This is a genomic window from Paenibacillus sp. MAEPY2 (assembly GCF_000499205.1).
GTDB classification, from domain to species: domain Bacteria; phylum Bacillota; class Bacilli; order Paenibacillales; family Paenibacillaceae; genus Paenibacillus; species Paenibacillus vandeheii.
In genome coordinates this window covers 57,672-115,342 of record NZ_AWUK01000004.1, presented here as the reverse complement: position 1 = coordinate 115,342, position 57,671 = coordinate 57,672, and the positions used below count along the sequence as shown (strand labels likewise).

The window sequence follows — 57,671 nt, the reverse complement described above, 5'->3', positions numbered from 1 at the left end:
AGCCGCTGAACAAAGCCATCGGAACCGCATTCCATCCGTCGAGCAGCCACTTTCCTGGAAAGGGCTGCTATCTTCTTTTGAGGGCTACAGTCTGGTATGTTATTGTTATGAAAAGGAAAACGGCAAGCAGTTAAGAGACGCATTGAAGCCGTTTGTAGAGCAGCTTGCACCTGGTGCGAGCGCTGAAGTGTTGATCGTTGTTGGACCTGAGGGCGGATTTTCCGAGAAAGAAACGATGGAAGCCGATCAGGCGGGTGCTGTATCCGTTGGACTGGGCAAACGCATCTTGCGGGCCGAGACGGCCGGAATGGCGGCGCTAACTTGTGTCTTATATGAATCCGGAGAAATGGGGGGAATGTAATTATGCCATCCGTGGCGTTTTACACCTTAGGCTGCAAAGTTAATTTTTACGATACAGAGGCGATTTGGCAATTGTTCAAAAACGAAGGATACGATCAGGTAGACTTTGACGAACAGACAGCGGATGTATACTTGATTAATACTTGTACAGTAACCAATACCGGCGACAAAAAGAGCCGCCAGATTATCCGTCGTGCCATTCGGCGCAACCCGGATGCGATTGTAGCCGTTACAGGCTGTTATGCGCAAACTTCTCCGGCAGAAATTCTGGACATCCCTGGGGTGGATCTTGTCATCGGTACACAGGATCGGGACAAAATCTTGCCATATGTCAAAGAAATTCAGGAATCACGTCAGCCTGTCAACGCGGTCCGTAACATTATGAAAACGCGGGTATTTGAAGAGATGGATGTACCGGATTTTGCTGATCGTACCCGTGCTTTCCTGAAAATTCAGGATGGCTGCAATAACTTCTGTACATTCTGCATTATTCCGTGGTCGCGTGGACTGTCCCGTAGCCGGGAAGCAAACAGCATTATCCAACAGGCTCATCAGCTCGTGCACGCCGGATACAAGGAAATTGTCCTGACAGGCATTCATACCGGTGGATACGGCGATGACATGGAGAACTATGATCTGACGGATTTGTTATGGGACTTGGATAAAGTAGAAGGCCTGGAGCGTATTCGGATCAGCTCGATTGAAGCGAGCCAGATTGACGATCGGATGTTGGATGTGATCAAACGTTCAGACAAACTTGTACGTCACTTCCACATTCCGCTGCAAGCGGGCGATGATACTGTACTGAAACGCATGCGCCGTAAATATACGACCGAAGAGTTTTACAATAAAATGCTTCGTATTCGGGAAGCGATGCCGGATGTAGCGATTACAACTGACGTTATTGTTGGGTTCCCGGGTGAAACGGATGAGATGTTCCGTAACGGCTATAACCTGATGAAGAAAATCGGTTTTTCCGAAATGCACGTATTTCCATATTCCAAGCGAACTGGAACGCCAGCAGCACGTATGGAGGATCAGGTGGATGAGGAAGTCAAAAACGCACGTGTGCATGAACTGATTGATCTGTCTGAGCAAATGCAACTGGCATACGCCAAGCAGTTTGTGGGGCAGGTACTGGATGTCATTCCTGAAGGTGAAGCCAAGGGCCGTGAGGGCAGTGGTAAACTGCATGGCTACAGTGACAACTACATTCAGCTGGTCTTTGATGGTTCCATGGATATGGTTGGCAAAGTGTGCCGTGTCAAAGTGACCGAGGCGGGTGTGAATGAAAGCCAGGCTACGCTGGTTCGTGTGTTGGAGGAAAATCTCAAGTCCGCAGCGATGTAATCGAGGCGTCAGAAACAAGGATTTCATTTCCTTGGGGAGCGTACCCGTGGAGATGAGGTCCTTCTTTTTCCAAAAAAAGATGAAGACAATTCCGTAATGGGGGAGAGCAACATGAACAGAAAAGAAATTTCGGCAGGCGGAGTCGTCTACCGCACGGGAGAAGACGGAAAGCTTCAAATTCAACTGATTGTAGATCGCTATGGCAAAACAACTCTCGCCAAGGGCAAGATGGAAGACGGAGAAACGGTGGAACAGACCGCGCTTCGTGAGATTCTGGAAGAGACGGGCATGGTCGGCCGCATTATAGAACCCGTCGATATCATCGCCTATACGTATCAGCATGCTGAGTTTGGTCCAGTGGACAAGGAAGTTCATTATTATCTCGTTGAAGCGGAAAGCGGCGATCTGCAGCCTCAGATTGAAGAAATCAAAGGTGTGGATTGGTACACTCCGGAAGAAGCTTGGTCCAGACAGCAGCATAGTGGATATGATAATAACGATGACATTTTACGTGTGGCGCTGAACAAATTAGGCATTACCGTATAGCGGTTTTCTTTTGAGTGATGATGTATCGCTGCTGATTGTCGAGAGAGTTCTAAACATCAGGCCACGGGTGACTTCGCCACTGGGGTGGAGACCGGTGGTTTTTTGTGCCAAATCGGCAAGTAACAGAACGGCAAGGCAAGCAGTGAACTGGTGACGTTAAAAAGGGTCTGGGCATGCGCAATCTGTGCCCCGTTATCCGCTGACAGCCAGGCCGAAGCTGCATGCAGCTGGCCGATCAGCGGCATAAACAGCAGCGCCCCCGCTATGTTTAATACAACATGGGAGGCTGCGACAAATTTGCCTGCGGATGCTCCGCCAGCGGCAGCAATCACGGCGGTGATACAGGTCCCCACGTTCGACCCGATCACAATGGCAATGCCGATCTCCACAGGCAGTACTCCTGTGGCTGCAAGCGTAATGGCCATGCTGATAACGGCTGCGCTGCTATGAATGAGCGCCGTCAGACAGGCACCTGCCAGAAAGCCCCACCACAAGCTGTCGGCTGAGCGGTCCAGGAACCACTGGAATACGCCCATACTCCGCAGCGGTACGGCAATGGATTGCATCACTTGAATGCCTGTCATGACGAGGGCAAATCCGGCGGACGCAAGAAAGCTGTATTGCATGGTAAACAGCGTCCGGCGTGTGCGCTCAGGAGCCAACTGATTTCGTTCACCAAGCACAACAAAGACGGCCCAGCCCGTCAGGGACAGGGCAAGCAGAGGCAGGGAGACTCGTCCGATCTGCAGTCCGACCAGCTCGGTGGTCAGGCACGTCCCGATGTTCGTGCCAAGAATAATGCCAAGTGTGCGTCCATAGGTAATCAATCTGGCGTTTGCCAGTCCAATGGTTAGCACCGTGACAGCCGTACTGCTTTGCAGCAGGGCCGTAGCGCCTGCACTGAAAGCCATGCCTTTCCAGGGTGCAGAGGTGGCCCGGCCCAGCAAACCAGCCAGCATTGGCCCGGCCATCCGTTGCAAGGCTGTTTCCATCAGCTTCATCCCACCAAAAAAGATAAGAAGCCCATATAATAGGGGCAGCACAACATCTCTGAACATGAGTTAACATCATTCCTTCCGTGCATGTCCTTATCTCATCCTATGAGAAAGCAAGGACAACCATGACAGGCTAACGGAATTCTGGAGACAATAGCATTTGAAAGACCGATAAGTTATCTTAAGGGTCGCCCAAATTACCCCCCCTATTCGAAAGATACGGAGATTTTGCAACGGAGCGGAGGGGATGGAATTGGAGCTGTAGAAGCGAAGCGTTCGCTGTAATAGGGGTTGAATTAAAGATTCACACGATAACGAAGAGGACAGAAAAAACCTGAAGAAGCGAAGCGCTCGCCTTTATCCCCGGATTTTCCCTTTGGAGAAAAGGAGTCAAAAAAATCTGGGGATAACAGCGATCGGAAGGTTGTTCTGTCATCGTAGTGGTAAGTGTGAAATTTGAGATTCATCTGTACAATGCAACAGCGATCGAAAGTCTCCGAACCATCCCCGAAGCGATCACCGAAATTACCGTGCTCCTATTCGAAAGATACGGAGATTCTGCAATGGAGCGGAGGAGATGGAATTGGAACTGAAGAAGAGAAGCGTTCGCCTTTGTCTCCGGATTTTCCCTTTTGAGAAAGGGAATCAGAAAAATCTGGAGACAACAGCGATCGAAAGTCCAATCCATCCCCGAAGCGGTCTCCTTTGCACCAAGTCTATCTTTTGAACAATAAATTAAAGGAAGTGGATCTATCTTGCCATCAGTTACACTGGAACGCAGTCGCAAAAAGCGGCTTGAACATGCACATCCATGGATATATAACAATGAAATCGCCTCTGTTGAAGGAAACCCCGAGCCGGGAGATCTGGTCAATGTTTTGAATCATCAAGGCCGCTATCTCGCGACAGGATACTATAATCCTTCATCTCAAATCACAGTTAGAGTCGTGGCCTATCAACCTCTGGAGTTTGAACAAATGGATACCGCGTTTTTTGCAGCGCGTTTCCGCGATTGCTTGCGCCACCGGGAGCGTTTTATCCAGGATGGTGAGGCATACCGTCTCGTTTATGGCGAAGCTGATTTTCTGCCAGGACTAATCGTTGACCGTTTTGGTAGCATCCTTGTTGTTCAATTGCTCACACTCGGCATGGACCGTTGCCGCGAAGCGATTGTACAAGCTCTAATTGAAGTGATGCAGCCGGAAGGCATCTATGAACGCAGTGATGTGTCTATTCGGGAGCTGGAAGGCTTGGAGCAGACGAAAGGGCCACTGTATGGGGATTGCCCGCGTCATGTCACGGTAACGGAAAACGGCTTGCTCATTAAGGTAGATATCGTGGAGGGTCAGAAAACAGGGTATTTCTTCGACCAGCGCGAGAATCGTGCAGCCATTGAACCGCTTATGAAGGGCTGGGGTTACAAGAGTGGCATTACGCTCCAACAGACCGAGCAGGATGGTACGCAGCAGTTACTTCCTGTCAATAAAAGCGGCAAGGTTGTGACGTTCCCTTATTGGGACGGAGCCACTGTGCTGGAATGTTTCTCTCACACAGGCAGCTTCACATTGAACGCCTGCAAATATGGAGCTAAAAAAGTAACATGCCTTGATATCTCAGAGCATGCAATTGAAAGTGCACGAACCAACGTAGAGCTGAACGGTTTCACTGACCGGGTCGAATTTGTCGTTGCGGATGCATTCCAATACTTGCGTGAGCAGGTCAAAGGACTCGATGATCGTAATGTACGTGCTCGTGCTGGTGAACGGAAAGTGGATACTTCCAAAGCGCTTGCAGCCGGTGGTAAAACTTTTGATGTGGTCATCCTGGATCCGCCAGCGTTTGCCAAAACGAAATCAGCAGTCAAAGGCGCATGCCGTGGATATAAGGACATCAATCTGCAAGGAATGAAGCTGGTGAATGAGGGCGGGTATCTGGTAACGGCAAGCTGTTCTTACCATATGCGTCCGGATCTCTTTCTGGAAACAATCGCAGATGCAGCCGAAGACGCAGGCAAAGTGCTGCGTCTGATCGACTGGAAAGCAGCTGGTAAGGATCATCCCCAAATTTTGGGTGTAGACGAAGGTCACTATCTGAAATTTGCCATCTTCGAAGTACGCAGCAAAAAGAATTAATTGAGCGATTTCAATCTAAATCGGACATACATTTAAGCAAAAGCCCACAGTTTGGATAAGCTGCGGGCTTTTTGCTATGCTGCACAGATGATCTCCGGAATTGCCGGATAGTGGCAAACGTATGTTCCGAACCAAGTCAAATATGTTATACTGGGAATTAAAATCTTGTTCGTGATGATTTGGAGGATTAAACATGTCCGTACGCTTTGTTATTGGCCGGGCAGGCAGCGGTAAGAGCGCGCTGATTACCCGGGAAATCACATCCCTGCTTCAAAAGGAACCACAAGGTAAACCGCTGATTCTGCTGGTTCCGGAACAGAGTTCGTTTCGAACCGAGCAGTCACTGGTGTCTTCAGGGGCTATTAAAGGTACCATGCGTGCTGAAGTGCTTGGTTTTCGCCGATTGGCCTACCGGGTAATGCAGGAGACAGGTGGTTCTGCACGTATTCCCATTGGCGCTGAAGGGAAAAAAATGCTGCTCTATAAAGTGCTCCAGCGCCGTAAAGAAGAATTGAAGCTGTTTGGAGCATCGGGCAGCCAGCTGGGATTTATAGGAGAACTGAATGACTTATACAGTGAGTTTAAACGTTATGAACTTGACCCCACTTCGCTTGAAGAAGGGCTTTCCGCATGGAATACTTCCTCCTCTTCTGCACCGATTTTGGGAGACAAGCTGCATGACTTGCTTCTTATATATCGTGACTATGAAAAGGAATTGACTGAACTATATATCGATGATGAAGACACGTTGACTGAACTGACAGAGCGGTTGACGGAAAGCGCGTTACTGCAAGATGCACAGATCTGGATTGATGGATTTCAAGGATTTACCCCGCAGGAAATGAGTGTTATTGGAAGATTAATGCTGCAAGCTTCTTCCGTCACAATTGCATTGACGTTGGATCGTGCTTACGACCACGGTGCACTTCCAGGAGAATTGGAGCTGTTCCATCCTACAGCGAGTGCTTACACGCGCCTCAAAGGCATGGCAGAGGATTTGGGGGTCCTTAGTGAGACGACCGTGCTTCAACCGGAAATTTTGCCTAGATATGAAGGCAGTCCTGGACTGGCTCATTTGGAGGCTGGTTTTGATCGCAGGGTTCGCTGGATGAGTGAAGGTCGCGATGCAGGTATCCGACTTTACACAGCTGAGAACCGTCGGGCTGAGATGGAAGGGGCACTCCGTGAGATGCGTCGTCTGGCTCAAGATGAAGGTGCGCGTTACCGTGATATGGCAGTGCTCGTTCGTCAGCTGGATACATATGCGGACATTGCTGAGCCCCTATTTAGGGACTATGGCGTGCCTGTCTTTCTGGATCGGAGAAGAAATGAACTACATCATCCATTATCTGAATTTATTCGTTCGGCACTGGATATCGTTCGCCGCCGCTGGCGTTATGAGGATGTATTTCGCTGTGTCAAAACGGATCTGCTGCTTCCACAAGACGGATCCATCACACGTGAAGATATGGATCAGCTCGAAAATTATATACTGGCTTGCGGAATTCACGGATACCGCTGGACGGATGGAAAGCCATGGAAGTACGTACCCAGTCTTTCTCTGGAAGACAATGATCAGGATGTCCGCAGTCGGGGACGGGAGCAGATGCTGTCCTTAATGGAAAAATGTCGAACAGTGATTGTTGATCCACTGGGTGCTTTTGAGAAACGAATGAGCAAGGCAAAGACAGCCAAAGACCAATGTGCGGCGCTTTATCGATTGCTGGAGGATGCCGAGATTCCCTGGAAGCTGGATCATATGTCTGCTGAAGCCAAGGTCCAGGGTGATCCGGAACGATCGAGAGAGCATCGTCAAATGTGGGGTGCCGTCCTTGATCTGTTAGATCAGATGGTCGATATGATGGGGGCGGAACGGCTGGATATCGATCTGTTTGCCGGGCTTATGGAGACCGGGTTAACCGAACTGAAGCTGGGACTCGTTCCTCCAGCGCTCGATCAGGTGTTGGTTGGATCGATGGATCGTACACGTCTTCAGGATATCAAGTACGTATTTATTCTGGGTGCGGTAGATGGGGAGCTGCCTGCCGTGCCTCAGGATGATGGTGTATTAACCGAGCAGGAACGACTGCTCTTGACGGAGAGAGGTATGGGGCTTGGGCCAGGGGCAACAAGACAAATGCTGGACGAACGCTTTTTGATATACACCGCCCTGACAGCGGCGAGCAAGCAGTTGTGGCTCAGTCATCCCGTCGCAGATGATGAAGGCAAAACACTATTGCCCTCGGAAATTGTACGACATGTGCGGAAGATGTTCGGTCTGCATGAGCAGCCATTACTTGCCCAGCCGCCGGTCACGGATACGGAAGAGGTACACTGGTCTTACGTTGTTCATCCTGATCAGAGCCTTTCCTATCTCATCGGACAATTGCGCAGATGGCGTCGTGGAGAAGATATTCCTGAAATGTGGTGGGCGATCTATAACTGGCATGTCTCTCGGGAGACGAGCAGGCCTCAGCTGGAGCAATTGCTTGGATCGGTCTTTTATCGCAATCGGGCGTTACCTCTGCGTACCGCTACCAGCCGTAGATTATATGGCACAGAGGTAAGGACCAGTGTCTCGCGAATGGAGCGTTTTGTGGCGTGTGCGTTCTCCCATTTTGCCTCCCATGGACTGCGGCTGAAAGAGCGCCAACTGTATCGCTTACAAGCTCCCGACATTGGACAACTGTTCCATGCTGCCTTGAGTCAGCTTGCAATACGTTTGCGTGAGCAAAATCGCAGCTGGGGGAGTCTGTCTCCGGAGGAATGCCGGAATGAAGCGGAGCACACCGTGGAGCAGATTGCACCACAGCTGCAGGGAGAGATTTTGCTCAGCACAAAGCGGTATGGTTACATCTTCCGCAAGCTGAAGGACATCGTTAGCCGGGCGTCGGTTATTCTGGGTGAACAGTCCAGACGGGGAAGCTTTGAGCCGATTGGCTTGGAGCTTGATTTTGGACCAGGTAAACCCTTGCCGCCACTGCGTTTTGAATTGGAAAATGGCTGTGTGATGGAGATTGTGGGTCGTATCGACCGTGTGGATGTGGCTGAAGGAGAGAACGGCCTGCTGCTGCGAGTCATTGATTACAAATCGAGCCAGACCGATCTCAAACTGCATGAGGTGTATTATGGCCTGTCATTACAGATGCTCACGTATCTGGAGGTGCTGCTTAGTGCTGCCGAGGAATGGCTTGGAGAATCGGCGATGCCTGGAGGAACACTCTATTTTCATGTGCATAATCCGTTGCTTCAATCCGCGAACGGCATGACGTCTGAGCAGGCAGGACAAGAACTGCTGAAACGATTCAAAATGAAAGGCCTGCTCCTGGCGGACCGGGATGCGATCGCTCAAATGGACAATACCCTGGACAAAGGCTATTCAGCCATTATTCCGGTTGCGCTTAAGGCGGATGGCAGCTTTTATAGCAGTGCGGCTGTAGCTACACCGGAGCAATGGGATACTTTGCTTGCTTCAGTTCGCAGTAATATCCGTGAGATCGGTACCCGAATAACGGAAGGGGATGTGGCGATTGAGCCTTACCGTATCCAGCAGGAGGTTGCATGCACCTTCTGTCCGTATAAACCGGTCTGTCAATTTGATGAAAATATCGAAGGTAATGAATATAATCTGTTGTCCAAACCGGGCAAACAGCAAATATGGGACATGCTGTCTCAGGGCAAGGGAGGGGAAACATCATGACGAATATGCCAAAACCGGAGGGAAGCTTCTGGAGTGATGACCAATGGAGTGCCATCTCACAGAGTGGAGAAGACATTCTGGTTGCTGCTGCAGCGGGTTCCGGGAAGACGGCTGTATTGGTTGAACGGATTATTCGCAAGATCGCAGACCCTTCCCGTGGATTCAGCGTAGATCGTTTGCTGGTCGCTACATTTACCAAAGCTGCTGCTGCCGAGATGAAGCAGCGGATTCGGGAAGCGCTGGAACGCGCACTTGAAGAGCAGCCTGCGGAGGAACATCTGCGCAAACAACTGTCCCTGCTTGGGCGCGCTTCGATTACGACACTGCATTCATTCTGTATGGAAGTCATCCGTCGGTATTATCAGCAAATACCGCTAAACCCGGCTTTCCGGATTTTGAACGAAAATGAAGCTGAAATCATGCGGCAGGAATTGTTGGAGCAGTTGTTCGAAGAAAAGTATGGGGAAGAAGACGAAGGCAGTACATTCCGTGAGTTGGTGGATTGGTTCAGTGGGGAACGAAACGATGATGCGATGCATCGACTTGTGCAGCGATTGTATGATTTCTCGCGCAGTCATTCCTGGCCGGATCATTGGCTTGCGGAGATGGCATCTGCTTTTCAGGTAGAAAGTGTCGAGGCGCTTGGCCATTCTGCATGGGTTCAGAGTATTTTGCGCGATGCTGCTCTTGCCCTGAGTGGTGCGGCTGGTCTTCTGCGCCAAGGGATCAGCATATCGATGCAGCCGGAAGGCCCGAAACCTTATGCAGATACGTTAAAAGAAGATTTGGCTATGGTCGAAGAGCTTCTTTCTGCTGTTGAGGTTATGCCGTGGGAAAGATTGCCTGAAGTGTTTCAGCCGGCAGCTTTTGGCAAGTTGAAGCCTTGCAAAAAGGACCAGACGGACCCGGGGTTGCAAGAACAGGTCAAGGAGCTGCGTGAGGCTGCGAAAAAAGCCGTTACAGACCTGAAAGGGTCGTTGTTTGGAAGAAGTGCTTTTTCTTTCTGGCAGGAGCTGGAGCAGGCGGCACCACTCATGCAAGAGCTTTCCAAGCTGGTCAGTGTATTTGGAGAGCGATATCGACAAGCCAAGCAGGAGCGCGGTCAGGTCGATTTCAGTGACCTGGAGCACTACTGTCTTCACATTTTGCGTCATGAGGATTCTACGCCTGAGCTTTCCATGCCTTCGGATGCAGCAATGGAATACCGGGCACGTTTTGATGAAGTGCTGCTGGATGAATATCAGGATACCAATACGGTGCAGGAAGATATCGTCAGATTGATCTCCAGAGAAAATCCGGGGAACCGCTTTATGGTCGGTGATGTAAAGCAGAGCATTTACCGTTTTCGTCTGGCTGAACCCGGCCTATTTCTGAATAAATACCGTCAATATGCAGCGTATGCGGATGTGGATGCGGTCGGAGAGAACGGCTCATTACGAGCAGGACGACGTATTGATCTTGCGCGGAACTTCCGCAGTCGTGCAGAAGTAGTCCATTCGGTCAATATGTTATTCAAGCAGCTCATGAACGAAGGGGTTGCCGAGATTGCCTATGATGAACGAGCGCAGCTCGCTTATGGGGCTACTTTCCCGGAAGAGACGCTCGGAGATGTGGCATACACACCTGAACTCATGTTGATCGATCGTCAAGGTGGAGGACCTGATCTGACAGAAAGCACGGACGAAAATGGGGATGCTCTGCCTTCTGCTGAACTGGAGAGCGCCGAGCTGGAAACCGCTCAGCTGGAGGCTCGGGCCATGGCTCGCCGTATTCGTGAAATGGTCGGAGATACGGATAAACCAGCCCTTAACGTTTATGATAAAGCCCTCAAATCCATGCGACCTGCGCGTTACGGAGACATTGTTATTTTGCTGCGTTCTGCCCTGATGTGGGCTCCGCTCATGATCGAGGAATTCAGACAGCAGGGTATTCCTGCCGGAGGGGAGCAGAGTAAAGGGTATTTTCAAGCAACGGAAGTGGAAGTGATGTTGTCCCTGCTGCAGATTGTGGATAATCCAAGGCAGGATATTCCGCTTGCTTCCGTGCTTCGTTCGCCGATCGTCGGACTGGATGAAGAGGAATTGGCCCAGATTCGCCTTGGGGACAAGAGACAGTCTTTCTATGATGCTGTTGTATCCGCTACAGGTGCGTTCGCAAGTTCGTCGAACATCTCCAGGCAGCATGGAGAGCACGCTTCGCATCCTGATTCATCCGCAATTCAGCTGCAATGGCCGGAAGTTTGGTCAGAAATGGATCAAGGGCAGCGGGAGACGGCAGTATCCGCCGAGGCAGACGTTATGGAAGGCATACATGAATCTTCTGTACATGCAGATATAGATGAGATTATGGATGCTGGTATAGATGCAAGTATGGGTGGACGTATAAGCGATGATTCGGATAGGGAGAACAGTACCAGCACAGAGCTGCAGCAAAAGTTAATTCGTTTTATGCGTAAGCTGGAGCAGTGGCGGCTTGAAGCCAGACGGGGCAGCTTGAGCGAACTCATTTGGCGAATGTATCGGGAAACGGGTTATCTGGACTGGGTTGGTGGCCTACCTGGAGGTATGCAGCGTCAAAGTAACCTGAAGGCCCTATATGATCGCGCGCGGCAATATGAGGAGGCAACGGCCAACCGTGGATTGTTCCGCTTCCTGACCTACGTGTCCAGACTACGTGAGAACGGTGGAGATCTTGGGACTGTAGCAGGTGGTTCTGGTGAGCAGGACAATGCAGTACGCATCATGACGATTCACCGGAGTAAGGGCTTGGAATTCCCTATTGTTTTTGTTGGGGGCATATCCAAAATGTTCAATCAGCAGGATCTGAATTCGCCGTTTCTGATGCATAAGGAGCTGGGATTTGGCCCGAGGTTTGTAGATCGTGAGAATCGGGTTGCCTATCCAACCTTGGCAAATCTGGCGATTCGTCGTCGTGCCCAGTTTGAGCTGCTTGCCGAAGAGATGCGGGTGCTCTATGTGGCTTTGACCCGTCCGAAAGAGAAAATGATTTTGGTCGGTACCGTGAAAGACGTTGCTAAAAAGGCAGTCGCCTGGTCTCAGATTAAGGACAGTCCGGAACGGGTGTTGCCTGACTACCTGCTTGCAGCAGGGCGTAGCTATCTGGACTGGATCGGTCCGTCCCTGATGAGACATCCAGATGCAGCTTTGCTGCGTGGACTTGCAGGTGGCACTGATTCATTTGCTGCCTGCCTTGTGGATGATGAATCACGCTGGGGCATTTCCGTCATTTCAGCTGATCAAGTATCGCGAGAAATAGTTGTGGATCAGACGCTTGGTGAGGATGAAGGCATGACAGAAGTGCGGAAAGAGCGTATTGCTGCCCTAAAAGCAGTTCAGCCTGTGGAGCTGTTTCCCAGCCCAACAGAAATAGAGATGACCGAGGATGGACAAGATGCAGCCCTACGAGACATCGGGGATGAAGATGTATCTTCAGCAGCAGGTGCGCAAAAGGGAGTACAGCTAATTCGCGAGGTTGATAAACGACTGTCGTGGACATATCCCCATCAAGCAGCAACGCAAGTGGCTGCCAGCACATCGGTCACCGAGCTGAAAACATTGCTTGCGATGCAGGACCATCCGTCCGTTCAGATGATGGATGAAATGGAAGAACAAGTGGAGGCTTTCACGGTTTCTGAGAACCGTGGGCTGAAGGATGGAAGCTCAACCTTTAAATTGCATCTGCGTCGTCCCAAATTTATGGAGGAGAAACAACTGACCGGAGCCGAACGGGGAACCGTATATCATACGTTGATGCAGCATCTTCCTGTAAATGGCTCACTCGTTGATTCGCAAATCGTTGAGCAGACACTTTTGCGGTTAGTCGAGCTTCAGATTCTGCTCCCCCATCAGGCAGAGGTGATTGATTCTGAACAACTGGCTGGCTTCTTCTATACAGCACCTGGCACAGAATTGTTGCGTGCGGAGTGGGTGAAACGGGAGATTCCGTTTATTTATGGACTTCCGGCACATCAGTCTCCTGCCGAATGGCTTCATGAACTGTCACCGAATGCCGGCATGCAAACGCTGGAGGAAGACGGTAAGATGCAGGCATCATTAGAAAATGAAACGGTGCTGGTACAGGGGATTATCGACTGCCTGTATGAGGTGGATGGCGAACTTGTTTTACTCGATTACAAGACAGATCAGGTGTTGGAGCATCGTGGCGGATTGGGAAAACTGACGGAAAACTATCGTTTCCAGCTGGAGTTGTATGGCCGGGCCATTGAAGATATCCTGGGTCGGAAAGTCGACCGGAAGTGGCTGTACTTTTTTGATGGTGGACATGCTGTGAAGCTATAAAGTGAAATTTTCAAACGGCCGGATGAAATTTGTATCATTGGATATTGCATGAGAGAGGAGTTGAACGGACGATGCGTATTTTGCATACAGGAGACTGGCATCTGGGAAAAACGCTGGAGGGACGGAGCCGGCTGCGAGAGCAGGAGGATTTTGTGGATGAGCTTGTTAGACTCGCGGATGAGCAGCAAGCCGATGCCATATTGATGGCTGGAGACGTGTACGATTCCGTTAATCCACCTGCATCGGCGGAACAGCTGTTTTACGAGGCAGCGGCGCGTCTGACGGAACAGGGAAGACCACTTGTGGTCATTGCCGGAAATCATGATCAGCCGGAGCGAGTGGCTTCGGTGACCCCGCTTGTGAACAGACAGGGAATTACACTTGTAGGTATGCCTACTTCAGATGCAGTAACCATCCATGCAAAGAGAACTGGAGAGACTGCACAGATTGCTGCACTGCCATATCCCTCGGAAGCACGATTGAACGAACTGCTGACAACGGATGGGGACGAGAATGTGCTTCGTCAGGCATACAGTCGCCGGGTTGGCATGTTAATGCAGCGTCTGGCTGCTTCTTTTCGTCCGGAGACGGTGAATTTGGCGATGAGCCATATTTATGTTCTGGGTGGAGTTGAAAGTGATTCGGAACGTCCGATTCAGGTAGGGGGCGCCTATACGGTTGACCCTTCCGCACTATCGACAGGTGCACAATATACAGCTCTGGGTCATCTCCATCGTGCGCAGGCCGTTAAAGGGGAAGGTGTGATCCGATATAGTGGTTCTCCGCTGGCCTACAGTTTCTCCGAAGCGGGGCAGAGCAAGTCCGTCACGATGGTTGATCTGGCACCAGGTGGGGCTGCAAATGTGGAGGAATTACTGTTGACCTCGGGCCGCCCACTTGTGCGCTGGAAGGCGCGTGGCGGTCTGGCTGAGGTCTATCGGTGGCTGGATGAAGGGCGCGATCCTCAAGCTTTTATCGATATGGAAGTATGGCTGGATGATGCCATGTCTCTGAAGGAGATCCAGCAGCTGCGGAAGTCTCATGAAGGGATCATACATATTCGTCCGGTCTATCCCGAGATGGCGGCAGCGGGGCTTCTGGAGCAACGTTCCGAGCTTCCGGTGCATGAGCTTTTTCGCAAATTTTATCAGCGTCAGACGGGTGGAGCATTACCTGAAGACAGTCTGGTACAGCTGTTCCTTGAACTTGTCGATGAGGACGAGCCGGGTGTGCGTGAGGAGGTCGAAGGAAATTGAAGCCTATTCTATTAAAAGTTGCGGGTCTGCAAAGCTATCGAGAGACACAGGAGATTGACTTCACCGTATTGACTGAAACGGGTTTATTCGGCATTTTTGGTCCTACAGGCAGCGGCAAATCTTCCTTGCTCGACGCGATTACGCTCGCGATGTACGGAAAAGTGGAACGTGCGGTTAACGGTACCCAAGGGATTATGAATCACGCGGAGGATTCATTGTCTGTTGCCTTTACATTTGAACTCGTATCAGCAGAAGGCACAAGAAGATTTCGGGTGGAACGACGCTTCAAACGAAACAATGAGATTTCGGTAAGCAACACAATTAGCAAATTCATCGAAACTGTCAACGGAGAGGAACAGGTGCTGGCTGACAAGCTGGCAGACGTGAATCGCTGTGTTGAAGACGTCATCGGGTTGAAAATGGATGATTTTACGCGGGCTGTTGTGCTTCCGCAAGGGAAATTCGCAGAGTTTCTGTCACTGAAAGGCAGTGAACGGCGCCAGATGCTGCAACGATTGTTCCATCTGGAGAAGTATGGAGATCAGCTTGCCATCAAGCTCAGCCGGCGGGTGAAGGACAATGATATGGTTCATCAAGCCCTGGCCGCGGAGCAGCAAGGGCTCGGTAATGCCAGCAAAGAGACGTTGGCAGAAACGGTGCTTCTTCTTCAAGCTGCTGTGAAGCAGTCCGAGCTGTCGCGTAAAGAGCTTGATGAAGCGACGAAGGAAGCCGAACAGCTCGGCAAAATCCGTGAGTTAAGCCAAGAACGACAGGTACGCACGGAGGAACATGAAAAGCTGAAAGCACGTGCACCACAGATCGAAGCAGGTGAACAACGGCTGAAGCAGGCAGGGGCTGCAGATGCGATACTCCCTTCATTGCAGACGATGCGTGATGCAGCAGCGCAGCAGAAGTTGCGTCAGGATGCAGCCGAGATGGTTCACCAGCAGGCGGTGGAACATGAACAGCTGTCTGTGCTGGAAGGCGAGAAGGCCGAAACGGCTCGTGTGCAGATGGCCGAGGAAGAACCCAAGTTGCTGCTTCGATTGGAACAGCTGGAACAGGCCAAGGCGTTGCAGCGGGAACGAGACGGGCTCCGAGAGGATAGTACCCGTCTTAAGCAACTTCTGGACAAAGGACAGGCGGAACAGAACGTCATTGGACAACAGCTGGAGAAGGAAAAAGAACTTCAGCAGCGTGGCCGCAAACGACGGGAAGAATTACAGGAAAGCCTCAAGCCGAATGAAGTGAAGTCCGAAGAACGCAGACAGCTGCAGGCTGCACTGGAATTGAGGCATCGTCTGGATACGGCAGCGGAGCAATTGCGCCAGAACAAGGCTGAGATGGAAGCCAATAAACAGTCGGCAGAACAGGGGGCGGACAGGCTTAAGCTGGCTGCCCAGGAAGAGGGCCGTCTGAGTGAACAGCGTCAGCAGCTGATTGAACAGGCGGCAACGGGTCTTGAGGCCTTGCTTGCCTGTGAGCAGGACATTGGCCGCGAACAGAGCCTGCTGGCCAGGGCGGAGGAGCAGCTGCGCGGAACGATGCGCGAGCAGGAGCTGCACCGGCTCTCCTCCGCCTTGCGCGCCGAGCTGCGCGACGGCGAGCCATGCCCGGTGTGCGGCTCCGCACACCACCCGCTCCCGGCTGCGCCGCCGGGAGAAGGTCCGCCCGCAGGCGATGCGGACCTGGAACTGCTGCGCAGCCTGCACGCGGAGCTACAGGAGCTGCGCTTTGGGCTGCGCCAGCAGCTGCACGAACGTCGCAGCCTGCTGACGCAGCTTGGCGCTGCGGCCGGCGAAGCCCCGGCCGCAGCCGAGGCAGCGCCTGCGGCTGCGGAGCCGGAGCCCGTCGGGTCGCCCGTACACGGGCGCTCCCCGGCGGACTGGGTGGAGCGTGCCGCCGCACTGCGCGAAGCCGCGCGGGCGCTGGCTGCTGCCGCAGCGCCGCTGCAAGCGGAAGCCGCCGCGTTGCAGCAGGCGGCTGTGGGCGCGCAGCAGCGCCGCATGGAAGCGGCTGCTGCGCAGGAGGCCGGCCAAGCCGGGCTCGCCCAGGCGGAGCGCCGATTGGCCGAGAGTGAGGCCGCCGCAGCCGCCTTGCACGGCCGCTGGGCCGCGGAACTGCCAGGCATCGCTCAAGAGGAGGCTATGGCCCTCCACCAGGCGATGCAGGAGCGCGACGCGCGCGCAGAAGACATCAAGGAACGTTTGAATAAGAGCGTGACGTTTCTTGAAGAGAAAGAACAGCTGGTACAGTCTCTCCAGCAGAGGCTGGTCGAATTGGACAAACAGCTGATTCAGTGGCAGACGGAATGGCAAGGCAACAGCAAACAGCTTGCTGAGAAGGAAGAGCGTCTGCGTCAATGGGTTGGCGAGCAACGGGTCGAGGACTTGATTGCTGCGGCCCAGACTCGACTGGATGAACTGCGAAGAGTGGCTGCTGAGTCGGTACAGCGTTTCAAGGAAGCGGATGCGTTGAAGCAGGAATCAGCTAAGAAGGATGTCATGGCTCATCAAGCCGCAGCCTCGGCAGCAGAGCATTTGCAGCAGGCGCAGGAGCGCTGGAAACAATTACTGGATCAATCGCCATTTGACTCCGAGACTGCCGTTGTGGAAGCAGCCCTTCCTTCCCAGGAAGCGGAGCAGCTGGCCGCGGAAATTCAGCAGCATCGTGATCGAGATCGTGAACTTGTTTCTCAACTACGTGAGCTGGAACAGAAACTGGGCGGAGCCGTTGTATCTGAGGAACAATGGTTGGCATGCACAGAGCGACTGCAGGTGTCTCGTGAAGAGGATGAAGCGGCTCTTAGAGCCAAGGCCCGTGCAGAACGGGATCTGGAAGATGTGCAGCAGCGTCACGTTCGATGGACTGAGTTGGAGAACAAACGCGTGGAAGTAAGCCGGCAAGGTGAAATGCTTAGCAAACTGCAAGCAGCTTTCAGAGGTAACGCATTTGTCGAGTATATTGCAGAAGAACAGCTGATGCAGGTTAGTCAGGCTGCTTCACAGCGCCTGCGCTTCCTGACCAAACAACGCTATTCACTTGAGGTGGATTCGGGCGGTGGCTTTGTCATCTGTGACGATGCAAACGGCGGGGTTAAACGTCCGGTGTCCACCTTGTCCGGTGGAGAGACGTTCCTGACTTCGTTATCACTGGCCCTGGCTCTGTCTGCCCAGATTCAGCTGCGCGGTCAGTACCCGCTGCAATTCTTCTTTCTGGATGAAGGCTTTGGCACATTGGACCCTGAATTGCTGGATACTGTCATTACATCGTTAGAAAAACTGCATGATGACCGTCTTGCCGTCGGTATTATCAGCCACGTTCCGGAGCTGCGGGCACGCTTGCCACGCAAACTTGTGGTTATTCCCGCGGGTGAAGCCGGAGCTGGCTCTCGTGTGGTTCTGGAAACGTTATAAGAAACGGAACACATTACGGTTTTAAATGAGTCCCAATTGTGAATCCCTCAGGAACCAACCTTAGAAGGTTGATCATGGGGGGAACTCTTAACTGACTAAGTTGGGTTGAATCTCATTTCTATACTCGCTGAGTCAGTTGAGTGAGATAGCTCACAGATACAGGTTCATCCTGTTGTTATACTACAGTTAAGCCGACAAACTTTATGTTAAGTACCCCGGCGGACGTTTGATCAGGAATACTCCTGGTTAGACGTCCGCGACAGCAGAACTCCGTATGGAAACTGCACGGGGTGCTTCTTTTTTATTTCACAGGCACAGCTTCTATACTGATTTCACTCTTTGGACCCCAATCCTGAAACTCTTGTCATTCACAGTGTCATTTCGCCCAGATCTGAATACCATGAAAGGGTGATGAAGAGAAGAGCATATCCGGAGGCGATGAAACGTGGAAAAGGTAGAAGCGAAGAAACTGTGTAAGGAACACATGCATCGCTATGTGTGTGTACAAATGCACGACGGTGCCCATTATGATGGCATTATGGAAAACGTGGATGATGACATGATTTATTTGGCTGTTCCCGTGGGAAATGAAGCCATGGTTAATCAAGCGAACTGGGGACCCAATATGATGCCAGTTACTTATCCCACTCATTCGCGGGGATTCTTCCCGGGCTTCGGCTATCCATACCCCTATTATGGTTACGGTCGCAGACGGTTTAACCGACTGGTATTACCTTTGATTGGACTGACTGCATTATCCTTATTGCCTTATTATTAATAGAAAAAAATGAATCATCATGCTTGTAGCAAATATAACCGTTCACATCTTTGGTGTACGCTCTCAGCAGTCCACTAAGATGTGAATGGTTTTTTTGTCCATCATCCCGGTTTGAATGACATAACTGAAGAGGTTCGATTGGAATTTACTTTTCAGTTCCGGTATGATAGAAGGGTATACATAATTTTTAATCCAAAGGAGGGTATGAACAATGGATTGCTTATTTTGCAAAATTGTAGAGGGCAGCATCCCCTCCAATAAGGTACTGGAGAATGACCATGTCATCGTCTTTCATGACATCCAGCCCGCTGCACCGACCCATGTACTCGTTATTCCCAAGAAACATATTGCTTCCATGAATGAAGTAACCGCAGAAGATTTGCCGTTGATCGGTGAGATTCATTTGGCTGCGCAAGAAGCGGCCAAGCGTCTCGGTGTGGAAGAAACAGGTTACCGACTGATTAATAACTGTGGCAAAGATGGAGAACAAACCGTTCATCATCTGCACTATCATTTGCTTGGTGGGACTCGACTCGGCGTATTGACAAGTTTGTCTGACTCCCACAAATAAACGAGCAAGTTTACTCAGTTTACTCTGATTCAGGACTTATCCATATATGCTTAAAAGGCATGAATATGGAGCTGAAGTTCACATAAAATAAATGATCATTACGTTAAGGTTGACACCTTTATTACCTTTCGCCTATAATGAAAGGTGATGAACCGTGTTATTGCTCTTGGACGGTCTGGTCGGAGGGAGGGAAAACTGGTGTCTGAAACTAAAGTTCGCAAAAACGAGACTATTGATGCTGCACTTCGTCGCTTTAAACGTTCCATCGCAAAAGATGGCGTATTGGCTGAGGTGAAGAAACGTAAGCATTATGAGAAGCCAAGCGTAAAGCGCAAGAAAAAGTCCGAGGCTGCTCGTAAGAGAAAGTTTTAGGAGGATTTTAACTACATGAATCTTAGCGAACGATTGAACGAAGATATGAAGCAAGCGATGAAGAGCAAGGACAAGTTCAAGCTCTCCAACATTCGGTTGATTCGTTCGACGATCAAGAATCTTGAAATAGATTTGAAAAGAGATTTGGATGATAACGAAGTGCTTGATATTCTGAGTCGTGAAATCAAACAGCGCAAAGATGCCCTCCAAGAATTTGACAAAGCGGGCCGTGATGACCTCGCGGCAAATGCAAAAGCGGAAATTGAATTACTCAGTCAGTACCTTCCCGCACAGCTTACCGAAGAAGAAATTAAAGTTATTGTACAGCAGACCATCCAGGAAACCGGTGCTTCTTCGAAAGCCGAGATGGGGAAAGTCATGTCTGCCCTTATGCCGAAAGTCAAAGGCAAAGCGGATGGCAAACTGGTAAATCAAGCAGTTCAACAATTTCTGCAATAAAGCAAATCAATGAACACCTCCTGACTTGTCAGGGGGTGTTTTTTCCGTTTACACCATTGGATACGGTACTCAGTTTGAGAAGAAACCTGAAGTAGGCTGGGAAGTCATTCATCTGTTAAGGGAAATTCACAAATATTGCTTTTAAATGGATAATATATATGATTATGGATTTGTAATGTTGCAATTGCTGCCGATTTCAAATATAATTCTAAGATTTTGAAACGAAATGTTGCATTGTACGTAATAAATACCATAAGCTGGACAGTATAACATTAATGGAAAAGGGGGGACTATTTGTGAAGGGAAAGCGCCGGAAGAAGCTTACGGGGTCATTAATGCTCATGATGCTACTGACGCTGCTGCTTCCTGTCTGGATTGGATCACCGTCAGCACATGCAGCTGAGAAAAGTGGCGCCGTATATATCATTCCGGTGGATAAACCAATCGAGCAGGGACTTGGCAAGTTTATGGAACGCGGGTTCAAGGAAGCAGAAGAGATGAACGCTGGCCTGATCGTTCTGGATATCAATACGCCGGGAGGGCGTGTCGACACGGCTGAAGAACTGGGTACCTTAATTAAGGAAAGTCCAATTGAAACCGTTGCATTTGTCCGTGGAGATGCTGCCTCAGCCGGAAGTTTTCTGGCTCTGAATGCAGATAAGATCGTAATGTCGCCAGGCAGTATGATCGGTGCGGCAGCGATGGTGGACAGCACGGGTAAACATGTCGATGATCCAAAGCTGGTTGCATTCTGGAAGAGCAAGATGCAGGGAGCGGCAGAGAGAAGTGGCCGTGACGGCAAAATTGCAGCTGGAATGACGGATGTTAACATGGTCGTGAAGATGCCTGAGATTAACAAAACCAAAGAAAAAGGTGAAATTATTGCTCTCTCGGCCGACGAAGCGCTGAAAGTGGGTTATGCGGACCATATCAGCAATACGCCGGAAGAAGCTGCAGCCTGGCTCGGTTACAGTCAGGATGATGTGTTCACCGTTCAGAGAACAGCCGCCGAGAACATATCCACATTTCTTACCAATCCTGTCGTCATGACGGTATTGCTATTCCTTGGAATAGCTGGTGTAATCATTGAGTTGATTGTACCTGGATTTGGAGTGCCTGGTATTGTTGGTATCGTGTGCTTTGTGCTTTATTTCTCAGGGAATTACATCGCCGGTTTTGCCGGTGCGGAGACATGGGTGTTATTCACTGTCGGACTCATCATGATGATTCTGGAGATGTTTATTCCGAGTATGGGGATTCTTGGCATACTGGGATCAATTGCACTGGTGGCAGGCGTTGTACGGGCAGCTTATGATACAAGCGATGCTTTCATATCGTTGGGTATTGCTTTTGGGGCTGCGCTTGTAGTCATTGCGATTGTCGTTATTCTGTTTAAGGATCGAGGCATATGGAATCGATTCATCCTAAGCGACAGATTGTCAGCTGACCGGGGATATTCTTCCGCTACAGAACGTAAAGAGCTGATCGGGCTGCAGGGAATCAGCCTGACACCACTTCGTCCTGCCGGAACAGCGATGTTTAATGGGGAACGAATTGATGTCGTATCGGATGGGGATTTCATTCCGGTGAATACACCGATTGTCGTAATTAAAGCGGAAGGTACACGTATTGTCGTTCAACAATCGTTACCGGTTTAATCCGCTCAGTTGCCAAGCTGCTCAGGCTTAGGCAACCGTACATAACCACTATGCTGAAGGTGCCTGCGAAGTGGTGTAATCTTTAATTTAGTAGCAGATTTATGAATGTATGTTCATATAATTTTTGCCAAAATCAAAATCAAAACGAAAATGGAGGAATTTATACTATGGAACCAACCATGATTACGGTTTTGCTCATTGCGGTTGTTGCAATTATCGTATTGAGCGTATTCTTCAGCTTTTTCCCAGTAATGCTCTGGATCTCGGCAATTGCATCCGGTGTACGTGTGAGTATTATTACGCTCGTAGCGATGAGACTCAGACGTGTAACACCTAGCCGGATCGTAAATCCAATGATCAAAGCAACTAAAGCAGGTCTGCAATTATCAATGAACCAACTTGAGAGTCACTTCCTTGCTGGTGGTAACGTGGACCGTGTTGTAAATGCCCTGATTGCTGCTCAACGTGCAAATATTCCACTCGAATTCGAACGTGCTGCTGCGATTGACCTTGCAGGTCGTGATGTATTGCAAGCTGTACAAATGAGTGTTAACCCACGTGTAATCGAAACGCCTGTAGTTTCTGCTGTAGCCAAAGATGGTATTGAAGTCAACGTACGAGCAAGAATTACAGTTCGTGCCAATATTGATCGACTTGTTGGTGGTGCGGGTGAAGAAACGATTATTGCCCGGGTTGGTGAAGGTATTGTAAGTACGAATGGTTCAGCGGACTCCCACAAAGAAGTTTTGGAAAACCCGGATCTGATCTCTCGTACTGTCTTATCCAAAGGTCTGGATTCCGGGACTGCTTTTGAGATTCTGTCCATTGATATTGCGGACGTAGATGTAGGTAAGAACATTGGTGCGTTTCTACAAACTGAGCAGGCAGAAGCTGACAAGCGGATCGCTCAGGCCAAAGCGGAAGAGCGTCGTGCAATGGCCGTAGCTCAAGAGCAAGAGATGAAAGCACGCGTTGTAGAAATGAGAGCGCGTGTTGTTGAGTCAGAATCCGCAGTACCGCTTGCGATGGCAGAGGCTCTACGCAGTGGTAAAATCGGTATTATGGATTACATGAACCTCAAAAATATTGAAGCTGACACTCAAATGCGTAACACACTGGGAAAACCTGCTGAGGGCTCGAATTCTAACGATCAGGGTGATTCCAAAAACGGAAGATAGGCGGTGAGTATATATGGGCCTATTCGAATGGATTTTTAATAATCTGTATATCGTGGCTGTCATCGGTTTTGCGCTCTTTTCTTTTCTTGGAAAAGCAGCTAAATCATCTGATCCAAACAAAAAGCGTCAGAACAATGGAATGCCGACCTTTGGAGGCAGTGGTGACTCCGATCAGTCCGACCGTTCACCAGCGCAGACCTCTCCAAAGAAAACTGCCAGCACTGAAGCTGCTGGTGAAACTCGTTATGATGAACCTTACGAGAACCAGTACGATGAACCGTATGAGAACCAGTATGATGAAGGTCGTTATGATCAGCCGTATTCAGGACCACAAGCTTCCTCACGTCCTTCAGATGAAGTAGGTAGCCGAAACTTTAGTGGTGAGATGGAACGTTCGCTTGACCAACAAAAGAAAGAATTCGAAAAGCAACAACGTCTGATTCAAGAAAGGCTAAATCGCTTTTCTTCTTCAAACAAACCTGTTGTGGCTGATTCCAGTTGGGATCAAGTGGAATCAAGTGAATCGGGAAATTCCCAGCTTCGTCCGGAAGACATTCGTACGGGTGTTTTATGGGCAGAAGTATTGGGTGCTCCCCGATCCAAGCAGCCTTTCGGTTCAAGAGGGAAACTGTAACAATCTAAGTGATGTAGAAGGAATAGAGCCGTTTCTGGTGAGCAATATGCCGGAGACGGCTTTTTTTTGCGTTCATCATCTTTTTTCTCACATTTCACATCTTATACGGTCCGTAGTTTTCATAATTTCATGAATCTGCGCATAAGTTGAACTGTAGAGGAAGGGGGAAGACCTTCGAATGACCCGGATCAGCCGCAAGCTGCGCAGATGGACCAGTGAAGTTCTGGATCTGCCGCAGGACGTGCTTTACGATATGCCACGGTTAACCCTGATCGGCACAAAGCAATTGTATATAGAGAATCATCGTGGTGTCATTCATTTTACACCGGATCGCATCGTTCTGGCTCTCTCCCAAGGCCAGCTGGAGATCAAAGGGACTGAACTGATGATTCGCAATATTTTGCCGGATGAAGTGGCTGTTGAAGGAACAATTCTGGATATTCATATGAATGGAGCGGAGGGGAACGGATGAAGCAGCCCAGTCTGTACAAACTGCGCGGAGCAGTCCGAATCACGGTCACTGGGGGGGATATTGAAGCATTGATCAACACGGTGGCAGAGCAGGGACTGGAAGTATGGGACCTGCGTGCCCATGACGGGCGCAAGGCAGAAATGTATATTCTGCTACCGCATTTTTTTAGGCTGCGTCCTTTGCTGAAACGGACAGGCTGCCGTGTAAAGGTGACACACCGGAGTGGATTTCCTTTTTTTGCAGCCCGTTTATTGAGAAGGAAGTTCTTTCTGGGCGGCATGCTGTTTTTTATAGCAGCTCTGTTTGCGTTGTCATCGATGGTTTGGAATATAGAAGTTAAAGGCAATGTGACGATTCCCACGGATGAAGTGCTCGCGGCAGCAAAGAAAGAAGGCATTTACCCCTTCCAGTGGGCATTTCGACTGCAAAGCCAGGACAAGCTCTCCAGACAGCTCGCACTCGCTCTGCCGGATGTAACCTGGATTGGGGTGAGCAAAGAAGGGACAACCATCACCATCCAGGTTGTGGAGTCAGCACAGCCCAAGCGTGAACCGCTGCTGAACCCGAGACATCTGGTCAGTAAAACAGACGCTGTAATCACTCAAATATACGCGGAGCAGGGACGCCCTGTCGTGCAGAAGGACATGCGTGTCAAGAAGGGACAGGTACTGATATCCGGTATTTTGGGAGATGAAGAGAATACAAAAACCATTGTTGCCAAAGGGGAAGTACGTGGACTGGTGTGGCGTGAGTATCAGGTCGAAGTCCCCCTTGTGCAAAAACATAATACGATGACCGGGGAGAGCAAGGAACGTTTTTACATTGTACTGGGGAAATGGGCGATTCAGCTCTGGGGATACGGGAATACGCCTTTCACCTCATTTGATACCGAAAGTGATCATAAACCGCTGACCTGGAGATCCTTCACACTTCCCATGGGATGGCTGACAGAGAAAGATTTGGAAACACAGGAAAAAGAGCAGAAAAACACGATTGAATGGGCTAGAACGAAAGGATTGGAAGGAGCGAGAAACGATATTATTGCCAAAAATGGCAAAGGAACGAAAATTTTAAGTGAAAAAATTTTGCATGAGAAGAAAGAGAATGGTAAAGTTTATATGAAAGTATTGTTTGAAGTAGAAGAAAGCATTGCGGAAGAACTTCCGTTAGTCCATAGTCAAGGAGAATGAGGCTATTTGTCAGAGCAAACACGCAGCATACGAATCTCCCTCCAAAGTGCGGGAGAGGGTCAATCTCTTTTTGGACCCCAAGATATTTTTCTGAAACTGATTGAATCCGAGATTCCCGCCCAGATCGCATCCCGTGAAGCGGAGATTGTGATTCATGGCAACATTCAAAATGTGGAATCACTTGAACAATTATTTGATGTGTTGTTGCAATTGGTACGTAACGGATATGTGTTAACCGAAAGGGACGTTAAGTATGCCATTGAGCTTGCAAAGGAACTGCGTGCAGACCAGCTTCTGGATCTGTTCAAAGGCGAGATTACAACGACCTACCGTGGTAAACCGATCCGGGTTAAGACGATTGGACAGAAACACTATGTAACTACAATTAAAAAACGTGATGTTGTATTTGGTATCGGTCCTGCCGGTACAGGTAAAACGTATCTTGCAGTTGTGCTAGCTGTGGCAGCACTCAAGGAAGGAAGCGTCAAACGGATCGTGCTCACAAGGCCTGCTGTTGAAGCGGGAGAAAGTCTTGGCTTCTTGCCTGGTGATCTTCAGGAAAAGGTTGACCCTTATCTCCGGCCCCTGTATGACGCCTTGTATGACGTTATGGGACAAGAGCAGACGGCCAAGGCACTGGAGCGCGGATTGATCGAAATTGCACCTCTAGCCTATATGCGGGGACGTACGCTGGATGATTCGTTTATTATCCTGGATGAAGCCCAGAATACGACACCGGAACAGATGAAAATGTTTCTGACCCGTCTTGGTTTTGGTTCCAAAATGGTCATTACCGGTGACGTGACACAAATTGATTTACCGCGCGGCAAAAAGTCGGGGCTTGTGGAAGCAAATACAATATTGGGGCAAGTGGAAGAGATTGGATTTGTCTATTTTGCCGAGCAAGACGTTGTACGGCACTCCCTCGTCCAGAAAATTATCGTCGCCTATAATCACGCCGCAGAAAATCAAGAATAGAAAGGGATTGTCTCGATGACCTCGAAGGAACTGTCAAAAGGCAAATCTTTTCAAAATAGAGCTACAGGATGGAAGTATAGCGTGTGGGCACGCTATCTTCTGTTTTTGTTTCTGGTGATCCTTTTCTACGTGAGTCTTGCTTCCAAACTGCTCCCTGAGCGGTATGATATTCAGGAAGGCACACGGAGTGAAGTGAATATTGCTGCGCCCATGCAGATTCCGAATACGAAGGCTACACTAAAAGCGCAAGAAGAAGCCGCTGAACGTGTGCAGCCGATGTTTCAAATTGTACAGATGCGGAACGAAAATCTGATGACCACGCTGCTCGATCGTATTGATCGGCTGAATCAGGATGATCAGATTTCCAGTCAGGACAAGATCGACATCTATCGTGATGAAATACCGCAGCGCCAGAAAGACTTTGTGTCCAATTTTATCAACAACAACCGGAAAGCGGGTACATACTCCGAAACTCTTTTGGAAGAGATCAGAAATGTGGTACAGGAGCAAAGCTACCGTATCCCGGAAGAAACATATATCAAAATTTCACGTCTGACTTCGGATGATATTCAGGAGATGAAGTCCGTTGCGCGGGATATCGTCTCCAGATTAATGACCGACCAGATTAGCGAGGCTACAACAGCTCGTGCCAAAGTGGCCGAGATGGTGAGTGTGAGCTCCCTTAGCAAACGTACACAGCGTGAGGTTGTACAGGAGCTTGCACGTCTTGTAGTAACGTCGAACCGCTTCTACGATGAAGAGGGTACAAAAGAAGCCAAAGTGCAGGCGCGTGAGAATACTCAAACGGTCTTTATCAAGCAAGGTGATACGCTCGTTGCCAAGGGTGAGATGATTACCCCGGAGATGTACACTCTTTTGGGCGAGAACGATTTGCTGAAAAACGAAGTAAACTATTGGCCTCAGCTTGGATTGCTTATGCTGTCCTGTCTGTTGTCGGCAGCGATTCTCATGTATATTCAGCAATTCAGCGGAACGCATTTCAAATATAACAATGCTCAGCTGCTGATGCTTGTTCTCATATTTATTATTACCATTGTGGTTATGCACGTCACAGCGATACTCCAGACCAGTGAGAAGTCATATGTAGGCTTTCTTGCCCCTGTTGCCGTAGGCGCAATGTTAATTGCATTACTGCTGGATACATCACTTGCCTTTGTCTGTTCGATTATTATCGGGATGCTGTCGAGCATTATTTTAAATACACATCAGGGTCAGATTTTTGACTTTGAACTTGGTTTCTTCGCGGTGTTGGTATCGTTTGTTGCGATCTTTGCCACCCATCGGGCAAGTCAGCGGTCTACGATCCTGAAAGGCGCCATTATGGTGTGTCTGTTCGGATCAATCGCGGTCTTCACGCTGGCTCTGATTGACTCAAGTGACTGGAACCGGACGACAACGCTGTATGGCATTGGATTTGCGTTTGCTGGAGGCGTACTGACCGCCATATTAGTCATTGGGCTGATGCCGTTTTTCGAAACCTCGTTTGGCATCTTGTCTGCCCTGAAACTGGTGGAATTGTCTAATCCCAATCATCCGCTATTGCGCAAACTGCTAACAGAGACACCCGGCACATATCACCACAGTGTGATGGTCGGAAACCTGTCAGAGGCGGCAGCGGAGGCAATTGGTGCAAACGGCTTGTTATGTCGGGTCGGCTCGTATTACCATGATATTGGCAAAACCAAAAGACCCATTTATTTTATTGAAAATCAAAATAATATGGAAAATCCGCATGATTCGATTGATCCCAAGCTGAGCAAGTCCATTATCGTTGCTCACGCACGGGATGGTGTGGAGATGCAGAAGGACTATAAGCTGCCAAGGCCTATTCGAGACATTGCCGAGCAGCATCATGGTACAACCTTCCTGCATTACTTCTATCACAAAGCGCTGCGTCAGGCCGAGGAAGCAGGGGTGGAACCTGATTTCACTGAAGATGATTTCCGTTATCCGGGTCCCAAGGCCCAGTCCAAGGAGTCGGCAATTGTTGGTATTGCTGACAGCGTGGAAGCTGCAGTTCGTTCCTTGCGTAAGCCTACCGTGGAACAAGTGGAATCCATGATCGAAAAAATAATTAAAGGTCGCTTGGACGATCATCAGTTTAATGACTGTGATCTGACGATGCGCGAACTGGACATCGTTGCCAAGACCCTTAAGGAAACCGTCATGGGTATATTCCACTCCAGGATTGAATATCCGGAGGAAATGAAGAAACCGAAGCCAACATCGCCTGAGGCGGGTTGATTCGCTAATATGAGAAGACAGGAGTATGAAAGAATGAGTCTTAACCTAGCATGGAATAATGAACAACAGGACAAAGAAATTACTGAACCGATAATTGAAATGCTGGAGCAACTGCTGAACCTTGCCGGAGAAGCAGAAGGTGTTGCGGACGGGGAAGTGGCTCTGACTTTTGTAGATGATGAACAGATCCATGAGCTGAACCGTGACTATCGCGGTATTGATCGTCCAACGGATGTATTGTCTTTTGCAATGAATGAGACTGTGGATGAGGAACTGGATATTATCTACGAACTGGACGAGGATGAAGAAATGGAAGAAATGCCGGATGTTCTGGGGGATATTATTATTTCGGTTCCACGGACCATCCTGCAGAGTGAAGAATATGGGCATTCATTTGAACGTGAGCTCGGCTTCCTGTTTGTTCATGGATTCTTGCACCTGCTTGGATATGATCATCAGGATGAGGCCAGTGAAGCCGAAATGATGGGCAAACAGGAAGCGGTACTCGCTCAAGCCGGGTTGACACGATAATGAAAAGGCGCTCCTGGGGGATGGTATTCCGCAATGCTGCGGAAGGAATCGTATACGGGCTGCGGACTCAAAGGAATGTAAGAGTTCATACAGGAGTCGCCATTTTGATGTGTGCAGCCGGATTTTTTTTCGGGATTTCAAGAACAGACTGGATGTTTGTACTGACAGCCGTATTTCTGGTTCTTGTGACGGAGCTGATGAATACAGCAGTGGAAGCTGCTGTAGATCTGGCGCATCCGCATATACATCCGCTGGCAAAAGCGGCGAAGGACACCGCGGCCGGTGCAGTTTTGCTGGCTGCGGTGTTCGCCGTCATCATCGGGTGTATCGTTTTCATCAAGCCAGTGATGAGCTGGCTAGGATTGCTTTGATTGGATTTTAATATTACACACTAATTGTAAAGTTGGACTCATTTTTTAAGTTAAACTTCTGGTTTGCACAATAACGGAGAGGTCAGAAATAACCTGTAGAAGCGAAGCGTTCGCCTTTATCACCGGATTTTCACTTTGGAAAAGAGAATCAATAAAATCCGGGGATAACAGCGATCGTAAGGTTGTTCTGGCAGCGAAGAGGCCAGTGCAAATTTTTTTAAGTTGAACTTAACTCATCGAGTGCAACTTTATATACACCCCAAAGGGAGAGATTGATTATGGATAATGGTTTGCTGATGCAAGAAGCGATTAAGGCACGTACAAAAGCGTATACCCCTTATTCTCATTTTGGAGTAGGCGCAGCTTTGCTTGACAGCGAGGGACATGTGCATCATGGTTGTAATATTGAGAATGCTGCTTATACGCCAGGCAACTGTGCTGAGCGTACAGCTATGTTCAGTGCAATTGCAGGAGGCAAGCAACCACGCAGCTTTAAGGCTATTGCGATTGTAGGAGATACGGACGGTCCAATTGCTCCGTGCGGTGTATGTCGTCAGGTGATGTACGAACTGTGTGATCCGGATATGAAGGTCATTCTGGGTAACATGAAGGGTGATCTGCAGGAGACTACAGTTGCCGAACTATTGCCATGGGCCTTTGGGCCATCTGATCTGAACTCTGCTAAAAAGTAAAAACCAATACATTCCAGGCCTAGGCGCCTGAGGAGGAACATATGAAAAAACAAGCATACAAATCCGGCTTTGTAGCCATTATCGGTCGTCCCAATGTAGGTAAATCCACGCTGATGAACCAAGTCATTGGACAGAAAATTGCCATTATGTCAGACAAGCCGCAAACGACGCGTAATAAGATCCATGGTGTATACACATCGGAACAACAACAAATCGTTTTCCTGGATACCCCAGGGATTCACAAACGTCAATCCAAGCTGGGCGATTACATGAACCAGACTGCTTTGAACACACTCGGAGAAGTCGAAGCTGCTCTGTTCCTGATTGATGCTTCGGAAGGCATGGGCGGTGGTGACCGTTATATTGCAGAACAATTGAAAAATGTGCGAACACCTGTCATTCTGGTCATGAACAAAATTGATAAAATTGAGCCGGAAGCACTGCTTCCACTGATTGAGGCATATCGGAAGCTGCACAATTTTGCCGAAATCGTTCCGGTATCTGCCATGCTTGGCAGCAATGTAAGCACCTTGCTGGAGCAGCTCGGTAAATATTTGCCGGAAGGCCCTCAGTACTATCCTGATGATCAGGTTACGGACCATCCAGAGCAGTTTGTTTGCGCCGAGTTGATTCGGGAGAAAATTCTCCAGATGACGCGTGAAGAAGTGCCACACTCCATTGCAGTAACAATTGAGGATATGAAAGTACAGGATAACGGGGTAGTTTATATTTCAGCCGTTATTTTTGTGGAGCGTGATTCGCAAAAAGGAATCATTATCGGGAAACAGGGTGCCTTGCTTAAAGAAGTGGGGAAACGTGCTCGCCAGGATATTCAAAATCTGCTCGGTTCCAAAATCTTTATGGACCTGTGGGTTAAAGTGAAGAAGGACTGGAGAAACCAGGAGCGTGTGCTGCGAGATCTTGGCTTTGGTCGCGAATAATAAATTCAGTATCCAGTAATTGCAACACATAGTTTACCTTGCAAGACTCCATCCTATCTGGTAGAAGCAAATGTCATTTTCGAAGAGAGGATGAAATTCCGATGCGAGATTTTTCGTGGAAGGTTTTTGCGATGACGGGGGATGTGGAGTCCTATCTGTTGTATACCGAGGCATGCAGCTCGTTGGGACAGGAGTCGGAACCTGCAAGGGAAGTGATTGAAGATGAAGAAGCCGAAGGTTAATTGGCTGATTCGGGAATGGTTAGGTGACGAGGCATGCTATACAGGGTGGAAGGGATTGTCATCCGCAGCATGGACTACGGCGAGGGGAACAAAATTATTACGCTTTGCACCGAAAGCGGCGGGAAAGTAGGGGTACTCGTCCGCGGTGCCAAAAAGCCCAAAAGCCGACATGCTGCACTGGTGCAGCCATTTACGTACGGTCAATATGTTTATTTTCGCAACACCGGACTGGGAACGCTAAACGCAGGAGAAATCATTGAATCATATCATGAGCTGCGTGAAGATTTGGTTAAGGCTTCCTATGCATCTTATGCTTGTGAACTGCTGGATCGCGTATTGCAGGATGAAGAGACAGGAACGTTCTGGTTTAAACAACTGAAAGCCTGTCTCCAGGCGTTGAAGGAAGAGAAAGATCCGGTTGTCATTACCAGCCTGTATGAAATGAAAATACTGCAGGCAGCCGGGTATGGTCCTCAGCTGGATGATTGCATTTCTTGTGGTCAAGAGCGACCGGATGAGCAATTATTTGTTAGTCCAAGGCTTGGTGGAGTCCTGTGTCGTGCCTGCAAGCACTTTGATCCTCCGGCAATGTCTGTGAGTCCGAAAGCGTTGAAGTTGTTACGTCTGTTTGCACAGCTGGATCTGCAACGACTCGGTAATATATCGGTAAGTGAAGGCACGCGGGATGAAATCAAAAAGATTATGCGGGCCTTTATGGATCATCAGCTTGGCTTGAATCTGAAATCCCGTTCTTTTCTTGATCAAATGGAAAAGTACGGGATTTGAGTCGTCTTGTTATGAAATAAGTAATATATCTTGACTTCGTACTTATTTTTATATATTATGAACTATAATTTCTCTTTTGGAGACATGCATTGAACGAGAAAGTAGGAGACTTGATTTATTACATTCAAGAAGAGGTCGGTTGACCTAATCTTGTGTGAGCGAGCCGGGGATGGTGGGAGCCGGGTTGAATCGGTCTGTGAAACGGCACTCGGGAGCATGAATGGACACGGAAAAGTGGGCTTGTATGAACAGGATCTCCTGTTTATATCCAAGCCAAGTAGGGTGGAACCGCGGGAATAGCTCTCGTCCCTATGTCTGTATAACAGGCGTAGGACGAGGGCTTTTTATTGTCTGTACCGTTCTAGGCTTGTTTATCACAAACCATCGAAAAGGAGCATGATTATGAATTTTCAGCAGATGATTCTCACGCTGCAACAATTCTGGGCCGAGCACAACTGTATTATTGTTCAGCCATATGATACGGAAAAAGGGGCAGGTACGATGAACCCGATGACCTTTTTGCGTTCGCTTGGACCCGAGCCTTGGAAAGTAGCTTATGTTGAGCCGTCCCGCCGTCCTTCGGATGGTCGTTATGGAGAAAATCCAAACCGTCTCTATCAGCATCATCAATTCCAGGTTATTATCAAGCCTTCTCCGGACAATATTCAGGAAATTTACCTGGAAAGTCTGAAACAATTGGGCATTGATCCGCTCAAACACGATATTCGGTTTGTTGAAGACAACTGGGAGAACCCTTCCCTCGGCTGTGCCGGTCTTGGCTGGGAAGTATGGCTGGACGGTATGGAAATCACCCAATTTACGTATTTCCAACAAGTCGGCGGGATTGAGACAAATCCGGTAGCGGTTGAAATTACGTATGGCATGGAGCGTCTTGCTTCATACATTCAGGAAAAAGAAAATGTGTTTGAACTGGAATGGGTAGACGGGATTACATATGGTGATGTGTTCCGTCAGCCTGAATTCGAACACTCCAAATATACGTTTGAAGTATCTGATGTCAAAATGTTGTTTACACTCTTCAACATGCATGAAGAGGAAGCAAACAAAGCCATGGCACAGAATCTGGTTTTCCCGGCATATGACTATGTTTTGAAATGTTCACATACGTTCAACCTTCTGGATGCGCGCGGAGCAATCAGTGTAACGGAGCGTACCGGGTACATCACCCGTGTCCGTAATCTGGCTCGTCAAGTGGCTGCAACATATGTGGAAGAGCGTGAGAAGCTCGGCTTCCCGCTGATCAAGAAAGGGGGAGCTGAGCATGTCTAAGGATCTGTTGTTTGAAATTGGTCTGGAGGAAGTGCCTGCACGCTTCATGCGAGCAGCAATTGAACAGCTGCAGGATCGTGTCGTGAAATGGCTGGATGCCTCCCGTATTGCTTATGGTGAAGTGAATGCCTATGCCACACCGCGCCGACTGGCTGTTTTGATCAAGGATGTTGCCGAGAAGCAGGAAGACGTGGAGGAAGAGGTAAAAGGACCTTCACGTAAAATAGCATTAGACGATAGTGGTAACTGGAGCAAAGCTGCACTCGGATTTGCCCGTAGTCAGGGTGTTGAACCGGACCAGTTCACATTCAAGGAACTAAGCGGCGTGGAATATATCTATGCGACCAAGAGCAGCAAAGGCGTAGAAACATCCTCTGTAATCGGTCAGGGTTTGCTGGCTATCCTGCATGCTATGACGTTCCCGAAATTCATGCGCTGGGCTTCGTATGATTTCAAATTTGTACGTCCGATTCGCTGGATTGTTGCTCTGCTCGGCAGTGATGTGATTGAGTTGGAAGTTGCAGGAGTGAAGTCTGGCAATGTAACACGTGGACATCGTTTTCTCGGAAAAGAGGCGGTCATTACGGACCCCGCTTCGTATGTAGAAGTGCTGCGCTCCGAACATGTCATTGCAGATATTAAAGAACGTGAACAGATGATTGTGTCCCAGATACAGGCACTGGCTGCCGAGAAGAAATGGGATATTGCGATCAAGGAAGATTTGCTGGAAGAGGTTTTGTTCCTGGTGGAGACACCAACGGTGCTGTTCGGAACATTCGAGTCTTCATTTTTGAATATTCCACAAGAGGTATTGATCACTTCGATGCGCGAGCATCAACGTTATTTCCCGGTGCTTGATAATGATGGGCAATTGTTGCCATACTTCGTTACGGTTCGTAACGGCGGCAGCGATTCACTGGATGTCATTGCAAAAGGGAACGAAAAGGTACTTCGTGCGCGTCTGTCAGATGCCAAGTTCTTCTATGAGGAAGACCAGAAGCTGGAGATCAAGGACGCATTATCGAAGCTGGAGAGCATTGTCTTCCAGGAAGAGCTGGGCACAGTTGGAGATAAAGTACGCCGTATTCGCAAAATTGCAGATGGCCTGGCTAGCAAGCTGCAAGTACCAGCTGATGTAGCCGAAGCGGTGAGTCGTTCTGCGGATATTTGCAAATTCGATCTTGTTACACTTATGGTGGGAGAATTCCCTGAACTGCAAGGTGTGATGGGTGAGGATTATGCTCGTAAAGCTGGTGAAAAAGAAGAAGTGGCCAAAGCGGTATTTGAGCATTATCAGCCACGTTTCGCCGGAGATCAATCTCCTGCTTCGCTCGTTGGTGCCATTGTCAGTGCTGCGGATAAAATGGATACGATCGTAGGCTGCTTCTCGATCAATATCATTCCAACTGGATCTCAGGACCCTTATGCGCTGCGTCGTCAGGCAGCAGGTATTGTTCAAATTTTGCTGGATCACAATCTTCCACTGACACTGTCCGACGTGTTCGGCGTTGCACTTCAAGTGCATGCCCAGATGAACTTGTTGAAACGTGCGGATGAAGAGGTACGTAAAGATTTACAGGACTTCTTCGGTCTTCGTGTCAAGAAACTGTTGTCCGAAACGGTTCGTTATGATGTGGTGGATGCAGTAATTTCTTCCGGATTTGATGATATCAGCGCGGTAGTTCCAAAAGGTGAAGCCCTTATGGCAGCTGTTCAAACGGGAGATGCTTTCAAAACTACCGTTGAATCTTTCAACCGTGTCGGTAATCTGGCTGCCAAAGCATCCAATGCTTCGGTACATGCAGAACTCTTCACAGAAGAAGGAGAGCGTCAGTTGCATGAGGCTTGGAGCAAAACCAATGAAGAATATCGTCAGGTATTGTCTCAACATGCAGCAGCTGAAGCACTCGCGATTGCATCGGCTTGGAAGGAAGCTATCACCGTATTCTTTGATTCAGTTATGGTTATGGCTGAAGACGAAGCTGTGCGGGCGAATCGTCTGGCACTGCTTGCAGCGATTGACCGTGATCTGAAAGCTTTTGCTGATTTCTCCAAACTGGTCTGGTAATCGGGTCCGCTTTTGCTCCAGGAGCACAGATCTGAGACAAAGCACAAATTCAGTATTAAAGAAGGATATATGAGGGTATAAATATACGGAACGGATTGTGAGAAATTTATATTTACAGCCGTTCCGTATTTTAGCCTTTGATTTCCATAGACTGGTCAGAAGGATTTTGGCTGGCTGGGGTCGTATATTACAATATGCAGCTATTTTATGAAACCGGGTGGTCTGGGTTTGAGTGAGTTGAATGTACGCCACATTGTTGTGGATGGTGATGCTTGCCCGGTCAAGGCCGAGATCGCTGAAACAGCACGCCAATTCAAAGTTCCTGTACTGATGGTTTCTTCATTTGATCATTTTCTTCAGGGCGGAGAGGGAGTGCGCACCGTTCAGGTAGATCGAAGTGATCAGAGTGCAGACTTGTACATTGCCAATCACATCAAGCCATACGATGTGGTCATTACACAGGATTATGGACTGGCGGCGCTCGCACTTGGCAAACGGTGTTATGTTTTATCATTTCGTGGTCGTGAGTTTAATGATCGTGACATTGATTTCATGCTGGATTCCCGTCATACTGCGGCCAAAGCACGAAAAAGAGGGCATTATGGAAAAGGCCCAAAGCCTTTCACAGAGCAGGATCGGGAAATTTTTCAACATAAACTGACAAAACTTTTGAAAGATTTGCAGGAGAATGTGTAAGTTTATCGAATAATATTTACGTGTTAAGAGATGAAGGTGGATCAAGATGAGTACCGGACAAGGCGGTATACCCGAAAGCATTATTGAATCGGTGTTACAGCAGCATGATATCGTCGATACGGTGAGCCGATTTGTACATCTGACCAAACAGGGGAAATATATGAAAGGCCTCTGTCCTTTTCATTCTGAGAAGACGCCTTCGTTTACAGTTACGCCTGAGAAACAAATTTTCTATTGCTACGGTTGCGGCACGGGTGGAAATGCCATCAAATTCAGGATGGAAATCGAAGGGTTATCCTTTCCCGAGGCTGTCAAGACGATGGCAGAAGAAAGTCACATCTCAATGGGGGACTGGCAAGGGCGTGAATCGGCTCATGTTAATCCAGAGACTGAACGTTTATTGGAAGCCTATGAGCTTACCGCGAAGCTGTATCATTTTTTATTAAAGAATACAGAGCACGGTAAAGTGGCTATGGAATATTTACGCTCACGCGGGTTTAGCGACAAGCTGATTGACCAGTTCCAGATAGGCTATGCGCCGAATCGCTGGGATACCTTGGTACAATTTCTGGAAAAGCGCGAATTTCCGCTTGAAGAGATGGAGAAGGGCGGCTTACTGTCGCCGCGAAACGAAGGTCAGGGATATGTGGACCGTTTCCGAGACAGAGTCATGTTTCCGATTAATGGCCGGAGCGGAAAGCCGATTGCATTTGCAGGTCGCATTTTGGGAGACGGGCAACCGAAGTATCTAAATTCACCGGAAACCCGGTTATTTAACAAAAGCCGTGTTCTCTACAATCTGCATCATGCCAAAAATGCAATTCGCAAACAAAGGCAGGCCATATTGTTCGAAGGGTATGGCGATGTTATCTCCGCTTGGGATCAGGATATCCAAAATGGTGTAGCGGCTATGGGTACTGCGCTTACTGAGAATCAGGCACTGATGCTTAAGGGCATGTGTGATGAAGTCATTGTATGTTATGACGGCGATCGAGCGGGACAGGCTGCAGCTCTCAAAAACTTTCCTATTCTTGAGGAAGCCGGGTTGCAGGTCAAAATTGCTCTAATACCGGATGGACTCGACCCGGATGATTTTATCCGCAAGCATGGTGGCGAGCGGTTCCGAAACCAGATTGTGGACGGCGCCGTAACGACTACAAAATTTAAGCTTATAAACCTAAAAAAAAACCATATACTGCTAGAAGGCGGCGGACAGATCGCTTATTCCAAGGAAGCGGTGAAACTTATTGCTCCTTTGTCTTCTCCTACAGAACGAGAAGTATATCTTCGGGAACTGGCTGCGGAAGTGGACGTATCATTTGAAACACTGAAGCAGGAGTGTAATGAAGAACGGGAGGCCATGAAAAATAACCTCCAGTATGGGGATAATAACCCGAAAAGGTGGAATAATGGTAGGCAACAAAATAGGCAGGTGCCTACACCCAATCTGTTGCCGGCTTACCACGCTGCTGAACGCAAACTGCTCGCCTGGATGCTTCAGGATGAAGAGGCTGCCCAGTACGTGAATGAGCATCTTGGTGAAGCTTTTAACTTGGATGATCATGCAGCTATTGCTGCTTATCTATATGCCTATTATGCGCAAGGCAAACCGTCGGATACAAGCCGTTTTATGTCTTCACTGCATGACGACCGACTGGAAAAGACAGTCAGTTCAATCTCGATGATGGATGGTCCAGGTGAATGGAGTGTTCAAATGCTCGATGATTGCATCAGGGAAGTGCTGAAATATCCGCGTAAGAAAGAGTACGATCTGAAAAAAGAAGAAATGATTGCTGCAGAGCGGGCAGGTGATTCTGTACGCGCGGCACAAATTGCAATTGAAATGATTGCCCTAGAGAGACAGTGAACGTCTGAATGTTGGATGTTTCTAGGGAGGAGGGAGTCGAGTTATGGCGAATGATCAGCATACTGAACTAGAAACAGAATTGACGCTGGATCAGGTTAAGGATCAATTGATTGAATCAGGTAAGAAAAGAGCTTCGTTGAACTACAAAGAAATTATAGAGAAACTCTCCCCGTTTGAGCAAGACGCTGAGCAGATGGATGAGTTTTATGAACAACTGAGCGACCTGGGTATTGATGTAGTGAACGAAAATGATGAGGAGGTAACCCTTCGCCCTAGTGAAGATTCCGAGAACAACACCAGAGAGGGAGACGATGAATTCCACTTTGATGATGATCTGAGCCTTCCACCAGGAATCAAAATCAACGACCCTGTTCGTATGTATCTCAAAGAAATTGGTCGTGTACCTTTGTTGTCTGCGGATGACGAAGTAGAACTGGCTAAACGGATTGAAAACGGGGATGAAGAAGCGAAACGTCGTTTGGCTGAAGCTAACCTTCGTCTCGTGGTCAGTATTGCGAAGCGTTATGTTGGACGTGGAATGCTGTTCCTGGATCTGATTCAGGAAGGTAACATGGGTCTGATCAAAGCGGTTGAGAAGTTCGACCACAAAAAGGGTTATAAATTCAGTACGTATGCAACATGGTGGATTCGCCAAGCGATCACCCGTGCGATTGCGGACCAGGCGCGTACGATTCGTATCCCTGTGCATATGGTGGAGACGATTAATAAGCTGATCCGGGTATCCCGTCAGCTGTTGCAGGAACTTGGGCGTGAACCGACACCAGAAGAAATCGCTGCCGAGATGGATCTGAGTGTGGAAAAAGTTCGTGAGATTACGAAGATTGCTCAGGAACCGGTTTCCCTGGAAACACCGATTGGTGAGGAAGATGATTCCCATCTGGGCGATTTCATCGAGGATCAGGAAGCACTGGCTCCGGCGGATGCTGCTGCTTATGAATTGCTGAAAGAACAGCTCGAAGATGTCCTGGATACATTGACTGAGCGTGAAGAGAACGTACTTCGTCTGCGTTTCGGTCTGGACGATGGACGTACAAGAACACTGGAAGAAGTGGGCAAAGTATTTGGTGTTACGCGTGAGCGTATTCGTCAAATTGAGGCCAAAGCTCTTCGTAAATTGCGTCACCCTAGCCGTAGTAAACGGCTTAAGGATTTCCTCGAATAACATCACTATGGGAGACTTTCCGCAAGACGCTTTAGCGGCGGCGGGGTCTCCTTTATTTTTAAATTGAACATCTAAATTTCTTGGTTTTGGTAATTCATCCTTGAAATGTTTTATTGGATTTCATTTTATCGCTTTTCGTTGTTCAATGCAAATCAATAAATTAAATGAATGGTGTAGGTGCTTCATGAAACTTTCGAATCGATTACAGCGAATACATGATCAAATTCCCGAAGGCAGCCGCTTGGCTGACATTGGCTCGGACCACGCTTTGCTTCCGGTAGCTGCAGTACGCAGCGGAAAAGCAGCAAGTGCAGTAGCCGGTGAAGTGAACCCTGGCCCTTATGAAGCTGCACGCAAGCAAGTTAGCGATGCAGGTCTGAAGGAACGTATTATAGTACGGCGTGGGGATGGATTGGATGTCATCTCTGCAGGAGAAGTGGATGTTGTGACCATTGCCGGGATGGGAGGGGCACTGATTGCCTCCATTCTGGATCGTGGTCTCTCCAAACTTGATGAGGTCAAGCTTCTTATTTTGCAGCCTAATGTGGGTGAAGATATTCTCAGACGTTGGTTGCTCGAGCATCACTGGGTGGTGGTTGCAGAACAACTGCTTGAGGAAGATGGCAAAGTGTACGAAATCATTACAGCAATGCCGCAAGAACTCAGTCCGATCGCCAATGAGGAAGTGTATCGCGCACGTCCCCTTGAAGGCGGGGTAGAATTGACATCAGATCTGCTGCTTCGCATGGGGCCTTATTTAACAGACCGTCCAACGGATGTGTTTTTTGCCAAATGGGAGAGCGAAATTATCAAGCTGCAAAGCGTTGTTCAGTCCATTTCCAAATCCGATCAGGAGTCTTCCCGGGAGAAGGCGGCAGAGGTAGAGCAGCTAATTGTGAACTTGAAGGAGGTACTCTCATGTTTGCGAAAGGTCAAACGGTAATTCAAATGATGGAGCAGCTTGCTCCCAAAGATCTGGCCGTGCCGGACGATCGAATTGGTCTTCAGCTTGGCAGTTTGCAAAAGGAAATTACACACGTGCTTATCGCGCTTGATGTTACGAACGAAGTTGTTGACGAGGCGATTCGCATTGGGGCCAATTTAATTATTGCGCACCATGCTATCATTTTCCGTCCGGTCAAATCGTTGAGCACCGACACTCCCATGGGGAAATTGTATGAAAAGCTGATCAAGCATGATATTGCGGTATACATTAGTCACACCAATCTGGATGTGGCTGAGGGCGGCATGAATGACTGGATGGCCGAGGCTATTGGAATAGAGAGCAAGGAGTCACTTGAGGATGTACATACAGATCATTTGTACAAACTGGCTGTATTTGTACCCCGTACTCATCATGAGCAGGTGCTCCAGGCCATTCTCGAAGCTGGGGCTGGCAGTATTGGTCAGTACAATAAATGCAGCTTCAATACGGAAGGCACAGGCACTTTTGTCCCGGGAGAGGGGACACAGCCTTTCATCGGTACAGAGGGACAGATGGAGCGTGTAGAAGAAATACGGATTGAGACCATCGTACCGCAGAGTTTGCGCAGCAAGGTTGTTCAAGCGATGCTTAAGGCTCATCCGTATGAGGAAGTGGCCTATGACCTGTATGCAATGGATTTAAAAGGCCGTACGCTGGGTCTGGGGCGCTTGGGACCACTCAAACAACCAAAGACACTCGGTGAACTGGTGGAGGTCGTGAAGGCCCAACTGGATGTGCCATACGTTCGGGTAGTAGGCGATCTTACTCAGCAAATCAAAAAAGCAGCAGTGCTTGGCGGCTCAGGTAGCCGTTATACCCTTCCTGCACGATTCAAAGGTGCTGATGTGATCGTGACTGGAGACATTGATTACCATACGGCTCACGATGCGTTGATGGCGGGTATGTGTATCATCGACGTCGGGCATAATGCCGAGAAAATCATGAAACCCAAAACGGCGGACTGGTTGCGTTCACGTTTGGAAGACAAACGTTATGAGACGAAAGTAACTGCATCAGAGGTAAACACGGAAGTATTCCAGTTTATCTAAAAGCACCCGGGTTCATTTCTTCCAGTAAGATTAAGCTTGTTTGTAAACTCAAATGCCTGTATACTATGTAATGTTGTTCGGAAAGCTTGACAGACAATCGCTGGTGGCCTTCGTTGCCACGAGAGGAAAGTCCGGGCTCCACAGGGCAGGATGCTGGATAACGTCCAGTCAGCGCGAGTTGAAGGATAGTGCCACAGAAATGGACCGCCGATGGCCGGATTTTCCGGCACAGGCAAGGATGGAACCGAGGTGTAAGAGACCCCGAGGAACGCTGGTGACTTCGTTCCTGGTAAACCCCATCTGGAGCAAGACCTAATGGGACACAGTCGACTCTTCGGAGAAGACAGCCTTAGCCCGAGGTGTGTCTAGGTTGGTCGCTTGAGCTGTGCAGCAATGTATGGCCTAGATAGATGATTGTCGCTTGTGGTGGGAGGGTAGTTCCCGTCTGAACCACGAAGAGCACAGAACCCGGCTTACGGTAAGCTTTCCTAACTACAACACAACAGTAACAAGTATAGTCCACTATCAGTCAAGGGCAAACAGAACGATTGTACCTGATGTGCCTGACTGATCAGAAGGACGCCATTACATTTCAAAAGACTTCTTCCTGCTCTTGCAGGTCATATAAATAAGGCGTCAGACTTCGAGCTTTCTCGGGTCTGACGCCTTATTTTTGTTGTTAGTTTGTGTGGAATGAAAAATGGTTCCTAATGATACAGTGGATGACAGTTTGTTACAGTGTAACTACACTGTCCGACTGTAATGATGCATGCCAGCGTTGAATGGCGCGATCCATACGCTCTACAGCCTCAGGAAGCAGATCTGGATCGGTATGGGTGAAGTTAATCCGCATACGGTTGAGCTCCGGTGTACCTGCATAGAAGGAATCTCCAGGTACGATGCACACTTTCTCTTGAATTCCATAAGTGAACAGATTGCTGGCCAGCATGCCCTCAGGCAGTTGCAGCCATAGGAACATACCGCCTTGTGGTGAATTCCAGGAAATACCTTCCCACGCTTTTGCTGCCATTAGAGTGGTCATTTTTTTCATCCGTTGTTCATAATCCTGTGAGATATTGCGAATATGCTCGTCCAGATCGAAAGACTCCAGTAGCGCATGAAGTGCTCTCTGGTCAATGCTGCTGGAATGCAAATCTGCACCCTGCTTGGCGCGGGCGGCTATTTTGATAACATCCGGAGCAGCCAGTATCCAGCCAGTGCGGAGGCCTGGAGCTACTGTTTTGGAGAATGTGCTGGTGTAGATGACATTGGACGGTCCCTCGTAGGATGCTGCATCCAGCTGCGCCAGCGCAGGGGCATCCAGTTGTTCCGGTTTAAAACGGATTTCACCATAGGGGTCGTCTTCCAGGATCAATACCCCATATTTCCGGCACAGGTCCACGGCTTGTTGCCGTCTCGCGCGAGACCATACTTTGCCCGACGGGTTAGAGAACGTAGGATTGATGTAGACGAGCTTGGGACGATACAATTGCAGCTGTTCTTCCAGTGATTCAGGCAACATTCCGTCATCATCACAAGCAACACCGTGCGCTTCAGCCTGATAGGAATGAATGACTTGAAGCGCAGCCAGATAGGTTGGTGATTCGACTAGTACGCTGTCGCCTGGATCAAGCAAAATTCGGCATACCAGGTCAATGGATTGCTGGGATCCGGTAGTCAGAAGCATATGGTCAGGTGAAGCCGGAATGCCCTTGGATTCAAGACGTTCAGCAATTTTGGCACGTAATGGTCGGAAACCTTCCGTCTCTGCATACTGAAGAGCCGCTGAACCGCCCATGAATACTTTTTCGTATGCGTCACGGATAGCTTCAAGCGGGAACGATGTTTGAGCAGGTAAACCTCCGGCAAGCGAAATCATTCCAGGTGCCTGTGCAGCCTGTAACATGTCGCGAACGACAGAGGACGGGGTGTTTTGTGCCATTTTGGACCAAGGGATATTCATATTATTCTCATCTCCTGTTATTCACTGTTATACTGATATTATAAACTATAATAGACGGAATGCAGTATAACAGTAAAATGCTGATCATAACAGTTGGGAGGTGCATGTGTGCATATTGAATTAAAGCGGGGAAGCAGCACTAAATTGTATGTTCAGATTGCACTCACCCTTGCGGACCGAATAAGGTCTGGATTAATCGAGCCTGGTACCCGTTTGCCATCGGTTCGTAAAATGACCACAGATCTGGGCGTCAGTCTGGTCACCGTGTCCAAAGCCTATGCAGAGCTTGAAGCCATACAGCTGATTACCTGTTCCCAAGGGAAGGGGTGTTATGTACGGGGGACGCAGGAGTTGGAGAAAACAGAAGATATGGAGAGGACTCACCGGACTCAAGCAAAGAATGAATCCAGCACGCCATGGAACTGGCAGATGGCTCTTGTGGATTATTTGCCCCGAGCTCAGCTCTGGAGACATTTTGATGCATCTCCTCAAGTTAGATATGAGCTGCATATGTCGGCCATTCAGCCTGAATTGTTGCCAACGCGAGAGATTATCGACAGTGCCTACCGACTGTCCTCGGATCATCCGGAGCGAATGGCTGCCTACGGGTCCTTTCAGGGGGATCGGGAACTGCGTCAGACGTTCTCCGGGCATTTTGCGGAAAGAGGTCTGCGGGTAATGCCCGAACGGATGCTAATAACGAGCGGTACCCAGCAGGGAATCGATCTTGTGGCGCGTACGTTTGTTGGTCCTGGTGACGTCGTTTACATGGAAGCACCAAGTTATACCGGAGCGATTGATGTGTTTACAAGCAGAGGAGCAAAGATCATTACGGTGCCGATGGATGACGATGGTATGCGTATTGATCTGTTAACCCGGTTATGTGATACATACCCGCCTAAATTAATATATACCATTCCTACGTTTCACAATCCTACAGGCATTACGATGAGCGCCAAACGGCGTGCACAACTGCTGAATCTTGCTCAGAGTTATCATTGTCTCATTCTGGAGGATGATCCGTTCGCTGATTTGTATTTCCGTGATCCGCCCCCTGCTTCCATTAAATCCATGGATGGGACGGGCCATGTGATATATATCAAGAGTTTCAGCAAAGTGCTGTCTCCCGGCTGTCGAGTGGCGTGTGCGGTTGCAGACGGAAGTGTACTCACCCGGCTTGTTGCTGCCAAATCCACTGCGGATCTCGGGAGCCCGCTGCTCACGCAGAAAGCATTGCAATCTTTTATTCAACATCAATACAGTGCGTATACAGCTCGTCTGAGGGATGAGTTATATTCCCGTCTGTGTGCCGCAGCGGATGTGCTGGAGGAACATAGTCCTCCGGGGATGTACTGGACTTTACCTGATGGGGGATTAAACCTGTGGCTGCAATTGCCGGATGGTTTGGATATGCGTGAGCTGCACCGCCAGTCACTTGCTGCTGGTGTTTCCTTTTTGCCGGGTTCTGCCTGTTATGTGGGGGAAACGGATACGGCGAGTCTGCGGATCTGCTTCACAGTTACGAATAAGGAACGGTTATGTGAAGGGCTACGGGTGTTATGCAGGGTTATTGAGAACATTACACCGCAGCAGGGTGGGACAACGGCTGACAGGCTCCCGCTTATTTAATTTTCTCGAACACGGACATACATCCAATCCACATTGGACCCTGTGCAATACGTTATAGTATCACTTGAAAGGGAGTTGGTTTGAAATGAACCATTTCTGTCCACCGCTTTGTCCGATTGTATGTGACCCGATCCAGGTTGTTGAAGATTACTACATCCCACAAATCGTACCCGTAATTCACCCGATCGAAGTCATCAAAAAACATCACTGTGTGCCAATTCATCATCACATGTATCCTGTCGTGGTCAAAGAAGAAGAACCTTGTTTTGTTTCAAGCCATAACGGTAAGAAAAAATCCGTGAAAAAATCAGGCAAATCCCGTACAACTACTCGCAAGCGCTAGTCGCAGCGGGTGCCCCGGGGGAATAGGTAAACATACCAAAGAGCAGCATACGCCCCGGGGCGCAGCTGCTTTTGTTTTTTATATTCAGTGTTCGGCTACTGTTTGATGTACTTTTTCATCGCATTATCCATTTGTTGTCTTACATGCTGCGGCCAGAATTGAAGTGGGGCGCTGCTGCCAGAGGCCGCCTCCAATGCTTTAAACACATCGATTTGACCATAACCGAAATACTTGTCATGACCTGGGTCACCAAGATCTATGACACTTTGACGCATAAGATCCATAACTTCCGTGTTGGTCAGATCGGGATTGAGCGAGCGAATCAAGCCTGCAAGTGCCGCTACATGGGGGCTAGCCATGGACGTTCCGGACAAGGCTGCATATTGGTTGTTCGGATACGTACTTGCGATGCTGGACCCTGGAGCCGTTACATCCACGTAATCCCCGTAGTTGGAATAGGAAGCTTTGCTCATGTCCGGATCCGTAGCGGATACCGCAAATACTTCCGGATAGGCGGCAGGATATCCTGGACGCTCCGTATTGTCGTTACCGGTCGCTGCAATTAATACGATATCGCGATCAAAAGCGTATTTGATGGCATCATGAAGAAATTGGGCATCAGCGTAATTCCCCAAACTCATATTAATGACCTTGGCTCCATGATCAGCGGCCCAAATGATGCCTTCGGCAACGGCATAGGTTGTGCCTGAACCCGAATTGTCCAGCACTTTAACAGGAAGTACCTTGTTATACCAGCTCATCCCTGCTACACCTTCGTTGTTATTCACAACAGCGCCGATGATGCCTGCTACATGTGTACCATGACCCACATCATCAAGCGGTTTGCTTGCTGGATCAACAACGTTATAACCATCCAGCAGCTTGCCCTTCAAATCGGGATGAGTCAGATCGACGCCGGTGTCTACCACGGCAACGATAACATCCTTGTTGCCTTTCGTAATATTCCAGCCGCGGTTAGTCTCAATGGCGGGCAGGTTCCACTGGTAGTCGGAGAACAAGAGATCATTGGGCACAGTTACATCTTGTTCAGGTAAGGTCTCATTGGTTAAATACATGTAGTGGGGTTCCATATACAGCGGATTCCATTTACGTTCAAAATAAGCATGCAATTGCTCATAATTCATATGTTCTGACCGAAAAACATACGTATATCCAAGCTTACGTGCCGATTGAGTGCGCAGATCGGATTTAATGATGCGCATATCCCGCTCCCCTGGCTCCTGACGGAAACGGATGACGATTTCATTTTCGTAAAAATGACTGGCATTGGCGTTATCATGCCCTGTCTTTACGGTGATTTCGTTAAGGGTGTCGGGGTGTACAGATTCGATTTTGAACTTGCCTTCCCGCGGATAAGGGATCATACGCAAATTTTTGCGCTGGTGCTGCTCGACAGCATTCAGGACATTTTGGCTAAACAAAGCGATGACGGCTCTTTTTCCATCTTTGGAAGGCTGCCCCATGACAAAAAACTTTTCTTTCCCCAGAGGAAAGGATGAAGATTCGAAGCTTTGACGTTTACTCACGGCTTTTTTGGCCAAGGCGAGAGAATGTTCCAGCTTCTGCTGTTCCACTTTGCTTCCTTTTGCTGCTGTTTTGTCAAAGTGCCGACTGTGTGATCCATTGGTATTCATTATATCAATAGACCGGATATGATCATGTGTTTGTTGTAGTTCATGAACGTATTTGCTTATTTGCACATCATTCATTTTGGAGGTTTTCTCAAGCATGATGCTAAGGTGCTGTTTGGCATCCGCGCGGGTTAGCAGATCGGTTGACTTTACATCCTGGACTTTGAGACGTTGTTTGCTTGCATGCTCCTCGTGTGGAGAATCGGGCATGGCACTTGGAGTAGGAACAGGACGATTGGTCGTTGGAAGCAAAAGTGTCAAGGCAAGTGCGCCTGCACCCGCGGCAATGGCCCAATTAACCCATTTCGGTCTGGACATAAGGGATGGAACCTCCTCGTTTGTTTTGACAATCATCTTACAGTGCTCTAATTTCATCGTTGTCACTGGATATATGTATCGTTAGGAAAAGCGGTTATTTTTATGCAGGTGAAGATCAGGGGAGCTGTGGGTAATGGGCATGTTCAGGGGTAGGAAGGGAAAGCCTGATTAAGGGATACCGCTCGTCATCTTTTTATGGTAGGATAGTAGCTGAGAATTCAAGGTCAGGGGAGAACCTCCCGTTGGCCGATCTATATGTAAGGACTTATTTAAGGGGGAGCTACCTTTATGTCAGCAGCCAATGTACAGAAAACATGTGAGTCAACTAGGGAAAAGTTAAAACCGGCTATCGATCGGATCGAACAATTTTTGAATGAAAATGCCTTGCCTGAACTGGATCAGAATCAGACGGAGGAGTCATCAGCGTTCTACAAAGGATTTCTTTCGGATCTCCGTCATTTGCTCGTTTTTTCTGAAGTTTCTTACGAAAAACTTGGCGTTGTGCTGCGTCGTGCCAATTTTGATGTCGATTTTGCCGAGAAGGCTCTCTATAACACATACCATCAAAGCATAAACAGCTTTTTTTATCCTAAAAATGAATGTTACTCCGAAGATGGAAGATATGCTTACACTGGTCAGGATGCAATCCGTTTCCGTGATAAGCCAATTCGTGCAGTACGGGATGTCATTCTTGAGATATCAAAAACGTACGAAGAATTGCGCGATGACCTGGCATTTTATGAAAGTGACTACCTAACGCAGCGTCGGATGCAAAACCAACGCAATCACGCGTAAATCAATTTTTTAACTTATATTTAAATTGGACAAAACCGCCCTTGTGGCGGTTTTTTTGCGTTTTCTTCAACTGGAATTGCGGAGAAAGGCCCATGTCATCATCTGGTATTTCGTTGGAGAATAGCTCATTTACGGTGCGGAGACAATAGATGTCGAGGTGATAAAAATGAGCCATGAGAAGCCAATAGTCAAATGCAGTGTTGCTAACTGCCACTTTTGGGGAGAAAACAATTTCTGCCAGGCCGATGCCATCATGATTGACATTGACCAACATGCCACCCGCCGCTTACATGAGGAATTTGCCGGAGAGACCTTTGATTCCGATCATCATGATCATGCACGTACATCTTCTGCCACATGCTGCCACACATTTAGACCGAAATGAGCAGTCATTCCCATTTATATGGAGGTGCTTTGCATTGAATAATGACCATAGAGATAATCACCCGTTCCATCGTCCAAAAACAACTTCGTTAGATGAAAAAAAGCGTGAGCGTGTAGATTATCCAAGACGCAGCCACAAGGAAGAGTATGGTGCAGAGGTAGCACCTACAACGGGTTCTATTCGAACAGAACCAACGGAAAGAACAGATCATGCACCTGTGAGGGACGAAGAAGACGGTGTCATGAAATCTACCGGCCGAATCTCCGGTTATATGGGGCTGGCCTTTGGTATTGCTTCCTTGTTCATGTGGTCCATTGTTCTGGGTCCGGCAGCAGCAGTGCTTGGATACTATGCTTATGTCAACGGCCGTAAAACCGCAGGGGCGTGGTCTATTGGACTTGGTGCCGTGGCAACACTCAGCTATTTCTTCATGATTCCATTCGCTCGCTGATACGTAAAAACATGATCTGAACAAGTAATCCTAATGAGCATATAACCGACTGATATGAGTTGCTTGTTGTAGCCTTCTGCTTCCACCTTACTTAAAGGTGATAGCAGAAGGTTTCTTTCGCATTTACGCAATGATGTTGTACAATCGGTTTATTTTTTTGAAAACATTTTGAAAACGATAGAACCTTCCTGTAAAATAATGTAGAATAAAGTCATAATCTACGTTTACATTATACGGGAGTGAATATAACTCATGCAGATTGATCCGCGCGCGTCGCGGCAGTTGCTGGAACTGCAATTGTCCAATAGTCTCAACGAAACAAATGCATCGGATGGAAATTCCGATTCAACGGTGGATTTTGCCAGTATGATGGACGGGCTGCTCGGGACGAATTCAAATTCTTTAAACCATACCGTAGGAGAAGACGTGAACTCTGCTTCGATCTCCAAACGATCCAGTGATGGTCTGTTGTGGCTGCAACTGGGCAGCATGTATAGTCCGGATGCAAGTTCTGTTTCTTCCTCAAACAGTAATGTGGCTTCTTTATCTTCTCTGATAAACACTGGAGTAGTGGATTCGGGTGCATCTGTACCTACGGATTTTGAATCTTTGATTGCTTCAGCGAGCGCCAAATATGGGGTGCCTGAATCTTTGATTAAGGCAGTCATTGATACAGAATCCGGCTTCAATCCAAATGTTGTGTCTTCCGCAGGTGCCAAAGGACTCATGCAGTTAATGGATGGCACGGCAGCAGGGTTGGGGGTAAGTAACGCTTACGATCCCGCTCAAAATATAGATGGTGGAACCAAATACCTTTCTCTCCAGCTCCAGCGTTTTGGTGGCGAGGTGAAGATGGCACTTGCTGCATATAATGCCGGACCGGGACGGGTTTCGAGTCTGGGTGTATCGAATGACGCTGAATTGATGAGTGTACTTAACCGTCTTCCTTCGGAAACACAGGCTTATATCTCCAAAGTGGAGAAAGCGCAGTCGAAATATATGGTGTAAATGGTCTATACCAAAGAAATGGCATACACAACAGTACGTCCAGTAAAAGATCAAACGCGGGAACAGCAGCCCTTAAATGTGCGTAGTTCCTGTTTGGTCTTTTTGTGTTGAGCGGGGATCGTGTTACAATGCTCACTGTAGATTCCACAACGAAGAGACAAGGAGGGGAACCTCATTTGAAATATTTTGATCATGCCGCAACGACGCCTCCTCATCCGGATGTCATTCTTACAATGACTGAGATTATGGAGGCACAATATGGGAACCCATCATCGATTCATGGGTATGGTGAGCGAGCCCATCAACTGTTGCGCCGAGCGCGATCTGTCTGTGCAGCTGCTATTGATGTGAAGCCGGAAGAAATTATATTTACCTCAGGTGCAACCGAGAGCAACAACCTTGCCCTCAAAGGCGCGGCATTACAGTATCAGTCTCGCGGCAAGCATATTATTACAACGGCAACGGAACATGCTTCGGTATATGAAAGTTTTGCACAGTTGCAGCAGTGGGGCTGGGAGGTCACATGGCTTCCCGTGGATTCCGACGGGCTGATTAGCGCCCAGCAGATGATGGATGCCATAAGACCGGACACGGTGCTTGTGAGTCTGATGCATGTGAATAATGAAACAGGAGCGATACATCCAATTGCTGAAATCGGAGCACGTCTGAAAAAGGAAGCACCAAAGGTGCTTTTTCATGTGGATGGCGTGCAGGGCTTTGGCAAAATGGAGGCTAAACCTGCAGCATGGGGGGCGGATCTGTACAGCTTGTCTGCTCACAAGATTCGTGGTCCCAAAGGAGCGGGACTTCTCTATGTACGAAGTGGAGTGCAGCTTACGCCTCTACTGTCAGGAGGTTCCCAGGAGCAGGGACTGAGAGCGGGAACTGAAAACGTACCTTTGCTTGTCGGTATGGCGAAGGCGATGCGTCTCGCAGCAGAACGTCAGGCTGATTTTGCACAGCGTACAACGATTTTGCGAGATCGTATTATGGAGGTCATCGATACGATTCCCGGACTTGTCCTAAATAGTCGTAAAGAGGGAGCACCGCACATAGTTCATTTTTCTTATCCTGGAATGAAGGCAGAAGTGGCGCTTCATACCCTGGAACAACTTGGAGTAACCGTTTCTACACAATCTGCCTGCTCTTCGCGATCAGCAGAACCCAGCAGGGTATTGCTTGCCATGGGCAGGGATAATGCTTGTGCTGCGGGTGGATTGCGTATTAGTCTTGGAGATGAACATACAGAAGAAGATGTGGCTCTGCTCGGGCAGGCTTTACATCAGATGGTGGCGCAGCTGCGCCCGTTGGAAAGGCGGATGTGATTTTAGATGAAATATGATATGCTGCTTCTCCGTTTCGGAGAGTTTATGTTAAAAGGAAAAAACCGTGCCCGGTTCGAAAAAACGATCATTACCCAGGTACGTTCCCTGCTCAAACCGTATCCAGGCGCAAGTCTCCGGAAGGAGTTTGGACGGTTGTATGTCGATTTGGGTGGCGAATCTCATACTGAACTGATTTCTGTGCTGAAACGAGTGTTCGGTGTTATGTCGATCAGTCCGGTTAAAGTGACTCCATCTGAGCTTGATCAGATCGTGGAGACGGCCGTTGCTTTTATGGATGAAAGAGTGAGTGAATTCAAAGAAGGGACTACATTCAAAGTTAATGTGCGGCGTGTATGGAAAGAGTTCCCCAGTTCTTCGCATGAAATGAACCATCTGGTAGGTTCTCCGATTCTTCGGAAATTCCAGCAGTTGAGTGTAGACGTGCGTCAACCTGACATTGAACTGCGCGTGGAAATTCGGGATCAGGGCACATATATCTTCAATGAGGTTATTCCGGCCGTAGGCGGATTCCCCCTGGGTACGAATGGAAAAGCGATGCTCTTACTATCGGGTGGTATAGACAGCCCTGTAGCGGCATGGTCTTCGATGCGTAGAGGCCTGGAAGTGGAATGCGTCCACTTTTACAGTTATCCGTTCACAAGCCAGCGTGCCAAAGAAAAGGTCATTGATTTGGCGCGTGCACTTGCTGATCATGCAGGCACAATTAAACTGCATCTGGTTCCTTTTACGGAAATTCAAACGGCATTTACCCAACTGGGACAAGATAACTTAATCATTACACTGATGCGCCGCTCCATGTTACGTATTGCCACTAAGCTGGCTGAACGTGAGCGTGCGCTTGCACTAATTACCGGAGATAGTCTGGGTCAGGTAGCAAGCCAAACCCTGCCGAGCATGAATGTTATTGGGCGTGCGACGGATCTGCCGTTGCTGCGACCACTTGTCATGATGGATAAACAGGAGATTATAACGCTATCCAAACAGATCGGAACGTACGATATATCGATTCTGCCCTATGAGGATTGTTGTACTCTTTTTGTACCGAAATCTCCAACCACGAACCCAAATCTTCGCATTGTGGACAAAATCGAAGCAACCATGAGTCAGCTGCCAGAATGGGTGGAGCAGGCAGTGGAGCAGACAGAAACAATTACGCTCCATGCAGGCGAAAACTTTATGGTAACCAGTCAGCAGGATGAAGCTAATGAAATGAAAGAAGAGTGGTTCTGAGGACCCGTGTTTTGTTTGAATGACATAATAAGGACTATGTTATCTTCAAAAAGAAAAAGGACTGGCCAATGTATTATCGGTCAGTCCTTTTTATGCTACCTGTGGGAATTGGGAGCAACATTTTATTAAAAGCTTAGGAATAGGAGTGCTGTCGCTCTCCACCTGGTTTTTTGCTGCTTGCACGTTTGCGATATCCGGCGAACACAACACCCGCAGTGACGAGAACGATAAATAAGATTCTCAGTGCAGGATGCTCAGTGAAGAAAGGCACAAGACGATGCTCCTCTGTAATCATGTTAGAAGCCGTATATCCCAGCACGATGGCTCCAAGATAAATGATCCAAGGGAAACGGTTAATTAATTTGATGAACAGCGTACTGCCCCAAACGATAATAGGCACACTGATCAGCAGTCCGAGTATAACAAGTACCAGATGCTGCTGAGCTGCACCAGCAACAGCGATGACGTTATCCAGTCCCATGGCAGCGTCTGCGATCACAATCGTTCGCACAGCTACCCAGAGAGAACTGCCGGCCTTAATATCCGAATGCTCTTCCCCTTGATCTGCCAATAGCTTGTACGCAATCCAGATTAGCAGTAATCCCCCAACAAGAAGTAGCCAAGGCACTTTGAGCAGCCAGAGCACAATCACAGTGGCCACAATGCGAATCAACAGTGCGCCGCCTGTTCCATAAAGAATCGCCCTTTTTTGCACAGAGGGGTGCAAATTTCGAGCTGCGAGACCAATTACGATGGCATTATCGCCAGCCAGAATTAGATCAATAAATACAACGTTCAACAACGCTAGCCAAAAAGCGGGGCTAAACAGCTCCATACGATGTCACTCCTTCTATATTTCCAACCCTAAGAAAGCTTGTTCAACGTTTAAGAATAGCATGGACAACTTTGACATACAAGTTAGAGTGGGGGGATGAGAAGCATGGATACGTTATGGCTATTGACCGAAATATTAATGATCAATCTGGTTCTGAGTGGAGATAATGCGGTTGTTATTGCACTTGCAAGCAAGGATTTGCCAGCAACACAGCGCAAGCAGGCGGTGTGGTGGGGAGCTTTCGGCGCGGTTGTTTTACGTTGTGTGTTAACCTTTGCAGCCGTGCTGCTCCTGGGCATTCCTTTTATTCAGGCGGCAGGTGGTCTGCTGTTGCTCTGGATTGCCGTCAAGCTGCTGCTTCAGAATGAAGATGAAGTACATATTCGTAAGGCGTCCACCACCTGGAAAGCCATCCAAACGATTTTGGTTGCTGACTTTGTTATGAGTCTGGACAACGTTCTCGCAATTGCAGCTCTGGCGGATGGGGACCTGGCGCTCACAGTCATCGGAATTGCCATAAGTATTCCGATTGTGGTGTGGGGCAGCGGATTAATTGTCGGTTTGTTGAAGCGATTTCCGATTCTGGTGTTTGCCGGTTCAGGTATTCTGGCCTTCACAGCGGGTGAAATGGTGATGAATGATCCAAAGCTGGGCCAGTGGCTTGGCGGCATGGCAGCTGAGGCACATACATTCCTGCCTGTAGCTATGGCTTGTCTTGTAGTCGCGGTTGGCGGAGCCCATAAATTTGTTCGTCGAAACGTGTAAATTGATTTTGATAAATGAATGATAGATGAATGATAAATATAGCTGTAGACTGCCCTTTAAGGGCAGTTTTTTGTCGTATATGATGTGCTCTGCAGGAGAGGGCTGACTCAATTAAGTCATAGTCCGGCCATTTTAGGGTAATACAGGATAATGGAGAGGCGAAGTACGACATAAAGTGTAGTTTTTTGCATACACATCGGCTAAACTAGAAGCAGGCTGGAAGCAGTCAGTCATCATGGAATGCTGGGAATGCTTTTCGTTCAGCTTACGGGATACATAGCCAAATGTTATAAGAGGTGATTGTAGATGAAAAATGAAAAAGCAATTGGGATATTTATTTTAGTTGCAGGTATTATCATTTTACTAGGTAAATTTGGTGTGTTTGGCTTCATGGGACGGCACTTCTGGCCTTTGCTTATTTTGTTGCCAGGTATTGCTCTTCATGCATGTTATTATGCAAGGCTTACACCATCCTGGTCACTCGTTCCAGCAGGCACGTTAACCATCTATGGTCTATTGTTCGGGATTACGAATACATGGGGCGGCGGTTTGATGAGCAGCCTTTGGCCAACGTTTTTGCTTGGGATTGCCATTGGTTTGCTGGAATATGCACTGGCCGATCAACGAAGACCTGCACTGGTGCTTCCGGTTGCACTGGGTATGGGTAGCCTTTCAATTATTTTATTCGGATTTACATTGCTTCACACCGGTATTATCTACGTGCTAGCAGTACTTTTGATTGTAGGCGGGGTATGGTTGCTGTTTGGTCGTAGACGCCAAGGGAGAGGATGGTAACATTCCCAGTGGTCTTTCAAGCGAAATATCTTGATTTTTACCTATGATCAACTATAATATAAGGGATATAGACATGCGTCGGGATATCACCGACGCTTATTTTGGGTGAGTAACCTGCGAATTTGCGGGAAGTTTAGTAGATAAGAATTGAAATTGGAAAGGATATGGATACAAACCATGCATTCAAGAGAACACATTCGCAATATTGCGATTATTGCCCACGTCGATCACGGGAAAACAACGCTCGTCGACAAGTTGCTCCAGCAATCCGGTACTTTCCGTGATCACGAAACGGTACAGGAGCGCGCAATGGACTCCAACGATTTGGAGCGTGAACGCGGTATTACGATTCTGGCCAAAAACACAGCTATTACCTATAAAGATTACCTGATCAACATTGTGGATACACCAGGACACGCCGACTTTGGTGGTGAAGTGGAGCGTATCATGAAAATGGTTGACGGCGTATTACTCGTTGTTGATGCTTACGAGGGCTGTATGCCACAAACGAAGTTCGTACTTCGTAAAGCACTGGAGCACAACCTGACACCAATCGTTGTTGTAAACAAAATTGACCGTCCAGCGGCTCGTCCGACTGAGGTTATTGATGAAGTACTGGACCTGTTCATTGAACTGGGTGCCAACGATCAACAACTTGAATTCCCTGTTGTATATGCTTCCGCATTGAACGGAACATCCAGCATGGATAATGATCCTGCGAAACAGGATGACAACATGATGGCGATCTACAATACCATCGTTAGTCATATCCCACACCCTACCGAAAATGTTGAAGAACCACTTCAATTCCTCGTTACTTTGATGGACTACAATGAATACCTTGGCCGTATTGCCATTGGTCGTGTTAACCGCGGTGTGATCCGTCAAGGACAATCGGTAACGGTTATTATGCGTGATGGTAAGAGCAAAACTGCACGTATCGAGAAACTGTTCGGTTTCCAGGGTCTCAAACGTATTGAGACGGAAGAAGCAGGAGCAGGCGACATCGTTGCCATTGCAGGGATCAAGGACATCAACATTGGTGAAACCATCGCTGATCCGAACAATCCAGAAGCACTTCCTGTTTTGAAAATCGATGAGCCTACCCTACAAATGACGTTCCTCGTGAACAACAGTCCATTCGCAGGTCGTGAAGGTAAATGGGTAACTTCCCGTAAACTTCGTGAGCGTTTGTTCAAAGAATTGGAAACAGACGTTTCCCTTCGTGTTGACGAAACGGAAAGCCCGGATGCATTTGTCGTTTCCGGACGTGGTGAGCTTCACTTGGGTATCCTGATTGAGAATATGCGTCGTGAAGGATATGAATTGCAAGTATCGAAACCGGAAGTTATCATTAAAGAAGTTGACGGTAAGAAAATGGAACCGGTTGAGCGCTTGTTGATTGATATCCCTGAAGAAAGCATGGGTTCCGTAATGGAGAGCCTGGGCGCACGTAAAGCAGAGATGGTTAACATGGTCAACACAGGTAGTGGACAAGTTCGTCTGGAGTTCCTGATTCCAGCACGTGGTTTGATCGGATATAGCACAAACTTCCTGACATTGACTCGTGGTTACGGTGTTATGAACCATGCATTTGACAGCTACGCTCCAGTAGTATCCGGTCAAGTGGGTGGACGTCACCAAGGTGTACTGATCTCAACTGAAACTGGTACATCTACGTTCTATGGCATGATGGGCGTTGAGGATCGCGGTACTCTCTTCTTGGAGCCAGGTACTGAAATCTACGAAGGTATGATTGTTGGTGAACATACACGTGACAATGATATCGTTGTTAACATCTGCAAAGAAAAACAACTGACTAACGTTCGTTCTTCAGGTAAAGATGATACGGTTAAAATTAAAACTCCGATTATCTTTTCTCTGGAGCAGGCACTTGAATATCTGAATGAAGATGAATATTGTGAAATTACACCGAAATCTATTCGTCTTCGTAAGAAGATCCTGAACAAATCCGAGCGTGAGCGTGCAGAGAAACAACGTAAAATGGCTACAAAATAACGCCTAACGACAACTAAACTAGAAGATAAAGGTTAATGTTTGAGGATACACGGAAAGTAACGAAAGGTTTGTACAGCAAAAGTAGTGAAGGGATCGGAATCGATTCTGAAGAAGCGAAGCGCTCGCCTTTGTCTCCAAATTTTAACCTTTGAAGATTCGTTCAAGAAAATTTGGAGACAACAGCGATCGAAAGAACGATCCGAAACCGAAACGGTCACCACGCATGTACTTCCCTTGAGTTATCGAAAGGGTATAATCAACAATTAACTTATATCTAGCATGAACACGAAAGGAGCTGGCTGTGCATGCAAGCATGGTTTGCATCAAACCCGATCGTAGCCTACATCGTCATCTTTGTATTGATTACTTACGTATATAACAAGGTGTTTCGGGTACGTCAGAAATTGCCACTTGGTAAGGAAATCGTTCTCTATGTATTGATGGCGATGGGCACATTCATGCTTCTTGTTTTTCAAATCGACAAGCTGCCGATCATTCAATGTTTGTTGGTAGCCGTTGGTTTGATGCTGTTAGTGCGAGTGCGCTATTTCATTGAAGGTCGTCAAAAGAAAAAAGCGGAAGCTGCCGCTCGAAACTCATAAATTCTATAGTATAGACCATCCGTTTTCCCTAGGGAAAGCGGTTGTCTTATATATAGGCCAAAACAGATGTGATAAAGGTGTTGAAGATATGAACTCGAATTCGAACGGACTGCCTCCACGGAGACAGGCACCCACTCAATCCGGCGCTTCTGGATCGAAGAACGGTAAAGGCAAGCAACCAAAGAAGAAGAGACGGATGCGTACC

The 57,671-nt window shown here is 48.3% G+C and carries 50 protein-coding genes and 1 other RNA gene (2 of these 51 cut by a window edge); 46 read left to right on the top strand and 5 right to left on the bottom strand.

What is annotated here, in order from left to right; genetic code table 11:
• From P364_RS0101990 to P364_RS0101980, 3 genes are all read left to right on the top strand, one after another.
• Positions 1–361, top strand: partial view of a 16S rRNA (uracil(1498)-N(3))-methyltransferase gene (locus tag P364_RS0101990; protein WP_024628488.1) — the 3' end only. The gene continues 404 nt to the left of window position 1, outside the view; the window shows 361 of its 765 coding nt (coding positions 405–765); its start codon lies off the left edge, out of view; it ends in the stop codon at positions 359–361.
• Positions 362–363: 2 nt separating this feature from the next.
• On the top strand, positions 364–1,710 hold the full coding sequence (mtaB, locus tag P364_RS0101985; RefSeq protein ID WP_024628487.1) for a tRNA (N(6)-L-threonylcarbamoyladenosine(37)-C(2))-methylthiotransferase MtaB: 1,347 nt from the start codon (positions 364–366) through the stop codon (positions 1,708–1,710).
• 111 nt (positions 1,711–1,821) lie between these two features.
• Positions 1,822–2,256, top strand: a complete 435-nt coding sequence (locus P364_RS0101980) for an NUDIX hydrolase (RefSeq protein WP_024628486.1) — start codon at positions 1,822–1,824, stop codon at positions 2,254–2,256.
• 56 nt (positions 2,257–2,312) lie between these two features.
• On the opposite strand, the gene P364_RS0101975 is transcribed toward P364_RS0101980, so the two are convergent.
• Entirely contained in the window at positions 2,313–3,314 is a 1,002-nt protein-coding gene (locus tag P364_RS0101975; protein ID WP_024628485.1) for a Na/Pi cotransporter family protein, read from the bottom strand.
• A gap of 692 nt (positions 3,315–4,006) precedes the next feature.
• On the opposite strand from P364_RS0101975, the gene P364_RS0101965 reads away from it, so the two are divergent.
• The 30 genes from P364_RS0101965 to rnpB all read left to right on the top strand — a co-directional run bounded on the left by P364_RS0101965 (position 4,007) and on the right by rnpB (position 41,821).
• Positions 4,007–5,383, top strand: coding sequence for a class I SAM-dependent rRNA methyltransferase (locus P364_RS0101965; protein WP_024628483.1), 1,377 nt, complete (start codon positions 4,007–4,009; stop codon positions 5,381–5,383).
• 193 nt (positions 5,384–5,576) lie between these two features.
• On the top strand, positions 5,577–9,083 hold the full coding sequence (gene addB / locus P364_RS0101960; protein WP_024628482.1) for a helicase-exonuclease AddAB subunit AddB: 3,507 nt from the start codon (positions 5,577–5,579) through the stop codon (positions 9,081–9,083).
• Positions 9,080–13,402: a helicase-exonuclease AddAB subunit AddA gene (gene addA, locus P364_RS0101955; RefSeq protein WP_024628481.1), complete on the top strand. Its 4,323-nt coding sequence runs from the start codon at positions 9,080–9,082 to the stop codon at positions 13,400–13,402. Before addB ends, addA begins: the two co-directional genes overlap by 4 nt.
• Before the next feature lie 71 nt (positions 13,403–13,473).
• Positions 13,474–14,658, top strand: a complete 1,185-nt coding sequence (locus tag P364_RS0101950) for an exonuclease SbcCD subunit D (RefSeq protein ID WP_024628480.1) — start codon at positions 13,474–13,476, stop codon at positions 14,656–14,658.
• Positions 14,655–18,074, top strand: coding sequence for an AAA family ATPase (locus P364_RS0101945; RefSeq protein WP_024628479.1), 3,420 nt, complete (start codon positions 14,655–14,657; stop codon positions 18,072–18,074). The genes P364_RS0101950 and P364_RS0101945 overlap by 4 nt, the downstream gene beginning before the upstream one ends.
• A gap of 445 nt (positions 18,075–18,519) precedes the next feature.
• Entirely contained in the window at positions 18,520–18,852 is a 333-nt protein-coding gene (locus tag P364_RS0101940; RefSeq protein WP_024628478.1) for a hypothetical protein, read from the top strand.
• Positions 18,853–19,063: 211 nt separating this feature from the next.
• Positions 19,064–19,423, top strand: coding sequence for a histidine triad nucleotide-binding protein (locus P364_RS0101935; RefSeq protein WP_024628477.1), 360 nt, complete (start codon positions 19,064–19,066; stop codon positions 19,421–19,423).
• Positions 19,424–19,621: 198 nt separating this feature from the next.
• Positions 19,622–19,795, top strand: coding sequence for a 30S ribosomal protein S21 (gene rpsU, locus P364_RS0101930; RefSeq protein WP_005547957.1), 174 nt, complete (start codon positions 19,622–19,624; stop codon positions 19,793–19,795).
• Between the two features lie 15 nt (positions 19,796–19,810).
• On the top strand, positions 19,811–20,254 hold the full coding sequence (locus tag P364_RS0101925) for a GatB/YqeY domain-containing protein (protein ID WP_024628476.1): 444 nt from the start codon (positions 19,811–19,813) through the stop codon (positions 20,252–20,254).
• Between the two features lie 335 nt (positions 20,255–20,589).
• Positions 20,590–21,912: an NfeD family protein gene (locus tag P364_RS0101920; protein WP_173405206.1), complete on the top strand. Its 1,323-nt coding sequence runs from the start codon at positions 20,590–20,592 to the stop codon at positions 21,910–21,912.
• A gap of 167 nt (positions 21,913–22,079) precedes the next feature.
• Complete coding sequence (floA, locus tag P364_RS0101915; RefSeq protein ID WP_024628474.1) at positions 22,080–23,090, top strand: flotillin-like protein FloA; 1,011 nt, start codon at positions 22,080–22,082, stop codon at positions 23,088–23,090.
• A 13-nt stretch (positions 23,091–23,103) separates the two neighbouring features.
• Positions 23,104–23,724: a hypothetical protein gene (locus P364_RS0101910; protein WP_024628473.1), complete on the top strand. Its 621-nt coding sequence runs from the start codon at positions 23,104–23,106 to the stop codon at positions 23,722–23,724.
• Positions 23,725–23,902: 178 nt separating this feature from the next.
• Positions 23,903–24,196, top strand: a complete 294-nt coding sequence (yqfC, locus tag P364_RS0101905; protein WP_024628472.1) for a sporulation protein YqfC — start codon at positions 23,903–23,905, stop codon at positions 24,194–24,196.
• Entirely contained in the window at positions 24,193–25,386 is a 1,194-nt protein-coding gene (gene yqfD / locus P364_RS0101900; RefSeq protein ID WP_024628471.1) for a sporulation protein YqfD, read from the top strand. The genes yqfC and yqfD overlap by 4 nt, the downstream gene beginning before the upstream one ends.
• A 6-nt stretch (positions 25,387–25,392) precedes the next feature.
• Positions 25,393–26,364, top strand: coding sequence for a PhoH family protein (locus tag P364_RS0101895; RefSeq protein ID WP_024628470.1), 972 nt, complete (start codon positions 25,393–25,395; stop codon positions 26,362–26,364).
• Positions 26,365–26,379: 15 nt separating this feature from the next.
• On the top strand, positions 26,380–28,629 hold the full coding sequence (locus tag P364_RS0101890) for an HD family phosphohydrolase (RefSeq protein ID WP_024628469.1): 2,250 nt from the start codon (positions 26,380–26,382) through the stop codon (positions 28,627–28,629).
• A 33-nt stretch (positions 28,630–28,662) separates the two neighbouring features.
• A complete protein-coding gene (ybeY, locus tag P364_RS0101885) occupies positions 28,663–29,160 on the top strand; it encodes an rRNA maturation RNase YbeY (protein WP_024628468.1) in 498 nt (165 codons plus the stop codon).
• Complete coding sequence (locus tag P364_RS0101880; RefSeq protein WP_024628467.1) at positions 29,160–29,531, top strand: diacylglycerol kinase family protein; 372 nt, start codon at positions 29,160–29,162, stop codon at positions 29,529–29,531. The genes ybeY and P364_RS0101880 overlap by 1 nt, the downstream gene beginning before the upstream one ends.
• 278 nt (positions 29,532–29,809) lie before the next feature.
• Positions 29,810–30,223, top strand: a complete 414-nt coding sequence (locus P364_RS0101875; protein ID WP_024628466.1) for a cytidine deaminase — start codon at positions 29,810–29,812, stop codon at positions 30,221–30,223.
• 41 nt (positions 30,224–30,264) lie between these two features.
• The gene (gene era, locus P364_RS0101870; RefSeq protein ID WP_024628465.1) at positions 30,265–31,164 is read left to right on the top strand and encodes a GTPase Era; all 900 of its coding nucleotides are present in this window, start codon (positions 30,265–30,267) and stop codon (positions 31,162–31,164) included.
• A gap of 101 nt (positions 31,165–31,265) precedes the next feature.
• Complete coding sequence (locus P364_RS36710; RefSeq protein ID WP_079349649.1) at positions 31,266–31,406, top strand: YqzL family protein; 141 nt, start codon at positions 31,266–31,268, stop codon at positions 31,404–31,406.
• Positions 31,407–31,439: 33 nt separating this feature from the next.
• Positions 31,440–32,192, top strand: a complete 753-nt coding sequence (recO, locus tag P364_RS0101860) for a DNA repair protein RecO (protein ID WP_024628464.1) — start codon at positions 31,440–31,442, stop codon at positions 32,190–32,192.
• A 402-nt stretch (positions 32,193–32,594) separates the two neighbouring features.
• Complete coding sequence (gene glyQ / locus P364_RS0101855) at positions 32,595–33,482, top strand: glycine--tRNA ligase subunit alpha (protein WP_024628463.1); 888 nt, start codon at positions 32,595–32,597, stop codon at positions 33,480–33,482.
• Positions 33,475–35,550: a glycine--tRNA ligase subunit beta gene (gene glyS / locus P364_RS0101850; protein WP_024628462.1), complete on the top strand. Its 2,076-nt coding sequence runs from the start codon at positions 33,475–33,477 to the stop codon at positions 35,548–35,550. Before glyQ ends, glyS begins: the two co-directional genes overlap by 8 nt.
• A 228-nt stretch (positions 35,551–35,778) precedes the next feature.
• Positions 35,779–36,246: a YaiI/YqxD family protein gene (locus tag P364_RS0101845; protein WP_373456219.1), complete on the top strand. Its 468-nt coding sequence runs from the start codon at positions 35,779–35,781 to the stop codon at positions 36,244–36,246.
• A gap of 46 nt (positions 36,247–36,292) precedes the next feature.
• Positions 36,293–38,113, top strand: a complete 1,821-nt coding sequence (dnaG, locus tag P364_RS0101840; RefSeq protein ID WP_024628460.1) for a DNA primase — start codon at positions 36,293–36,295, stop codon at positions 38,111–38,113.
• 43 nt (positions 38,114–38,156) lie between these two features.
• The gene (rpoD, locus tag P364_RS0101835; RefSeq protein ID WP_024628459.1) at positions 38,157–39,296 is read left to right on the top strand and encodes an RNA polymerase sigma factor RpoD; all 1,140 of its coding nucleotides are present in this window, start codon (positions 38,157–38,159) and stop codon (positions 39,294–39,296) included.
• A gap of 184 nt (positions 39,297–39,480) precedes the next feature.
• On the top strand, positions 39,481–40,239 hold the full coding sequence (locus P364_RS0101830; protein ID WP_024628458.1) for a tRNA (adenine(22)-N(1))-methyltransferase: 759 nt from the start codon (positions 39,481–39,483) through the stop codon (positions 40,237–40,239).
• Positions 40,215–41,330: a Nif3-like dinuclear metal center hexameric protein gene (locus tag P364_RS0101825; protein ID WP_024628457.1), complete on the top strand. Its 1,116-nt coding sequence runs from the start codon at positions 40,215–40,217 to the stop codon at positions 41,328–41,330. The genes P364_RS0101830 and P364_RS0101825 overlap by 25 nt, the downstream gene beginning before the upstream one ends.
• Before the next feature lie 81 nt (positions 41,331–41,411).
• Positions 41,412–41,821: RNase P RNA component class A (gene rnpB, locus P364_RS36030), an RNA gene on the top strand.
• A 242-nt stretch (positions 41,822–42,063) separates the two neighbouring features.
• On the opposite strand, the gene P364_RS0101820 is transcribed toward rnpB, so the two are convergent.
• Entirely contained in the window at positions 42,064–43,293 is a 1,230-nt protein-coding gene (locus tag P364_RS0101820) for an aminotransferase-like domain-containing protein (RefSeq protein WP_024628456.1), read from the bottom strand.
• Positions 43,294–43,401: 108 nt separating this feature from the next.
• Here P364_RS0101820 and pdxR point away from each other — a divergent pair, with 108 nt between their 5' ends.
• Both pdxR and P364_RS0101810 read left to right on the top strand, forming a co-directional pair.
• The gene (gene pdxR / locus P364_RS0101815; protein ID WP_024628455.1) at positions 43,402–44,922 is read left to right on the top strand and encodes a MocR-like pyridoxine biosynthesis transcription factor PdxR; all 1,521 of its coding nucleotides are present in this window, start codon (positions 43,402–43,404) and stop codon (positions 44,920–44,922) included.
• 85 nt (positions 44,923–45,007) lie between these two features.
• Positions 45,008–45,265, top strand: a complete 258-nt coding sequence (locus P364_RS0101810) for a hypothetical protein (RefSeq protein ID WP_024628454.1) — start codon at positions 45,008–45,010, stop codon at positions 45,263–45,265.
• 95 nt (positions 45,266–45,360) lie between these two features.
• On the opposite strand, the gene P364_RS0101805 is transcribed toward P364_RS0101810, so the two are convergent.
• The gene (locus tag P364_RS0101805) at positions 45,361–47,235 is read right to left on the bottom strand and encodes a S8 family peptidase (RefSeq protein ID WP_024628453.1); all 1,875 of its coding nucleotides are present in this window, start codon (positions 47,233–47,235) and stop codon (positions 45,361–45,363) included.
• A 288-nt stretch (positions 47,236–47,523) separates the two neighbouring features.
• Here P364_RS0101805 and P364_RS0101800 point away from each other — a divergent pair, with 288 nt between their 5' ends.
• Complete coding sequence (locus P364_RS0101800) at positions 47,524–48,030, top strand: YpuI family protein (RefSeq protein WP_024628452.1); 507 nt, start codon at positions 47,524–47,526, stop codon at positions 48,028–48,030.
• Between the two features lies 1 nt (position 48,031).
• Here the strand turns inward: P364_RS0101800 and P364_RS37720 are convergent, their stop codons facing one another.
• Entirely contained in the window at positions 48,032–48,304 is a 273-nt protein-coding gene (locus P364_RS37720; protein ID WP_024628451.1) for a hypothetical protein, read from the bottom strand.
• Here P364_RS37720 and P364_RS36705 point away from each other — a divergent pair.
• From P364_RS36705 to thiI, 5 genes are all read left to right on the top strand, one after another.
• Positions 48,215–48,415: a DUF1540 domain-containing protein gene (locus P364_RS36705; protein WP_306440240.1), complete on the top strand. Its 201-nt coding sequence runs from the start codon at positions 48,215–48,217 to the stop codon at positions 48,413–48,415. The genes P364_RS37720 and P364_RS36705 overlap by 90 nt on opposite strands.
• Positions 48,416–48,449: 34 nt before the next feature.
• On the top strand, positions 48,450–48,866 hold the full coding sequence (locus P364_RS0101790) for a hypothetical protein (protein WP_024628450.1): 417 nt from the start codon (positions 48,450–48,452) through the stop codon (positions 48,864–48,866).
• 252 nt (positions 48,867–49,118) lie between these two features.
• Positions 49,119–49,874 (top strand): lytic transglycosylase domain-containing protein, encoded by a 756-nt coding sequence (locus P364_RS0101785; RefSeq protein ID WP_024628449.1) that lies wholly within the window; start codon positions 49,119–49,121, stop codon positions 49,872–49,874.
• A gap of 176 nt (positions 49,875–50,050) precedes the next feature.
• Positions 50,051–51,199, top strand: a complete 1,149-nt coding sequence (locus tag P364_RS0101780; RefSeq protein ID WP_024628448.1) for a cysteine desulfurase family protein — start codon at positions 50,051–50,053, stop codon at positions 51,197–51,199.
• A 6-nt stretch (positions 51,200–51,205) separates the two neighbouring features.
• A complete protein-coding gene (gene thiI / locus P364_RS0101775; protein WP_024628447.1) occupies positions 51,206–52,450 on the top strand; it encodes a tRNA uracil 4-sulfurtransferase ThiI in 1,245 nt (414 codons plus the stop codon).
• 133 nt (positions 52,451–52,583) lie between these two features.
• On the opposite strand, the gene P364_RS0101770 is transcribed toward thiI, so the two are convergent.
• On the bottom strand, positions 52,584–53,285 hold the full coding sequence (locus tag P364_RS0101770; RefSeq protein ID WP_024628446.1) for a TerC family protein: 702 nt from the start codon (positions 53,283–53,285) through the stop codon (positions 52,584–52,586).
• 105 nt (positions 53,286–53,390) lie between these two features.
• On the opposite strand from P364_RS0101770, the gene P364_RS0101765 reads away from it, so the two are divergent.
• The 5 genes from P364_RS0101765 to P364_RS0101740 form a co-directional block, all read left to right on the top strand.
• The gene (locus P364_RS0101765; protein ID WP_024628445.1) at positions 53,391–54,050 is read left to right on the top strand and encodes a TerC family protein; all 660 of its coding nucleotides are present in this window, start codon (positions 53,391–53,393) and stop codon (positions 54,048–54,050) included.
• 306 nt (positions 54,051–54,356) lie between these two features.
• Complete coding sequence (locus P364_RS0101760) at positions 54,357–54,845, top strand: hypothetical protein (RefSeq protein WP_024628444.1); 489 nt, start codon at positions 54,357–54,359, stop codon at positions 54,843–54,845.
• 177 nt (positions 54,846–55,022) lie between these two features.
• The gene (gene typA, locus P364_RS0101755) at positions 55,023–56,864 is read left to right on the top strand and encodes a translational GTPase TypA (protein WP_024628443.1); all 1,842 of its coding nucleotides are present in this window, start codon (positions 55,023–55,025) and stop codon (positions 56,862–56,864) included.
• A 305-nt stretch (positions 56,865–57,169) separates the two neighbouring features.
• Positions 57,170–57,466 carry a YlaH-like family protein gene (locus P364_RS0101745; RefSeq protein ID WP_024628442.1) on the top strand — a complete coding sequence of 99 codons (297 nt, stop codon included), beginning with the start codon at positions 57,170–57,172 and terminating at the stop codon, positions 57,464–57,466.
• Positions 57,467–57,554: 88 nt separating this feature from the next.
• Positions 57,555–57,671, top strand: the start of a protein-coding gene (locus P364_RS0101740; RefSeq protein ID WP_024628441.1) for an LCP family protein. 945 nt of this gene lie beyond the right edge of the window; only the first 117 of its 1,062 coding nucleotides appear in the window; the start codon lies at positions 57,555–57,557; the stop codon falls past the right edge of the window.

Excerpts from the sequence above, each read along its gene's own strand:
- mtaB (WP_024628487.1), top strand. The coding sequence starts at position 364 with ATGCCATCCGTGGCGTTTTACACCTTAGGCTGCAAAGTTAATTTTTAC.
- P364_RS0101980 (WP_024628486.1), top strand. The coding sequence starts at position 1,822 with ATGAACAGAAAAGAAATTTCGGCAGGCGGAGTCGTCTACCGCACGGGA.
- P364_RS0101975 (WP_024628485.1), bottom strand. The coding sequence starts at position 3,314 with ATGTTCAGAGATGTTGTGCTGCCCCTATTATATGGGCTTCTTATCTTT.
- addB (WP_024628482.1), top strand. The coding sequence starts at position 5,577 with ATGTCCGTACGCTTTGTTATTGGCCGGGCAGGCAGCGGTAAGAGCGCG.
- addA (WP_024628481.1), top strand. The coding sequence starts at position 9,080 with ATGACGAATATGCCAAAACCGGAGGGAAGCTTCTGGAGTGATGACCAA.
- P364_RS0101950 (WP_024628480.1), top strand. The coding sequence starts at position 13,474 with ATGCGTATTTTGCATACAGGAGACTGGCATCTGGGAAAAACGCTGGAG.
- P364_RS0101935 (WP_024628477.1), top strand. The coding sequence starts at position 19,064 with ATGGATTGCTTATTTTGCAAAATTGTAGAGGGCAGCATCCCCTCCAAT.
- P364_RS0101925 (WP_024628476.1), top strand. The coding sequence starts at position 19,811 with ATGAATCTTAGCGAACGATTGAACGAAGATATGAAGCAAGCGATGAAG.
- P364_RS0101920 (WP_173405206.1), top strand. The coding sequence starts at position 20,590 with ATGCTCATGATGCTACTGACGCTGCTGCTTCCTGTCTGGATTGGATCA.
- floA (WP_024628474.1), top strand. The coding sequence starts at position 22,080 with ATGGAACCAACCATGATTACGGTTTTGCTCATTGCGGTTGTTGCAATT.
- P364_RS0101910 (WP_024628473.1), top strand. The coding sequence starts at position 23,104 with ATGGGCCTATTCGAATGGATTTTTAATAATCTGTATATCGTGGCTGTC.
- yqfC (WP_024628472.1), top strand. The coding sequence starts at position 23,903 with ATGACCCGGATCAGCCGCAAGCTGCGCAGATGGACCAGTGAAGTTCTG.
- yqfD (WP_024628471.1), top strand. The coding sequence starts at position 24,193 with ATGAAGCAGCCCAGTCTGTACAAACTGCGCGGAGCAGTCCGAATCACG.
- P364_RS0101890 (WP_024628469.1), top strand. The coding sequence starts at position 26,380 with ATGACCTCGAAGGAACTGTCAAAAGGCAAATCTTTTCAAAATAGAGCT.
- ybeY (WP_024628468.1), top strand. The coding sequence starts at position 28,663 with ATGAGTCTTAACCTAGCATGGAATAATGAACAACAGGACAAAGAAATT.
- P364_RS0101880 (WP_024628467.1), top strand. The coding sequence starts at position 29,160 with ATGAAAAGGCGCTCCTGGGGGATGGTATTCCGCAATGCTGCGGAAGGA.
- P364_RS0101875 (WP_024628466.1), top strand. The coding sequence starts at position 29,810 with ATGGATAATGGTTTGCTGATGCAAGAAGCGATTAAGGCACGTACAAAA.
- era (WP_024628465.1), top strand. The coding sequence starts at position 30,265 with ATGAAAAAACAAGCATACAAATCCGGCTTTGTAGCCATTATCGGTCGT.
- P364_RS36710 (WP_079349649.1), top strand. The coding sequence starts at position 31,266 with ATGCGAGATTTTTCGTGGAAGGTTTTTGCGATGACGGGGGATGTGGAG.
- recO (WP_024628464.1), top strand. The coding sequence starts at position 31,440 with ATGCTATACAGGGTGGAAGGGATTGTCATCCGCAGCATGGACTACGGC.
- glyQ (WP_024628463.1), top strand. The coding sequence starts at position 32,595 with ATGAATTTTCAGCAGATGATTCTCACGCTGCAACAATTCTGGGCCGAG.
- glyS (WP_024628462.1), top strand. The coding sequence starts at position 33,475 with ATGTCTAAGGATCTGTTGTTTGAAATTGGTCTGGAGGAAGTGCCTGCA.
- dnaG (WP_024628460.1), top strand. The coding sequence starts at position 36,293 with ATGAGTACCGGACAAGGCGGTATACCCGAAAGCATTATTGAATCGGTG.
- rpoD (WP_024628459.1), top strand. The coding sequence starts at position 38,157 with ATGGCGAATGATCAGCATACTGAACTAGAAACAGAATTGACGCTGGAT.
- P364_RS0101830 (WP_024628458.1), top strand. The coding sequence starts at position 39,481 with ATGAAACTTTCGAATCGATTACAGCGAATACATGATCAAATTCCCGAA.
- P364_RS0101825 (WP_024628457.1), top strand. The coding sequence starts at position 40,215 with ATGTTTGCGAAAGGTCAAACGGTAATTCAAATGATGGAGCAGCTTGCT.
- P364_RS0101820 (WP_024628456.1), bottom strand. The coding sequence starts at position 43,293 with ATGAATATCCCTTGGTCCAAAATGGCACAAAACACCCCGTCCTCTGTC.
- P364_RS0101810 (WP_024628454.1), top strand. The coding sequence starts at position 45,008 with ATGAACCATTTCTGTCCACCGCTTTGTCCGATTGTATGTGACCCGATC.
- P364_RS0101805 (WP_024628453.1), bottom strand. The coding sequence starts at position 47,235 with ATGTCCAGACCGAAATGGGTTAATTGGGCCATTGCCGCGGGTGCAGGC.
- P364_RS0101800 (WP_024628452.1), top strand. The coding sequence starts at position 47,524 with ATGTCAGCAGCCAATGTACAGAAAACATGTGAGTCAACTAGGGAAAAG.
- P364_RS37720 (WP_024628451.1), bottom strand. The coding sequence starts at position 48,304 with ATGTTGGTCAATGTCAATCATGATGGCATCGGCCTGGCAGAAATTGTT.
- P364_RS0101785 (WP_024628449.1), top strand. The coding sequence starts at position 49,119 with ATGCAGATTGATCCGCGCGCGTCGCGGCAGTTGCTGGAACTGCAATTG.
- thiI (WP_024628447.1), top strand. The coding sequence starts at position 51,206 with ATGAAATATGATATGCTGCTTCTCCGTTTCGGAGAGTTTATGTTAAAA.
- P364_RS0101770 (WP_024628446.1), bottom strand. The coding sequence starts at position 53,285 with ATGGAGCTGTTTAGCCCCGCTTTTTGGCTAGCGTTGTTGAACGTTGTA.
- P364_RS0101765 (WP_024628445.1), top strand. The coding sequence starts at position 53,391 with ATGGATACGTTATGGCTATTGACCGAAATATTAATGATCAATCTGGTT.
- P364_RS0101760 (WP_024628444.1), top strand. The coding sequence starts at position 54,357 with ATGAAAAATGAAAAAGCAATTGGGATATTTATTTTAGTTGCAGGTATT.
- typA (WP_024628443.1), top strand. The coding sequence starts at position 55,023 with ATGCATTCAAGAGAACACATTCGCAATATTGCGATTATTGCCCACGTC.
- P364_RS0101745 (WP_024628442.1), top strand. The coding sequence starts at position 57,170 with ATGCAAGCATGGTTTGCATCAAACCCGATCGTAGCCTACATCGTCATC.